The 57671-nt window shown below is 70.6% G+C and carries 46 protein-coding genes and 1 pseudogene (1 of these 47 running past the window's edge); 16 read left to right on the plus strand and 31 right to left on the minus strand.

Going from position 1 to position 57671, the window contains the following annotated elements; all coding sequences use genetic code 11:
• Nucleotides 1-439: 439 nt before the first annotated feature.
• Nucleotides 440-1546: a serine hydrolase domain-containing protein gene (locus tag ACIBU0_RS02915; RefSeq protein WP_398810673.1), complete on the minus strand. Its 1107-nt coding sequence runs from the start codon at nt 1544-1546 to the stop codon at nt 440-442.
• Nucleotides 1547-1786: 240 nt separating this feature from the next.
• On the opposite strand from ACIBU0_RS02915, the gene ACIBU0_RS02920 reads away from it, so the two are divergent.
• The 3 genes from ACIBU0_RS02920 to ACIBU0_RS02930 all read left to right on the plus strand — a co-directional run bounded on the left by ACIBU0_RS02920 (nt 1787) and on the right by ACIBU0_RS02930 (nt 6827).
• Nucleotides 1787-2122, plus strand: a complete 336-nt coding sequence (locus tag ACIBU0_RS02920) for a hypothetical protein (RefSeq protein WP_398810676.1) — start codon at nt 1787-1789, stop codon at nt 2120-2122.
• A 188-nt stretch (nt 2123-2310) separates the two neighbouring features.
• Entirely contained in the window at nt 2311-4806 is a 2496-nt protein-coding gene (locus tag ACIBU0_RS02925) for a tetratricopeptide repeat protein (protein WP_398810679.1), read from the plus strand.
• Nucleotides 4807-5483: 677 nt separating this feature from the next.
• Nucleotides 5484-6827, plus strand: coding sequence for an amidase (locus ACIBU0_RS02930; RefSeq protein WP_398810681.1), 1344 nt, complete (start codon nt 5484-5486; stop codon nt 6825-6827).
• A 6-nt stretch (nt 6828-6833) separates the two neighbouring features.
• Here ACIBU0_RS02930 and ACIBU0_RS02935 read toward each other — a convergent pair whose 3' ends face one another.
• Nucleotides 6834-7766, minus strand: coding sequence for a S1 family peptidase (locus ACIBU0_RS02935; protein ID WP_398810684.1), 933 nt, complete (start codon nt 7764-7766; stop codon nt 6834-6836).
• 184 nt (nt 7767-7950) lie between these two features.
• A complete protein-coding gene (locus tag ACIBU0_RS02940; RefSeq protein ID WP_398810687.1) occupies nt 7951-8964 on the minus strand; it encodes a DUF5937 family protein in 1014 nt (337 codons plus the stop codon).
• 72 nt (nt 8965-9036) lie between these two features.
• On the opposite strand from ACIBU0_RS02940, the gene ACIBU0_RS02945 reads away from it, so the two are divergent.
• Both ACIBU0_RS02945 and ACIBU0_RS02950 read left to right on the plus strand, forming a co-directional pair.
• Nucleotides 9037-9954 (plus strand): oxidoreductase, encoded by a 918-nt coding sequence (locus tag ACIBU0_RS02945; protein ID WP_398810690.1) that lies wholly within the window; start codon nt 9037-9039, stop codon nt 9952-9954.
• 4 nt (nt 9955-9958) lie between these two features.
• Complete coding sequence (locus ACIBU0_RS02950) at nt 9959-10789, plus strand: MOSC domain-containing protein (protein ID WP_398810693.1); 831 nt, start codon at nt 9959-9961, stop codon at nt 10787-10789.
• Nucleotides 10790-10826: 37 nt separating this feature from the next.
• On the opposite strand, the gene ACIBU0_RS02955 is transcribed toward ACIBU0_RS02950, so the two are convergent.
• The 4 genes and pseudogenes from ACIBU0_RS02955 to ACIBU0_RS02970 form a co-directional block, all read right to left on the minus strand.
• Nucleotides 10827-12002, minus strand: a complete 1176-nt coding sequence (locus tag ACIBU0_RS02955; RefSeq protein WP_398810696.1) for a GDSL-type esterase/lipase family protein — start codon at nt 12000-12002, stop codon at nt 10827-10829.
• A gap of 16 nt (nt 12003-12018) precedes the next feature.
• Nucleotides 12019-12597, minus strand: coding sequence for a TetR/AcrR family transcriptional regulator (locus ACIBU0_RS02960; protein ID WP_398811752.1), 579 nt, complete (start codon nt 12595-12597; stop codon nt 12019-12021).
• A gap of 117 nt (nt 12598-12714) precedes the next feature.
• Nucleotides 12715-12971: pseudogene (locus ACIBU0_RS02965) on the minus strand (GNAT family N-acetyltransferase); the annotation flags it as partial.
• Between the two features lie 67 nt (nt 12972-13038).
• A complete protein-coding gene (locus tag ACIBU0_RS02970; protein WP_398810699.1) occupies nt 13039-13212 on the minus strand; it encodes a hypothetical protein in 174 nt (57 codons plus the stop codon).
• Between the two features lie 472 nt (nt 13213-13684).
• On the opposite strand from ACIBU0_RS02970, the gene ACIBU0_RS02975 reads away from it, so the two are divergent.
• Nucleotides 13685-14134, plus strand: coding sequence for a hypothetical protein (locus ACIBU0_RS02975; protein ID WP_398810702.1), 450 nt, complete (start codon nt 13685-13687; stop codon nt 14132-14134).
• Nucleotides 14135-14159: 25 nt separating this feature from the next.
• On the plus strand, nt 14160-14984 hold the full coding sequence (locus ACIBU0_RS02980) for an SDR family oxidoreductase (protein WP_398810704.1): 825 nt from the start codon (nt 14160-14162) through the stop codon (nt 14982-14984).
• A gap of 41 nt (nt 14985-15025) precedes the next feature.
• Here ACIBU0_RS02980 and ACIBU0_RS02985 read toward each other — a convergent pair whose 3' ends face one another.
• Together ACIBU0_RS02985 and ACIBU0_RS02990 are read right to left on the minus strand one after the other, a co-directional pair.
• Nucleotides 15026-16543, minus strand: coding sequence for an SDR family NAD(P)-dependent oxidoreductase (locus tag ACIBU0_RS02985; protein WP_398811755.1), 1518 nt, complete (start codon nt 16541-16543; stop codon nt 15026-15028).
• A gap of 226 nt (nt 16544-16769) precedes the next feature.
• Nucleotides 16770-18098 carry a wax ester/triacylglycerol synthase family O-acyltransferase gene (locus ACIBU0_RS02990; protein ID WP_398810707.1) on the minus strand — a complete coding sequence of 443 codons (1329 nt, stop codon included), beginning with the start codon at nt 18096-18098 and terminating at the stop codon, nt 16770-16772.
• Between the two features lie 639 nt (nt 18099-18737).
• Between ACIBU0_RS02990 and ACIBU0_RS02995 the strand changes: the two genes are divergently transcribed.
• A complete protein-coding gene (locus tag ACIBU0_RS02995; protein WP_398810710.1) occupies nt 18738-19421 on the plus strand; it encodes a hypothetical protein in 684 nt (227 codons plus the stop codon).
• Here the strand turns inward: ACIBU0_RS02995 and glgC are convergent.
• Genes glgC through ACIBU0_RS03010 form a run of 3 tightly spaced genes read right to left on the minus strand, consistent with a single transcriptional unit; the run spans nt 19418 to nt 22611 of the window.
• Nucleotides 19418-20638 (minus strand): glucose-1-phosphate adenylyltransferase, encoded by a 1221-nt coding sequence (glgC, locus tag ACIBU0_RS03000; RefSeq protein WP_398810712.1) that lies wholly within the window; start codon nt 20636-20638, stop codon nt 19418-19420. The genes ACIBU0_RS02995 and glgC overlap by 4 nt on opposite strands.
• Before the next feature lie 51 nt (nt 20639-20689).
• Complete coding sequence (gene glgA / locus ACIBU0_RS03005; RefSeq protein WP_398810714.1) at nt 20690-21850, minus strand: glycogen synthase; 1161 nt, start codon at nt 21848-21850, stop codon at nt 20690-20692.
• A 41-nt stretch (nt 21851-21891) separates the two neighbouring features.
• Entirely contained in the window at nt 21892-22611 is a 720-nt protein-coding gene (locus tag ACIBU0_RS03010) for an IucA/IucC family C-terminal-domain containing protein (RefSeq protein ID WP_398810717.1), read from the minus strand.
• A gap of 228 nt (nt 22612-22839) precedes the next feature.
• Between ACIBU0_RS03010 and ACIBU0_RS03015 the strand changes: the two genes are divergently transcribed.
• Nucleotides 22840-24003, plus strand: a complete 1164-nt coding sequence (locus tag ACIBU0_RS03015) for a DMT family transporter (RefSeq protein ID WP_398810720.1) — start codon at nt 22840-22842, stop codon at nt 24001-24003.
• Here ACIBU0_RS03015 and ACIBU0_RS03020 read toward each other — a convergent pair.
• Complete coding sequence (locus ACIBU0_RS03020; RefSeq protein ID WP_398810723.1) at nt 23993-25168, minus strand: transglycosylase family protein; 1176 nt, start codon at nt 25166-25168, stop codon at nt 23993-23995. The genes ACIBU0_RS03015 and ACIBU0_RS03020 overlap by 11 nt on opposite strands.
• Nucleotides 25169-25509: 341 nt before the next feature.
• Between ACIBU0_RS03020 and gndA the strand changes: the two genes are divergently transcribed.
• Complete coding sequence (gene gndA, locus ACIBU0_RS03025) at nt 25510-26949, plus strand: NADP-dependent phosphogluconate dehydrogenase (protein WP_398810726.1); 1440 nt, start codon at nt 25510-25512, stop codon at nt 26947-26949.
• Nucleotides 26950-27004: 55 nt separating this feature from the next.
• On the opposite strand, the gene ACIBU0_RS03030 is transcribed toward gndA, so the two are convergent.
• From ACIBU0_RS03030 to ACIBU0_RS03055, 6 genes are all read right to left on the minus strand, one after another.
• Nucleotides 27005-29629, minus strand: coding sequence for a hypothetical protein (locus ACIBU0_RS03030; RefSeq protein ID WP_398810729.1), 2625 nt, complete (start codon nt 29627-29629; stop codon nt 27005-27007).
• A 499-nt stretch (nt 29630-30128) separates the two neighbouring features.
• The gene (locus ACIBU0_RS03035) at nt 30129-30767 is read right to left on the minus strand and encodes an aspartate/glutamate racemase family protein (RefSeq protein ID WP_398810732.1); all 639 of its coding nucleotides are present in this window, start codon (nt 30765-30767) and stop codon (nt 30129-30131) included.
• Nucleotides 30767-31111: a GNAT family N-acetyltransferase gene (locus tag ACIBU0_RS03040; protein WP_398810735.1), complete on the minus strand. Its 345-nt coding sequence runs from the start codon at nt 31109-31111 to the stop codon at nt 30767-30769. The genes ACIBU0_RS03035 and ACIBU0_RS03040 overlap by 1 nt, the downstream gene beginning before the upstream one ends.
• 55 nt (nt 31112-31166) lie before the next feature.
• Nucleotides 31167-31589: an aspartate 1-decarboxylase gene (gene panD / locus ACIBU0_RS03045; RefSeq protein WP_328877780.1), complete on the minus strand. Its 423-nt coding sequence runs from the start codon at nt 31587-31589 to the stop codon at nt 31167-31169.
• Between the two features lie 670 nt (nt 31590-32259).
• Nucleotides 32260-33342, minus strand: coding sequence for a class I SAM-dependent methyltransferase (locus ACIBU0_RS03050; RefSeq protein ID WP_398810738.1), 1083 nt, complete (start codon nt 33340-33342; stop codon nt 32260-32262).
• A 427-nt stretch (nt 33343-33769) separates the two neighbouring features.
• Entirely contained in the window at nt 33770-34123 is a 354-nt protein-coding gene (locus tag ACIBU0_RS03055; RefSeq protein ID WP_398810741.1) for a hypothetical protein, read from the minus strand.
• A gap of 488 nt (nt 34124-34611) precedes the next feature.
• Between ACIBU0_RS03055 and ACIBU0_RS03060 the strand changes: the two genes are divergently transcribed.
• The 3 genes from ACIBU0_RS03060 (at nt 34612) to ACIBU0_RS03070 (ending at nt 36791) form a co-directional block, all read left to right on the plus strand.
• Entirely contained in the window at nt 34612-34854 is a 243-nt protein-coding gene (locus ACIBU0_RS03060) for a hypothetical protein (RefSeq protein ID WP_398810744.1), read from the plus strand.
• A gap of 85 nt (nt 34855-34939) precedes the next feature.
• The gene (locus ACIBU0_RS03065; RefSeq protein WP_398810747.1) at nt 34940-35905 is read left to right on the plus strand and encodes a phosphotransferase family protein; all 966 of its coding nucleotides are present in this window, start codon (nt 34940-34942) and stop codon (nt 35903-35905) included.
• A 226-nt stretch (nt 35906-36131) separates the two neighbouring features.
• Nucleotides 36132-36791: a class I SAM-dependent methyltransferase gene (locus ACIBU0_RS03070; RefSeq protein ID WP_398810749.1), complete on the plus strand. Its 660-nt coding sequence runs from the start codon at nt 36132-36134 to the stop codon at nt 36789-36791.
• A gap of 313 nt (nt 36792-37104) precedes the next feature.
• On the opposite strand, the gene ACIBU0_RS03075 is transcribed toward ACIBU0_RS03070, so the two are convergent.
• From ACIBU0_RS03075 to ACIBU0_RS03110, 8 genes are all read right to left on the minus strand, one after another.
• Entirely contained in the window at nt 37105-37266 is a 162-nt protein-coding gene (locus ACIBU0_RS03075; protein ID WP_398810752.1) for a hypothetical protein, read from the minus strand.
• Complete coding sequence (locus ACIBU0_RS03080; protein ID WP_398810754.1) at nt 37257-37541, minus strand: MerR family DNA-binding transcriptional regulator; 285 nt, start codon at nt 37539-37541, stop codon at nt 37257-37259. The genes ACIBU0_RS03075 and ACIBU0_RS03080 overlap by 10 nt, the downstream gene beginning before the upstream one ends.
• Nucleotides 37542-37913: 372 nt before the next feature.
• Nucleotides 37914-39155, minus strand: a complete 1242-nt coding sequence (locus ACIBU0_RS03085) for a hypothetical protein (protein WP_398810756.1) — start codon at nt 39153-39155, stop codon at nt 37914-37916.
• A gap of 38 nt (nt 39156-39193) precedes the next feature.
• Nucleotides 39194-39487 (minus strand): hypothetical protein, encoded by a 294-nt coding sequence (locus tag ACIBU0_RS03090; protein ID WP_398810758.1) that lies wholly within the window; start codon nt 39485-39487, stop codon nt 39194-39196.
• An 18-nt stretch (nt 39488-39505) separates the two neighbouring features.
• Nucleotides 39506-39748, minus strand: a complete 243-nt coding sequence (locus ACIBU0_RS03095; protein WP_398810761.1) for an ABC transporter permease — start codon at nt 39746-39748, stop codon at nt 39506-39508.
• A 577-nt stretch (nt 39749-40325) separates the two neighbouring features.
• Nucleotides 40326-42122: an acyl-CoA dehydrogenase gene (locus ACIBU0_RS03100; protein ID WP_398810764.1), complete on the minus strand. Its 1797-nt coding sequence runs from the start codon at nt 42120-42122 to the stop codon at nt 40326-40328.
• A gap of 62 nt (nt 42123-42184) precedes the next feature.
• Nucleotides 42185-42955, minus strand: coding sequence for a glucose 1-dehydrogenase (locus ACIBU0_RS03105; protein ID WP_398810767.1), 771 nt, complete (start codon nt 42953-42955; stop codon nt 42185-42187).
• Nucleotides 42956-43105: 150 nt separating this feature from the next.
• On the minus strand, nt 43106-43483 hold the full coding sequence (locus ACIBU0_RS03110) for a MerR family transcriptional regulator (protein WP_398810769.1): 378 nt from the start codon (nt 43481-43483) through the stop codon (nt 43106-43108).
• 116 nt (nt 43484-43599) lie between these two features.
• Between ACIBU0_RS03110 and ACIBU0_RS03115 the strand changes: the two genes are divergently transcribed.
• A complete protein-coding gene (locus ACIBU0_RS03115) occupies nt 43600-44676 on the plus strand; it encodes an alkene reductase (protein ID WP_398810772.1) in 1077 nt (358 codons plus the stop codon).
• Between the two features lie 71 nt (nt 44677-44747).
• On the opposite strand, the gene ACIBU0_RS03120 is transcribed toward ACIBU0_RS03115, so the two are convergent.
• Complete coding sequence (locus ACIBU0_RS03120; protein ID WP_398810775.1) at nt 44748-48665, minus strand: glycoside hydrolase family 2 TIM barrel-domain containing protein; 3918 nt, start codon at nt 48663-48665, stop codon at nt 44748-44750.
• An 89-nt stretch (nt 48666-48754) separates the two neighbouring features.
• Nucleotides 48755-50671, minus strand: coding sequence for an ABC transporter ATP-binding protein (locus tag ACIBU0_RS03125; RefSeq protein ID WP_398811758.1), 1917 nt, complete (start codon nt 50669-50671; stop codon nt 48755-48757).
• A gap of 150 nt (nt 50672-50821) precedes the next feature.
• Here ACIBU0_RS03125 and ACIBU0_RS03130 point away from each other — a divergent pair, with 150 nt between their 5' ends.
• Together ACIBU0_RS03130 and ACIBU0_RS03135 are read left to right on the plus strand one after the other, a co-directional pair.
• Nucleotides 50822-51787 carry a YbhN family protein gene (locus ACIBU0_RS03130; protein ID WP_398810778.1) on the plus strand — a complete coding sequence of 322 codons (966 nt, stop codon included), beginning with the start codon at nt 50822-50824 and terminating at the stop codon, nt 51785-51787.
• A 60-nt stretch (nt 51788-51847) separates the two neighbouring features.
• Complete coding sequence (locus tag ACIBU0_RS03135; protein ID WP_398810781.1) at nt 51848-52612, plus strand: crotonase/enoyl-CoA hydratase family protein; 765 nt, start codon at nt 51848-51850, stop codon at nt 52610-52612.
• 1 nt (nt 52613) lies between these two features.
• On the opposite strand, the gene ACIBU0_RS03140 is transcribed toward ACIBU0_RS03135, so the two are convergent.
• Both ACIBU0_RS03140 and ACIBU0_RS03145 read right to left on the minus strand, forming a co-directional pair.
• Nucleotides 52614-57248 (minus strand): aKG-HExxH-type peptide beta-hydroxylase, encoded by a 4635-nt coding sequence (locus ACIBU0_RS03140; RefSeq protein WP_398810784.1) that lies wholly within the window; start codon nt 57246-57248, stop codon nt 52614-52616.
• Between the two features lie 53 nt (nt 57249-57301).
• Nucleotides 57302-57671: the 3' portion of a hypothetical protein gene (locus tag ACIBU0_RS03145; protein ID WP_398810786.1), read on the minus strand. 101 nt of this gene lie beyond the right edge of the window; the window shows 370 of its 471 coding nt (coding positions 102-471); its start codon lies off the right edge, out of view; it ends in the stop codon at nt 57302-57304.

Genomic DNA, 57671 nt, shown 5'->3' on the forward strand with positions numbered 1-57671 from the left:
GGACGCAAACCATCACACGCCCCGACGACCGACGCCACAGCGCGCCCGACGACGGACGCCTAGCGCGCCCCCGACGGCGGACGCCATAGCGCGCCCCCGACGGGCAAACGTCACCGCACCCCAACACCCGAGCACACCGCAACACCCACCCGAGCCGACAGCACCGCGCGCCCCACCGGACGCAAACCATCACACGCCCCGACGACCGACGCCACAGCGCGCCCGACGACGGACGCCTAGCGCGCCCCCGACGGCGGACGCCATAGCGCGCCCCGGACAGGCAAACGTCACCGCACCCCAACACCCGAGCACACCGCAACACCCACCCGAGCAGACGCCACTGCGCGCCTCCGCCGGACGGAAACATCACGCGCCCCGACGACGAAGGCCATGGCGCGCCCCGTCGGGCGGAAGGCGTCGAGGTACCCGCGTCACAGGGTCATACGCGCAGCCCCTGAAGTCCTTCGTAGGCGGACATCACGATGTCCAGCCCCCGCGTGTCGTCTGCGGGCTCGCGCATCTGGTGCGTCACATACGCAACGGCCATCCGGCTGTCGGGGTCGATCATGACCAGGGAACCGCCCCAGCCGCCCCAGCCGTACGTGCCGCCGAACAGGCCGTAGCCCAGGCCCCAGCGCATCGGCATGCCCAGCACGCGATCGTCGCCGTCGAACTGTTCCTCCCGCGCCCGGTCGCAGCCGGCCGGGGACAGCAGCCGGACGCCGCGCGCCTCTCCCCCGCAGGCCAGCAGGGACTGCACGAGAGCCACCGAACGGGCGTTTCCGAATCCGCTCGCCGCGGGGATCTGCGCGCGGCGCCAGGCCAGGCTGTTCCCGTCCCGGACGCGCACCCCGTTGCCCGCCTCGGAACCCGCCGGGTTGCCGGGCGCGCTCGCAGCGTAGTCCTCGTCCCGTCCCGCGGGCGGGATCGTGAGCGCGACCCGGTGGTCGTGCTCCGGCGACAGCCCGATGTGGAAGTCCGCGCCGAGCGGCCCGGTGACCTCCTCGGCGAGGAACTCGCCCACGCTGCGGCCGGTGATCCGGCGCACGACCTCGCCGACGAGGAATCCCTGGGTGAGCGAGTGGTATCCGGCCGCGCTGCCCGGCTCCCACCGGGGCTCCCGCGCGGCGAGCCGTGCCGTGGCGGAGGGCCAGTCGTAGAGCTCCTCGACCGTGCCGTCCCAGTCGGGCAGGCCGGCGGTGTGCGCGAGCAGATGCCGCACCAGCACCTTCTCCTTGCCTGCCGCGCCGAACTCCGGCCAGTACCGGGCGACCGGCGCGTCCGGGTCGAGTGCGCCCCGGTCGGCCAGGACGAGGGCGCACAGCGCCGTCATCGTCTTGGTCACGGACCAGACGTTGACGATCGTGTCGCGCTCCCACGGAATCGTGCGGTCGGCGTCCGCGAACCCGCCCCAGACGTCCACCACCGGCTCGCCGTCCACGAAGACCGCGACGGAGCCGCCCACGTCCCCGGCGTCCAGCGTGGCGGCCAGTGCGTTCGGCACGGCGGTGAACAGGTCGTCGTACGAGCCCTGAATGTCTGCCATACGTGCCATCCAGCCGCTGTCACCCGGCTCGGGTCAACTCAATTTCGGTACGCTCGGCGGCGGGCCTGTCGCACTGTGGTGCGCTTCGAGGGGGACAGCATGCTCGATCAAACGCTGGTTGCGCTGGCTTCGGCAGCCGGGACCGCCGTGGCCTCCGCGGCCGGTACGGATGCCTGGCAGGGCTTGCGGCAACGAGTGGCTCGGATTTTCGGTCGCGGCAACGGGACAGAGGAGCGAGTCGTGCTGGAACGACTCGACGGGTCCGTCGTCGAGTTGGAGCGTGCCGCGCCTGAGCAGAGGCAAGAACTCCACGCGCGGGTGGTGGCCGTCTGGGAGACTCGCTTCCACGACCTCCTGGAGGAGTCCGATGACGAGAGCCGTCGGGAACTGGTGAGGTCTCTCGACGAGTTGGTCAGGTACGGGCGGGCCTCCTCCGGCGAGGCATCGGCCGGTGACCGTGGGTTTGCTGTCGCGGGCACGGTCGACATCCGCGCCGATCGGGGCTCGGCGGCTGCCGGGGTGATGGGGGACGTGGCGATCGGAAACCCTCAGCAGCCGGGACCGGGGCAGAGCTGACGCCTCCCGGAGCGATCCCGGCGATCCGCGGTTTCACCGGCGCTTCGGTCCATGCGCATCACCACAGCGTCGCCGCTCACCACATCAACCACTTCGACTACTACGCGGCGCCGCGAGCGCCGGTCACATGGCCGCATGTTTTCGGCGTGCTGCCGCGACAGGCGGACTGCTTCCAACACCGTGACGAGGTGGAGGCGCTGGAGAGTGCGATGACCGGCGGTGGCACCGCGGTCCTGTGCCAGGTCCTCTCCGGGACCGGCGGCGTCGGCAAGACCCAACTGGCCGCGCACTACGCTCGCCGGTGTTGGCAGAACCGGTCCGTGGACCTGCTGGCCTGGGTGACCGCGTCGAGCCGCACATCATTGGCCAGCTCTTACAGCCGACTTGGCGCAGACGTCGCGGCAGCGGACCCGAGTGATCCCGAGCAGGCGGCCGCCCGCTTCCTCGCATGGGCCGAGACGACCGAGCGCCGATGGCTGATTGTGCTCGACGACCTGGCCGACCCTGCCGACCTGCGTGGCCTTTGGCCGCCGGCGAACCCGCACGGCCAGGTGTTGATCACCACTCGCCGCCGCGACGCGGCCCTGCGTGGCCGAAGCCGTGTCCGTATCGACGTGGGTCTGTTCACTCCGGCCGAGGCCGCCGGCTATCTGAGCGCCCAACTGGCCGCGCTGGGTCGTAGGGACGACCCCGTGCAGATCGCCCGTCTGGCCGCCGACTTGGGGCACCTGCCGCTCGCCCTTGCCCAGGCCGCCGCCTACCTCGTCGATCTCGGACTGGACTGTGCGGCCTACCGTGCGCAGCTCGCCGATCGAACCCGGCGGCTCGCCGAACTGGTGCCGGACGACAGCGGCCTGCCGGACGACCACAGCGGGGCCCTGCACGCCACGTGGTCCCTGTCCGTGGGGCACGCGGACCGGCTCCGTCCTTTCGGCCTGGCCCGCCCCATGCTGCACCTCGCCTGCATGCTGGATGCCAACGGGATTCCCGTCAGTGTGCTGACCAGCCCTCCAGCCCTGCGTTACCTGACCGACCACCGCTCCGCAGGGGCGGACCGGGAGTCCGGCTCGGTCGATGAGGAGGACGCGGTCGGCGCTGTGCGGTGCCTGGACCGGCTCAGTCTGGCCGATCACACGGCCGACTGTCCCCATCAGCGAATCCGTGTTCATGGCCTCATCCAGCGCACCACGCGTGAAACTCTCTCCCGTTCCGTACAGGAGAACCTCGTGGTCACGTGTGCCGACGCACTCGTCGCCGTGTGGTCCATCGGCGAGAGCGATGCCGTTCTCGCACAGATGATGCGCGCCAACGCCGAAGCGTTGATCTCTCATTCGGGTACGGAGTTGTGGAGGACCGGTTGCCACCCCGTGCTCCTGCGCCTGGGCGAGAGTCTGGGAATCACGGGCTTGGCGAGCGCGGCGCGGACGTACTTCCGACACCTCTACGACGCCGCGTGCCTGCACCTGGGTCGCGACCACGCGGACACATTGACGATCCGGCACCACCTGATCGCGTGGCAGGGCGAGACGGGTGATCTGATCGGCGCCAAGGCGGCCTTCGCCGAGTTGCTGGCGGACCGGAGCCGGGTACTCGGCCCGGACCATCCCAACACTTTGGCCACCCGCGGCGACCAGGCGGCCCTGCAGGGCAGGGCAGGTGACCCGACCGGAGCCTGCGAGGCCTCCAGGGAGGTGATGGAGGCCTCGTTGCGGGTTCTGGGACCCGAGCACAGCCAGACCCTTACCGCTCGGCTGAACGTGGCCCATTGGACCGGTGTGGCCGGCAACCCCGGCGAGGCCGTAGCAGCTTGCGAACACCTGCTCGCCGACACCACCCGCATGCTGGGGCCCGACCATCCCAAGACCCGGGCGGTCCGACTCCACCTGGCCATCTGGAGAGGAGAGGCGGGAGATCCGGCCGGTGCCGCAGCTGATTTCGAGCGGCTGCTGACCGATCAGCTGAGGCTCCTGGGAGCCGACCATCCTCAGACTCTGAGTACCCGGCACGCTCTGGCCCGCTGGCGCGGCAAAGCCGGGGATCCCAGGACTGCTGTGTCCGACTTCGAGCAGCTCCTGACCGATCAGCTGAGGGTGTTGGGACCGGACCACCCCGACACCCTGACGACTCGGCACGATCTGGCCTCCTGGCGAGGAGAAGACGGCCATGCGGTCAACGCGGTCAGCGAACTGAAGCTGGTGCTGGCCGATCGGCTGCGCGTGCTGGGGCCGGACCACCCCGACACCCTCACCACGCGCGCGAATCTCGCCTACTGGATGGGGAAGAGCGGGAATGCGGCCGGTGCCGTCGTCGCCACGTCAGAACTGCTGGCCGACCGGCTCCGCGTGCTCGGCCCGGACCATCCCGACACACTGACCACGCGCCACAACCTTGCCCAGTGGAGGGCCGAGACAGGGGACGCGGCAGGTGCTGTCGCCGCTGAGGCGGACGTGCTCGCCGATCGGCTGCGCGTGCTGGGGCCCGAGCATCCCCACACCCTCTCGGCCCGCCACCATCTCGCCCAGTGGACCGGCCGGGTCGGCGACCCCGCCGGGGCAGCGGAAGCTCTTTCCCGGTTGCTCGCCGATCAAAGACGTGTACTCGGCCCGCATCACCCTGCGACGCGGGCCACGGAAGACAGTCTCGCCTTCTGGGAGGCGGAGGCGGAGCGGCGGCATCCCCTGTAGTCGGACAGCTGTCCGCAGCCCCGGCCCGTCCGCTCCCGCCCAGGCCGGGGCCCCGCCGTCGCCCCCTCAGACCCGCGACCGGTACAACTCGAACTCCGCGAACCGCACCTCATCCCGCGCAGCCATCGCCCGTACCCGCCACCTCCGCCCGCACCGGCGTCGGCAGCAGCAGGTTCCGGCTCGCGCCCACGACCCCCGCGCGGGTCACCTCCCGTCGGCGGGTGAGATGGAGAAGCCGACCTTGACGCCGTGGCGCCGCATGGAGCCGGCGAAGGAGCGCAGGACGTCGCCGTGGCCGTCGCGCCAACTGCTCGACGCCACCGACTGGTCGGTGTAGCGGTCGGCACCGGGGCCGTGAGGAGCAGCATCAGCACCGTCAGGACACCGGCCGCTCTCAAGCGTCTTCTCATGAGGCACATGAGGCACATGAGGCACCCCCATTCATCGGATGTCTGATCATTGAGCGGGCCCCACGGGCTGCCAATGGGCGCCGAAATGAGGGTAGTTGACTCATTGATCGGATGATGCGCAGGTCAGCGGGGCGGCCTCGGCGCGAGGCGGCGTGAAAAGTCCGAGAGGACCCACCTGGACATCCAGGCCGAGCGTCCTCTCGACTCCGGGCGCGCCGCCCGGCAGAGTTCTCCTACATACTCGCGAGTAAGCACTGAGGAGCGCCCGTGACCAGCTGGGTCGGCCGGACCGCCGCCGAGATCGCCGCCGCCGTACGCGAGAAGCAGGCCACACCCCGTGAGGTGGTGGCAGAACACCTGGCCCGCATCGAGCGGCTCGACCGCCGCGTGGGCGCCTTCCGTGTGGTCCGCGCCGAGGCGGCCCTCGCCGAGGCCGACGAGGTGGGCTCGCGTGCCGACCTCGCCGAACTGCCCCTGGCCGGCGTGCCGGTGGCGGTCAAGGACAACCTCGCGGTGCGCGGCGAGTCCAACCGCCTCGGCTCCGCGGCGACGGCGGACACCCCCGCCGACCACGACCACGTCACCGTCGCCCGGCTGCGGGCCGCCGGCGCGGTGGTGGTGGGGCTGACCAACGTGCCGGAGCTGTGTGTCTTCGGCACCACGGAGGGCGTGCACGGCACGGCCCGCAACCCGTGGGACACCTCGCGCACGGCGGGCGGCTCGTCCGGCGGCAGCGCGGCCGCGGTCGCGGCGGGCATGGTGCCGATCGCCCTCGGCAACGACGGCATGGGCTCGCTGCGCATCCCGGCCGCCAACTGCGGCCTCGTCACCATCAAGCCCGGCTTCGGCGTGGTCCCGGCGGGCATCGGCGAGGGCGACTGGTTCGGCATGTCCGAGAACGGACCACTGGCGACGACGGTCGAGGACGCCCGCCTGATGCTGTCGGTCCTCGCCGACACCGAGGTCGCCCTCCCGGACGCACCCGGCACGCACAGGATCGCCGTGTCCCTGCGCAGCCCGCTCGCCGGGGTCACCATCAGCAAGCCGTACGCGACCGCCGCGCGCGAGGCCGCCGGACTGCTCATCAAGGCCGGTCACCAGGTACGGCGCGCCGACCCGCCGTACCCGATGTCGCTGGGCGTCACCGCGCTGACCCACTGGACGGCGGGTACCGCCGTGGACGCCCAGGGCCTGGACCCTCGGCACCTGACCCGCCGGACCCGGGTGCACGCCGCGGTCGGCAGGCGTTTCGTGGCCCGGGCGCGGGGCGGCGAGAGCCGGGAGCAGCTGCGCCGGCGACTGGAGCCGTTCTTCGCCGAGTACGACATCCTGCTCACCCCGGCCCTCGCCCGCCGCTCCCCCAGGTCCGAGCCCTGGCACGAGCGGGGCTGGCTGCGCAACGTCATGGCCAACACCAACTACTCGCCGCTGACCCCACCGTGGAACCTCACCGGCTGGCCCGCCCTGGCCGTCCCGTTCGGCACCCTGCCCTCCGGGGCCCCCTGCGCCGTACAACTGGTGGGGCGCCCCGGGACGGAAGCGGACCTGCTGGCACTGGCGCGGCGGATGGAGGAGCTGCGTCCGTGGCGGCGGACGGCGCCGCTGGACTAGGCACACTCAGTACACGTGCACCCCGTAGGCGTTGAGGGCCTCGGTGACCGGCTGGTAGAACGTCGTGGCGAAGAACGGCAGGCTGCAGCTGCCCGAGCCGCCTGAGGTGAGGCCCAGTCCCTGGCTGCCTGCGTAGAGGGGGCCGCCGCTGTCGCCTGGGTTGGCGCAGATGTTGGTGCGGATCATGCCGGTGACGGTGCCTTGCGGGTAGCGGACGGTCCAGTTCAGGCCGGTGACACGGCCGCAGCGGGTGCCGGTCGTGGAGCCGCGGCGGCAGACCTGCTGATTGAGCTGGGCCTCGCCGGCGCTGGTGATGTCCTGGCCGCCGACCGTTCCGGGCGGGACGGGCTGTCCGCTGTCGTAGCGCACGATGCCGTAGTCGTTGCCGGGGAAGCTGGACCCGGCGGTGGTGCCGATGTGCGTGACGAACCGGTCGGAGTACCAGTCGGTGATGCCGGTGGTGCAGTGACCGGCTGTCAGGAAGAAGTAGTTCCCGGCCCCGTCCTGGGTGTTGAAGCCGAGGGAGCAACGGTACTGTCCGGCGGAGCCGCTGCCGTAGACGGCGTCGCCGCCGGAGAGGTACGCGGTGAGCTTGCCGTGCAGGCGCTCGACGCGCAGCGCGTCGGCATTGGCGCCCGCGCCCCGCCTGATGGCGTCGAGCGCGGAGGCGGGCACAGTGCTGTCGGCGGCGAGCAGCACCCTGCCGGACGTGGCGTCCACACTCCAGGCGGTGCCGGCCACATCGGCTCCCGCCACCGCCTTCTCGACCGCGGCGAGCTGCTTGGCGCTGTACGTGGTGGTCGGTTCGGGGTCGACGGCGCCTGCGGGGGCCGCGGTCCCGGCCAGGACCGTCGCCACCAGGGCGGTCAGCCCGGACGCCAGGGCGACCGGGCGGGTACGGCGGCTCGCGCCTCGGGGCGCGGGGCGTCTGATCCTCATACGGGTCTCCAGGAAGGGTCGGGCCACGCGCCACGGGACGGGAAGCGGCCGCTCGGTGATCCCTTCCGGACGCTAACCGCGCCCCGAACCTCCGGCGACCGGGACACGTCGTACGGGTGACCGCCCGGCAGGTCACCGCGTACGGGCGGCGGCGCCGGCTCGCCGAGCGCATCCTTGTCGACCGTCAAGCGCCGTCAGAAGCGCCCTGGCCGGGCGCGGTCAGCAAGTCGTCGGCGACCTGGGTCCGGGCGTAGAGCACCGAGCGGCCGGCTCGGTGGGCGCTGACCAGGCCTGCGTCACGCAGGGCGGTGAGGGACTGGGACACCCCGGCTGCGGACAGAGCGGTGCGCCGTGCCAGTTCGGTGGTGGAGGCAGGCGTGTCCAGTTCGGCCAGCAGCCGGGTCCGGGACCGGCCGAGTACGGCGGCGAGTGCGGCGGGCCCCGTCGCGTTCCGTGTCTCCCACAACGTCCCGGTACCGCGCGCCGGATAGGCGAGCTGCGGTGGGTCCGGGGGCGACACCCGGGTCAGCAGGCCGGGCCCGCAGAAGGCGGAGGGCACCAGCACCAGCCCCGTTCCCGCCGCGGCACGGCTCAGCCCGCGCCGCCTGCTGCGCCGCAACCGCAGTGTGCTGCCGGCCCAGGTCGCGCTGGTGTGCAGATCGTTCAGGAGGTGGGCCGCGCCGAACTCGGCGGCCTGACGGGCCCGGTGGCGGATGTCGGCGTCGAGTGCGGCGCGGATCCTGGCCCAGTAGGGGGCAAGCGCGAGCTCCCAGTAGGTCTCTATCTCCTCGGCCAGCCGCGCCAGCCGGTCGGCCGGATCGTCGTACAGGGCACGCAGATGGGGACCGAGCCGCCCCTGTTCGCGTGCCAGACGGTCGAGTTCGGCGCGTACGCGCCCGGCTGGGGTGGCGCGCACCGCGACGAGCTCCGCCGCGAGGCGGGGAGCCGGCCCGGCCGGAGCCGGATTGAGGAAGTCGGGCACGTAGCCCGAGGGCGGGACGAGTTCCGCGAGCCGTCCGCGGTCGAGCCCTGCGGCCGTCCAGCGGGGGCGTACCTGGGCGATCCACCGGCCGTACACCGGATGCCCCTCGTGACCGGAGCGCACCAGCTTGAAGCTGGTGCCGACCTCCCACATCGGGGAAACGGCGAACCGCAGCTGCGCCAGGTCATCGGCTGAGAAGGCGAGTTCCTCCTCCATGAACCACCCCCGTGGATTCACCCATGCCCGAATCAATGGCGGCAAGCCTACGTCCCCCTGATCCTTCCCGGTATGAGCGAACAGACGATCACAGCGGTCCCGGGCACGACGGCGGGCACCTGGCGACTGGGCGACCGCGAGGTGGGCCGCCTCGGCTTCGGCGCGATGCGCCTGACGCAGCAGGGCGAGGCGCTCGTCCCCGACGCCGTACCCAGCGACCGCGCCCGGGCGATCGGCGTCCTGCGTCGCGCGGTCGACCTCGGCGTGAACCACATCGACACCGCGGCCTTCTACTTCTCGTCCCTGCGCTCGGCGAACGAGCTGATCAACAGCGCCCTGTCCCCCTACCCGGACGACCTCGTCATCGCCACCAAGGTCGGCCCGGGGCGGGACCCTTCGGGCCGGTGGCTGCCCCACGCCACACCTGCGCAGCTACGCGGACAGGTGGAGGAGAACCTGCGCCAGCTGGGCCGCGACCACCTCGACGTGGTCAACCTCAGGATCGTCGGCACCGATTCGATCGCCGAGCGCTTCGCGGCCCTGGCCGACCTGCGCACCGCCGGACTGATCCGCCACCTGGGCCTGTCCAACGTCACCCCCTCCCACCTGGCCGAGGCACAGCGGATCGCCCCCGTGGTGTGCGTCCAGAACCCGTACGGCATCGGCGTGCGCCCCGACCAGGACGAATTCCTGCGGACCTGCGGCGACCTGGGCATCGCCTACGTGCCGTTCTACGCGGTCGCCGGCTCCTCGGGGACGGCGGGCGCCCTCGGAACGGACAGTGCGACGGTACGTCGCATCGCCCGGGCACACGGCGTCGGCCCGGTGCAGATCAGGATCGCCTGGACGCTGCACCAGGGCCCGCACGTGCTGGCGATCCCCGGCACCGGCGACCCGCAGCACCTGACCGAGAACATGGCCGCCGGAGCCGTACGGCTGTCGGCGGACGACCTGGCCGCGCTGGACGCCGAGCACCGCGGTGAGGGGTAAGGACATGCCGGAGGCATTCGTCGGCGCATTGTGGCGCCACCCGGTGAAGTCGATGCTCGGCGAGCGGTTGCGCGGGGCGGAGGTGACCGACCGCGGTCTGTCGGGCGACCGCCGGCTCGCTCTCCTGGACCGGGAGACGGGCAAGGTCGCCAGCGCCAAAACGCCCCGTCTGTGGCGGGCGTTGCTGCGCTGTACGGCGACGACGTCGCAGTCCGGGGCCGTACGGATCGCCCTCCCGGACGGCAACGCCTGGTACGCCACGGACGCCGACGTGCACGAGGGTCTGTCGGCGTACCTGGGCCGCGCAGTGACCCTGAGCGACACCGCTTGCGAGGGCGCCGTACTGGATCGTTCCCGCCCGGAGGAGGTGCTGGCGCAAGGCGTGGAGGCACAAGTGGCCGCGGATCCGGTGCGCTTCGGCGGCGCCGCCCCCGCCGCCACCTTCTTCGACTTCGCACCGCTGCACCTGATCACCACCTCCAGCCTCCGGCGCATCGCGCGGCTCAGCCCCCGCGGCACGGTCGAGGCGGAGCGCTACCGGCCCAATCTGGTGATCGAGACCGAGGCCGAGGGTTTCCCCGAACACCACTGGACGGGCAGGGAGCTGAGGATCGGTAGGGACCTGGTCCTCAAGGTGATCGCCTCGACGCCGCGCTGCGCGGTCCCCACGCTCGCCCACGGCGCCCTGCCCCCCGACCCCGAGGCCCTGCGCGTCCCCTCCCGCCACAACCGCGTCCCCGCCTTGCCGGACCGGGCACCGGAGCCATGCGTCGGCGTCTACGCCCAGGTGATGCGAGCCGGACACATCTGCGAGGGCGATCGCGTAAGGGTCTGACGGGGCGGCGCAGTGGCCGACGCACTGTCGGGAGTCCTCAGAGAGCGAAGGGCCCGTCGGCGCCGAACGCCAGCCGCGCGAAGCGTTCGCCGATGCGTCGGTGGGTGGCGGCGTCGGGGTGGAGCTGGTCGGGCAGGGGGAGTTCGGTGGCGTCGGCCTCGCCGTAGAGTTCGCGGCCGTCGAGGTAGTGCAGGTTCGGGTCGTCGGCCGCACGCTGCTTGACGATGCGGGACAGCTCGTCCCGGATGACGCCCAGGGTCAGCTTGCCGCTCGCGCGCTCCGCCGGGTCGCCCATGGCGACGAACCGCAGCTGTCCCTTCGCGAGACCGGTGAAGTCGGGGGCACAAGGGCCGGGTGTGTCCTCGTGGATCGGACACAAGATGGGCGACACGACCAGCAGCGGGGTCGTGGGGTGCCCCTCCCGGACGGTGTCGAGGAACCCGTGGACCGCGGGGCCGAAGGCGCGCAGCCGCATCAGGTCCAGGTTGACGAGGTTGATGCCGATCTTGACGCTGATGAGATCGGCGGGTGTGTCGCGCAGGGTGCGGGCGGTGAACGGGTCGAGCAGGGCGCTTCCGGCCAGCCCCAGGTTGATCAGCTCCACGTCGCCGAGGGACGCGGCGAGCGCGGGCCAGATGCCGGTGGGGCTCGCGGCGTCGGAGCCGTGACTGATCGAACTGCCATGGTGCAGCCAGATCCTGCGGCCCGGATCGCGCGCGGGCTCGACGGGGGCGTCGGTGCGCAGGGCGATCAGTTCGGTGGTCTCGTTGTGCGGCAGCCAGATCTCGACGTCCTTGTCGCCGTCGGGCAGCCCGGCGAAGCGGAGGGTGCCGGGGCGGCCGGGCCGGTGCTCGGCGGTCCCGGCCATCATGTCGACGACCATGACGTTGCCGTCGGTCACGCTGCCCTGCCCCGCCGGGCGGCCGTCGACGATCAGGTCGTATACACCGTGCGGCCGGGGCGGGGCGCCCACATAGGTGCGTTTGGTGGGCAGCGTGTCCAGCTCGACGGCGGTCGCCCGGGTACGGAAGGCCAGCCGTACACCGGACGGCTGGGACTCGGCCATGGCCAGCTGCCCGTCGGTGTTCTGGACGCGCGCCCGGGCGGGCAGCCGGTGCGGCAGGACGCCGTGTTCGGTGCGCTCGACGTCGAGTGCGCCGCGCAGGAGGTCGGCGGTGACGGGCGTGGTGATCCAGTCGTGCTCGGTGTCCATGTCCTCAGCCTGTCGGTCAGGGGGTGGGCTCGGTGGGCCAGTTGCGCAGCAGGACGTCGAGGGCGTCCAGGATCCGGGTCCAGGTCTCCTCGGAGTCGGGGGCGCTGTGACTGAAGCCGCCCGCCGTCTCCAGGCTCGCGTAACCGTGGAAGACACTGCCCAGGAGCCGTACGGCATGGGTCGCGTCCGGCTCTGTGAGGTCGTAGCCGCGCAGGATCGCCCGCGTCATCCGGGAGTGCCGGACTCCGGCACTGGCGGCGGCCGTCTCTGGGTCGAGCCGCATCCGTGCCGCGGCGGCCCGGCCGGGGTGCTCACGGCCGTAGTCACGGTAGACGTTCGCGAAGGCGACCAGGGCGTCCTTCCCGGCCCGCCCGGCGATGGCGTCGGCGGCCCGGTCGGCCAGTTCCTCCAGCGCGAACAGGGCGATCCTCGTCTTGAGGTCCTGGGAGTTCTTCACATGCGAGTACAGGCTCGCGACCTTCACGTCGAACCGCCGCGCGAGCTCCGACGCGGTCACCTGCTCGAAGCCGATCTCGTCGGCCAGCTCCGCCCCCGCTCTGACCAGGCGCTCCGCACTCAGTCCCACACGTGCCACAACGACCCTCCCGTCCGCCGAAGCGATTATGCATTTACCTAAAGCTTTTAGGCAAATGGGAGGGTCACTAGGGTCGTACACCTCCGGAACCTTGTCGAGGATCGTGAAACCGAGGGCGGGATCGACCATGAAGCCGGCGTTGGCGATGGGGCGGCGGGGCCGCCGCAGTGGGGAGTGAGGTAGGCGGAGGCGACGAGGTCTCCGGAGTCGTCCTCGACGACGAACACACGCTTGGCCGGGTTCATCCACAGCGCCCGGGCGGCGTCCTCGGAGGTGTCCGGATCCCATGCGCAGGTCTCGCCGGCGGCGACGATCCGGCGCCAGAAAGACCAAATCCGCGGCCAGTCGTCGGCCGCGGCTTCTCTGATCAGCATGGGCGTGAGTCCCGCACGCCCATGCGGTCGGCGATCGCGAAGGGTTCTGCCCCAGTCGGTCGACCCGTCAGTCGACGCTGGGCAGGATGTGGGGCTCGGCGAGGTCGTCTTCGTAGCCCGCCAGGCGGATGGGGGCGGACCGGGCCCACACATCGAGACTGCCGATCTCGTCCGACCGGCGGCCCGTGCGCTCCGTGCGTTCCTTGGGGCGCTGTTCGCGATTCGTCTGCTCAGGTGTCACCGCGCACTCCTTCTGTGTCGGATCACCCTCGGGGCGGGCCGGCCAGTCTGCGGTCCGGTACCTGACGCCCGCTCGGGTCTTACTCAAAGTCGGCTCGGACGCGGTGGCGCCGGTAACTGGTGTGCAAGCAGGCCGTTGTGCACCGGCTTGTCCCGGGACGGACCATGGGTGTGGGTTGGGACCCGGTAATTCTGTCCGTCCGCTACAGATTAACCAAATGAGCAGGCACCCGCTCGATGGGGCTGCAAACAACCTGTAACTATCTGAAGTCGGCCGGTATTCGGCCCATGCGTTATTCACCTGTTTGTTACGCGATGAGGGGTTCGCCCCGCACTCGTTCGGCTCAGCGTCGCCTTCCTGTCCGACCCGGTCCGGCGGCACGCCGCGCAGTTCAGGTCCCGTTGGCCGATTCGCAAGGCGGCCATGGTCTCCTGACGGACGGCAACGGCTTGTCCGGCGGGAGGACTGACGCATGGAGCTGCGCAGTGTCGAAGAGCTGATGGATCTGCTGTACGCCTGCCGGGGCACCCGGGACACCCCGGGCCTCGCGAGCGCCCGAGTCGATCTGCACCAACACGCGCTGCAGACAGCCGCCCTGCTGCGCCGCGTCCGCCCCGCCGACAAGGAACTCCAGGTCGCGGGGCTCGTCCATGCCATCGGCCCGCTGCTCAGCCCGGCCGACGCGCACCGCCACTCCGACTGCGCGGCGGACGCGGTACGCCCCCTTCTCGGCGAACGCGTCTCCCGCCTCGTCCGGGACCGGTGCCGGTCCCCGGAATCCACCGACGACGACCTGCTGCGCCTGCGCCAGGCGGACGAGGAGGGCCGCAGCGCCGAGTTCGACGCCGGGGTCCTGGAGGACTGGCGTGCGGTGCTGGAGCTGGTCGCGGCAAGGCATTCTCCGCTCGGAGCTGTCAACTGACGACCCGTCATGAGACCGTACGACGATGACGTCGCCGTCGCACGGACTCCAGGGCGTGGCCGCCGGGCTCCAGGGCAGGGCCGCCCTCGTCACAGGCGCCACGCGCGGCATCGGCCAGGCCGTCGCCCGGCAACTGGCCGCCGCCGGGGCGCTGGTCTGCGTGACCGCGCGGGACGTCGGCGAGGTGCGGCGGACGGCCGCCGAGCTGGGCGGCGTCGGGGCGGCGGGCAGTGTGGCCGACCCGGATCACCTGCGGGCGGCCGTGGACCTGGCCCTGCGCGAGTTCGGCCGGATCGACATCGTCGTGAACAACGCCGCCACCAACCTGCCGTACGGCCCCCTCATGGACGTCGACCCGATGGCCTGGCGCGAGGCCTTCACCGTGAACGTCGAGGCCCCGCTGCGCCTCGTGCAGTACGCCTGGCACGCCTGGATGCGCGAACACGGCGGCGCGGTGGTCAACGTCTGCACGGAGGGCGCCACCCATGTCGGCCCGCGCATCGGCGCGTACGGCACCAGCAAGGCGGCCCTGCTCCACCTGACCCAGCAACTCGCGGGCGAGCTGGCACCGAGGGTACGGGTGAACTCGGTCTCCCCGGGTCTCGTACGGACCGAGATGGCACGGTTCGTATGGGAGCCGGGCGAGGAGCAGGTCGCGGCCGGGCTGCCGCTGGGGCGCATCGGGGAGCCGGAGGACGTGGCACGGGCGGTGGTGTGGCTGGTATCCGATGCGGCGGCGTGGGTGACGGGGGCGGATCTACTGGTGGATGGAGGAACGAGAGTACGTTCCGCCGGCACGTCCACGGTGTACGCGGTTCATGAACACCTACGGGCACACGGGCCGGCCTAGGGGCGCGGGGAACCGACCCCCAGACGCACTCCCAGCCGCGCCTACCACTTACCCGGCGCGTAGTCCTTCAAGAAGACCCCGTACAGATCCTCCCCCGCTTCACCCCGCACGACCGGGTCGTACACCCGCGCCGCACCGTCGACCAGATCCAGCGGCGCGTGGAACCCCTCCTCGGCCAGGCGCAGCTTGTCGAAGTGCGGACGCTCGTCCGTGATCCAGCCGGTGTCGACGGACGTCATGAGGATGCCGTCGGTCTGGAACATCTCCTGCGCACTGGTCCGCGTGACCATGTTCATGGCAGCCTTCGCGGCGTTCGTGTTCGGATGCCCCGCACCCTTGTAGCCGCGCCCGAAGACGCCCTCCATGGCCGAGACGTTCACGACGTACGCGCGCCCGCTCGCCGCCTTCTTCGCGGCCTCGGCCATGGCCGGCCGGAGCTTGCTGATCAGGATGAACGGCGCCGTGTAGTTGCACAGCTGGGTCTCGAGGAGCTCCACCGGGGAGATCTGCTCGATCGTCTGCACCCAGGTGTTGGTGTCGACGACGTCGGGGACGAGACCGCCCGCGTCGATGGCGGTGCCGTCGAGGTGCCGGGCGACGCTGGCGTTGCCCGCGACCAGGGCGAGGTCGGCGACCTTCTGGGCGTCGAGGCCGCTGGTGCCGAGCGGCAGGGCGGCGAGGCCGTCGACCGCGCCTGAGTTGAAGGCGCCGATGACGTGGTGGGCGGGGAGCTCACCGGCGGGCAGCGGGGCGCTCTCGCCCTCGACCAGGGCGGCGTAGGCGGAGGGCAGGCGGCGTACGGTCTGCGTCGCGTTGTTGACGAGGATGTCGAGCGGGCCGGCCTCGGCGACCTGGTCGGCGAGGGCCACCGCCTGGGCCGGGTCGCGCAGGTCGATGCCGACGACCTCCAGGCGGTGCATCCAGTCCGCGGAGTCGTCCATCGCCTTGAAGCGGCGGATGGCGTCCTTCGGGAAACGCGTGGTGATCGTGGTGTGCGCGCCGTCGCGCAGCAGGCGCAGCGCGATGTACATGCCGATCTTGGCGCGGCCGCCGGTGAGCAGGGCGCGCTTGCCGGTGAGGTCGGCGCGGGCATCGCGCTTGGCGCGGTTCACGCGGGCGCAGTCCGGACAGAGCTGGTGGTAGAAGTAGTCGACTTCCACGTACCGGGCCTTGCAGGTGTAGCAGGAGCGGGGGCGCTGGAGTATGCCCGCGATCCTGCCCTCCTCGGTCCTCGACGAGGGCAGCAGGCCTTCGGTCTCGTCGTCGATGCGCTGGGCGGAGCCGGTCGCCGTGGCCTCCGTGACCGCCTTGTCGTGCGCGGTCTTGGCGGCCCGGCGCTCCTGGCGGCGGCGCTGCTTCACGGTGCGGTAGATGCCGGCGGTGGCCCGGCGCACGGCGATGGCGTCGGGGTGGTCGACCTCCAGCTTGTCGAGCTCCTCCAGCACGCTGAGGCAGACGGCGAGCCGCTCGGGGTCGATGCCGGGGCCGTACACGACCTCGTCACCGGGCTCGCGCACGACCTCGCCCGTGGCCGCCGAGCCTTCCTCTGTCACCGTCATCGCGCTGCCGTTTCCCTGCTCACCCACGCGGCGCTCCGACCGCGCCCGCTTTCGAACGGGGAATTCTACGGAGCGCCGGGCCGGTCCTCCAAAACCGGCCCGCGAGTGAGACGCAGGGCACGCCGGTGTCGAGGGTGCGAGCGCGCGGAGGCCCGAAGGGCTGAGCACGGTCGTGCCCTCGACACCGGCTGAAGCGCCCGAAGGCGAACGAGCCAAGAAAAAGGGGTCAAGGTGCGCAGGCCGTGATGAGGGTCTCCACCTCCTCGGACACCGCCCGGGCGAGCACGTCGAGGTCCGGTACGGCCTCGGCGTCGGCGACGAGGCCGTAGTGGACGCGTCCGCGGTACGTCGAGATCGCGATCGCCAGGGACTGGCCGCGGGCCAGCGGGGCGAAGGGGTAGACCTCCGTGACGGCGTGGCCGCCGAGCTTCAGGGCGATGCCGGGCAGCGGCACGCTGGTGACCAGGATGTCGAACCAGAGCCGGGCGGCCTGGCCGACGAGCGGTCCGCCGAGCCGGTGGCCGAGCGCGGGGACGTGGTCGGCGAGCAGGGCGACGGCGCCCGCGCCCCGGTTGGGGCCGGCGTCCTTGTTGCGGTCCATGGCGGTGCGGACCGTGGCGAGGCGGCGCAGCGGGTCGGGGTCGTCCACGGGGAGCCGTATCAAGTACCCGGAGAGCCGGTTGCCCTGTGGGTGCGCGGTGCGCGGGCGGCGCTTGGAGACGGGGATCAGGGCACGGGGCGCGACGCCCTCGCTGCCGTCGCCGCGTTCGTCGAGCCAGCGGCGCAGGGCGCCCGCGACGACCGCGATGAGGACGTCGTTGACGGTGCCGCCGACGGCCTTGCGGATCACGTGCACGTCGTCGATGTCGACGATCACCCCTGCGGTACGGCGGGTGCCGCTCGGCTCGGCGGTCAGCGCGGCCGAGGAGCGCACTCCCAGGGTCGACACGGCGACGGAGGCGCCGATGTCGAGGGCCCGGCCCACGTCGGACAGAGCGCCCCGCACCAGCCCCGGCAGCCTGCGCACATCGGGCACGCGGCGGCGCGCGGGCGCCTCCGGGCGGGGCCCCCGGGCGGGCAGGTCCATGGGGTCCAGGACGGCGGCGGCGAGCGTCAGCGCGCGCAGTCCGTCGGCGAGGGCGTGGTGGAACTTGAACAGCACGGCGAACGACACACCGTCCTCCCCCGGCAGCACATGGGCCTCCCACGGCGGCCGGCCGCGCTCCAGCGGGCGCTCCATGAGCCGGCCCGCCACCGCCTGGAAGTCGGCGGTCGGGGCGTGCAGCCGCACGTGGTCGAGGGGGTCGAAGTCGGGCGCGGGCTCACGGGCGGCGCCGCCGAAGGAGAACGGCTGCAGCGGCTGCCAGGCGTCGCGGATGCGCATCCGCAGCCCCGGAACGGCCGCGGCGCGCGCGGCGAGCAGGTCCGCCGCGTGGGCCCCCGCGGTGGGCGAGTGCGCCGCGAAGACGCCGAGCGCGCCCAGGTGCATGGGGTGTTCGGCGGACTCGATGCTCCAGAACGCCAGGTCGAGAGGTGCGAGAACGTCAGAAGTCAATGGCTTGCCTCGCGTCGACGAAGGGTGGACCAGCAGTCAATCGCCCGCGGGCGATTACAGTCAAGTACGATCAAGCTACGCACAGTTAACGGCAGATTAAGTCCCGCCCCTCGCGAAAGGGGCGGGACTCATGGTGCATATGAGGTCAGTGCAGCACGGGTAGCGGCACCGGGCATCCCGTGGGTGTCACCCGGGAGGCGTCACGGATCGGCGCCCCGGTGCGACACCGGGCCTTCGCCCGAGCGGCGGCACGGCCGGCCCCGTGCCGGCCCAGCCCTCGTTGAAGCTGCCGATGCGTTCGTCGATCATCTGTTCCATTTTCGACGTCACCGGCGATCCGGACGCGATGGTCGGCGGCGTCGCACGGCCGCTCGGGACCGGCCACGCCCGACCCGCCGACCCCAGGGCTCCGCGACCGGCCGCCACAGTTCCGCCGCCGCAGCCGCCGCCACCAATTCGGCCGCGCGCTACCGAAATTGACGGTTCATCGGTTGCGAGATCAAGTACAACTTTGCGAGTTCTTGGTGTAGTTGGGCCGATGATTACGTGAGCCTCGTGGGCACCACGAGGTGACTTCAGCCCCAGGGAGAACATCGGGCCGCGTCACCGACCCCCCACGTACGGCGAGAGGCAACAACCATGACGAGGAACCGCGCACTGCGGTACGGCGGCCGCACCCTGGCACTGGCGGCGACGGGGTTCGGGATGATCGCGGCAGCCGTGCCCGCAGAGGCCGAGGAGCAGCCCACCACGGAGCAGATCATGGCCGACTGCGCCTCCGGGGAAGGCAAGTGCGGCTTCAACTCCCCGCAGATCGGACAGGCCTACCTCGGTGAGCCCCGCCAGGTTTCCGAGCTGCTCTACAACTGCACCGCCTCGCCCGCCTCCCAGTCGATGTCGTGGGCCGACACCGTGGGCTCCTCCCACTCCGTCGGAGGCTCGGTCACGGTCGGCGGGGGCATCGAAGGGATCATCACCGCCAGTGTGACCGCCACCTACAACTACACATGGCAGAGCTCGCACACGGAGACGAGTTCCTTCACCGTGACCGTGAAGCCGGGAGAAGTGGGCTGGATCTCCCGCGCCCAGGTGATGCAGCGGATAACCGGCACGTGGCAGACCCACTACGACGACCCCAAGTGGGGCCACTACTACTGGTTCGTGCCCGACGTGATCACCGGTCCCGCCCCGAACGGCACGGACGGCAAGCACAGCGCGGTCGTGGTCAAGTCCCGCAGGATGACGGCCGACGAGAAGAAGCTCTGCTCCACCGGCTCGACCCGGGGCGACGTCTTCACCCGCAAGGCGGCGTCGGACCGCTAGGAGACCTGCTGCCCCTTGCCCAGCGCGATCACGCCGCCCTTGGAGACGGTGTACAGATCGGCGTCACGCTCCGGATTGACGCCGATCGTCGCGCCCGGGGGCACGTCGACGTTCTTGTCGAGCACGGCCCCGCGCACCACCGCGCCCCGCCCTATGTGCACGTTGTCGTGGAGCACCGACCCCTGCACCACCGCTCCTGGGTCGACCACCACACCGGGCGACAGCACGGACCGTGTGACCTGCCCCCTGATCAGGCATCCGGCGCTGATGATGGACTCGCTCGCCATGCCGCCCGCGTTGAAGCGGGCCGGGGAGAGCTGGTTGGAGTGGGTGTAGACGGGCCAGCTGCGGTTGTAGAGGTTGAAGGCGGGACGCTCGGCGATGAGGTCCATGTGGGCGTCGTAGTAGGCGTCCAGGGTGCCGACGTCCCGCCAGTAGCCCCGGTCGCGGTTGGTCTCGCCGGGCACGTGGTTGGCGCTGAAGTCGTACAGCTGGGCCTCGCCCCGGTCGGTCAGCTGGGGCAGGATCGAACCACCCATGTCATGCACGGAGTTCTCGTCCTCGGCATCCCGCTGGAGCGCCTCGATGAGGGCCTTGGTGGTGAAGAGGTAGTTGCCCATCGAGGCGAAGACGGTCTCCGGGTCGTCGGGCAGTCCGGGCGGGTCGGCGGGCTTCTCCAGGAAGCGGTCCACGGTCAGGCCGTCCGAGCCGGGGCTGATGACACCGAAGGAGGACGATTCGCCCCGCGGGACGCGTATGCCGGCCACCGTCACACCCGCACCGCTCTCGATGTGCTGGGCGAGCATCTGGCGCGGGTCCATGCGGTACACGTGGTCGGCGCCGAACACCGCGACGTACTCGGGGCGTTCGTCGTAGATCAGGTTCAGGGACTGCAGGATCGCGTCCGCGCTGCCGAGGTACCAGCGGGGGCCGAGCCGCTGCTGGGCCGGGACCGGGGTGACGTAGTTGCCGAGCAGGCTGGACATGCGCCAGGTCGTGGTGATGTGCCGGTCCAGCGAGTGCGACTTGTACTGCGTGAGGACGCAGATGCGCAGGATGTCGGCGTTGACGAGGTTGGAGAGGACGAAGTCGACCAGGCGATACGTTCCGCCGAAGGTGACCGCGGGTTTCGCGCGGTCCGCGGTCAAGGGCATCAGGCGCTTGCCTTCTCCGCCCGCCAGTACGATTCCGAGCACCGAAGGTCCGCCACGACGCATGGCCGCTCCCCTCACCGTGGTTGATCCCAGCCTGCCCGTGAGCAACGTGCGCTAAGCCTGTTTGAGGATCTCCCCGTAGAGCCGGACCGTCCGGCGCGCCACCGTGTCCCAGCCGAACTCCCCCACCGCGCGCTCCCGTCCGGCCTCACCCATCCGGCGGGCGGTCTCCGGGTCGCCGATCACCGAGTCCAGCGCCCGCGCGAGTCCCGCCTCGAAGGCCTCGACATCGTCGTCCAGCGGCACGAGCAGGCCCGTCTTGCCGTCGTCGACGACCTCGGGAATGCCGCCGACCTGCGAGGCGACCACGGGAGTTCCACAGGCCATCGCCTCCAGGTTGACGATGCCGAGGGGTTCGTACACCGAAGGACAGACGAACGCGGCGGCATGCGTGAGGAGTTGGATCACTTCCGGGCGCGGCAGCATCTGCGGGATCCAGTGCACACCCTCACGGACGCGGCTCAGCTCCTGGTAGAGATCGCGGAACTCCTGGTCGATCTCGGGGGTGTCGGGAGCGCCCGCACACAGCACGACCTGCGCGGCCGGGTCGATGTCCCGCACGGCGCGCAGCAGATGGGGGACGCCTTTCTGGCGGGTGATGCGGCCGACGAACAGCACGTACGGGCGGCCGGTGTCGAGGCCGAACCGGCGCAGGACGTCGGTGCCGTGGTCGGGCCGGTAGAGGGTGGTGTCGATGCCGTTGTGCACGACGTGGACGCGGTCCGGGTCCAGCGCCGGGTAGCAGCCGAGGATGTCCTCGCGCATGGCCCCGGAGACGGCGATCACCGCGTCGGCGGCCTCGATCGCGGTCCGCTCGGCCCAGCCGGACAGGGCGTATCCGCCGCCGAGTTGCTCGGCCTTCCAGGGGCGCAGGGGCTCCAGGGAGTGCGCGGTCATCACGTGCGGGATGCCGTACAGCAGCTTGCCGAGGTGGCCGGCGAGGTTGGCGTACCAGGTGTGGGAGTGGACGAGTTCGCGACCCTCCAGACCGGCGGCCATGGCGAGGTCCACGGAGAAGGTGCGCAGCGCGTCGTTGGCCGTGTCCAGCGCGGACCAGGGGCGGTGGCGCTGCACGCCCACCCCGCGGCCCTCGCCCCAGCAGTGCACCTCCAGATCGACGAGGTCCCTCAACTCCCGGGCCAGGAACTCGACATGGACGCCCGCGCCGCCGTACACATCCGGCGGGTACTCCCGGGTCAGCAGTCCCACTCGCACCCGGAACCCCCTGTTCTCAGCGGCTGGTTGCCCTTTCATGGTCACCCAGACGGGGCGCGTGGGGAAGAGCGCGGGGCTCGTGTGAAGCAACAGTCACCGCACACGCCACCGCCGGGCACGCGGTAGTAGAGGCAGCAGCTGCGGCGCCGGAAGGCGACCCCGGTGAGGGTGCCGGTGCCGGCGAGGAGGGGGTGGGCGAGGAGTTCCGCGGTCAGGGCCCTGGCCGTTGCGGCGGTGTCGGTACGGCCGTTCGCGCGCGCCCACTGGTCCAGTTGCCGGGCGGCGCCCGCGAGGGCCGATGCCGCGTTGCCCCACAGCAGGCCTTCCGCGACGCGGTAGCGGGCACGCAGGGCGGCGGTCAGGGGGTGCAGGTGGCCGTGCAGGACGGCGTCCGCCAGGGTGGCCGGGTCCGCGGGCAGCGGGCGCACCTCGGTGAGCCACAGGTCGTCGGGGGCGCCGGCGTCGGGGTCCCAGGGCAGCAGGCGCGGGTCGAGGTCGGGGATCCGGCCGTAGAGGGCGGCGCAGCCGAGCGCCACCGACCACAGGCGGGCCGCGAGTCCCTGCTGGGCCACGGAGGCGGCGATCCGCGGCTCGGGGGCGCGCAGGGCGTGCGCGACCTTCCGCACGCGGAAGGTCAGCGGTGCTCCGTCCGCGTACGCCTCCGCCAGGGTCGGACGTGGCCGAAGTGCTGCCTCCGGTGTGCGCAGCACGAAGAAGCCGCCGAGCGGGCGGAGCGCGGCGAGGTCAGGGTCGAGATCCACGAAGAGCAGTAGTACCAAGGCCCCTCGGGGTTCTCACCTGGGGGTCTCCACCCGGGGTCACCCGCCCAGAGGATGAGACGGCCCGCCTCGTACTCCATCGGCAGTACGACACGGTCGGTGCTCTGGTACGACGACGGGAAGAACATTTCGCGGCATCGTGTTGGTTATGACAGCCGACCGTTCGCCGCGCAGGGGTCACCGCCCCCGCCTCGCGCAGAGGAGCAGCTCATGAGCGCCCTCGCGTTGTCCGTGCTCCTGTCGCTCGTCTCCGCCGTCGCGTACGCGGGCGGGGCGATCGTGCAGGAGCGTGTCGCGGTGTCCTCCCCCGGGCAGCAGTTCGCGCCGATGCGCCGCCCGGGCTGGTGGGCGGCGGTCGGGCTGAACGGCCTCGGTGGCCTGCTGCACGTCGTGGCGCTGGCCTTCGGTCCGCTGAGCCTGGTGCAGCCGCTCGGGGCTCTGACGATCGTGTTCGCGCTGCCGATGGCGGCGCTCTTCGTGGGCCGCAAGGCCGGATCGACGGCGTGGCGCGGCGCGATCATGGCGACCGTGGGTCTCGCCGGACTGCTGTCCCTGGTCGGCTCCTCCGAGGCGCAGTCGCTGGGCACGCCGGAGCGCGTGGGCGTGGCCCTGGTGACCGGCGGCATGGTCGTGGCCCTCATGATCGCGGGCCGGGCTGCCCACCGGCACCCGGCGGTGCGCAGCATGCTGCTCGCGACCGGCTCCGGCATAGCCTTCGGCATGTCGTCGGTGTTCACGAAGATCGTCGCGGTCGACTGGAACGGCGGGGTGTCGGTCGCCGATCTGCCGTCCCTGGCCACGATCGGCGTCTTCGCCACAGCAGGTCTGCTGCTGTCCCAGGCCGCCTACCGGGGCGCGGGCCTCGCGGCGCCGCTAGCGACGCTGACGGTCGTGAACCCGGTGGTGGCGGCCGCGGTCGGCATCACGATGTTCGGAGAAACCTTCCGGTACGGCACCACCGGCACCGTGCTCGCGCTGGGCTGCGGTGTCGTGGCGGCGGGTGGCCTGATCCTGCTGACGACGGAGCGGATCGCGCGCACGGCGGCGGAGGCCGGGACCGCTCGGCCCGCGGAGACGGTGGCGGCCCTGCCCGAGACGGACGTCGCTCTGGTGGGCGCCGAGGCACTGCTCGACGGCCTTCCGGAGCAGGCCGCGGCGATGCCGCGCGAGGAACTCCTCGTGCCGGACGGGATCGAGGGCATCGCAGACATCGACGGCATCCTCATACCGGCCCAGGTCGCGGAGCATGCCTACGAGGACGAGGAGCCGTCGCCTCCCCACGGCGAGGCCACGTACCTCTACGGCCCCTTCTACGGCGGCCCGTACGTCCCGATGCCCGTCCTCGACCGGCACCGTATGCGGGTCAAATCCTGACGCCACCGGCCCGGAGATAGGCGACCGGGTCGATGTCCGAACCGAAGCCGGGCCCTGTCCGCACCTCGAAGTGCAGATGCGGGCCCGTGCTGTTGCCCGTGGACCCGGACCGGCCGATGCGCTGCCCGGCGCCCACCGACTGCCCGGCCTTCACGGAGATCGCCGAGAGATGGGCGTACTGGGTGTAGCGGCCGTCGGCGTGCCGGATCACCACCTGGTAGCCGAAGGAGCCTTCCCACCCCGCGCTGACCACCTGACCTGCCCCGACGGCCTTCACGGAGGTACCGGTCGGGACCGGGAAGTCGACGCCCGTGTGGTAGCCCTTCGACCAGGAGGAACCGGCCTTGCGGTACGGGGTGCCGGTGCCGGAGCTCACCGGGGCGACCAGCGAGCGGCTGTCCGTCGTGGCCTGCTCCTGCCGGTCCGACGAGGTCTTCCGCGAGGTCTTCTCCGGCGCGGGCCTGGGGGCGGACTCCGTGCGGGTCGCCGACGCGGCGGCCTTGCCGCGCAGGGCGAGCCGCTGCCCCGGCAGGATCAGGTCGGGGTCCGCTCCGACGGTCTTGCGGTTCGCGGCGTACAGGCCCCGCCAGCCGCCCTCGACCTTCCGCCGCTCGGCGATCGCGGAGAGGGTGTCGCCGCGGACGACGGTGTACATCTCGGCCGTGCCCGCCCGCGACTGGGGCGGGGTCTGCGGCTGGACGTCCTGGACCGAGGTCTTCCTGACCGAGGGCTTGCCGACCGGATTCCTGCCGTTGGTGCCGGCGGGATGGATGTCGGGTGTGTCCCCGCCGCGGCCCAGCCCGGCCCGCTGCGAGCACAGCGGCCAGGCGCCGGGGCCCTGTCCGTCCAGCACCTTCTCCGCGACGGCGATCTGCTGGTCCTTGGTGGCCAGATCCGCGCGCGCCGCGTACCGCGTGCCGCCGTACGCCTCCCACGTGGACTGGGCGAACTGCAACCCGCCGTAGTAACCGTTGCCGGTGTTGACGTGCCACCTGCTGGTCGACTCGCAGGCGGCGACCTTGTTCCAGGTGTCCACGTCGGCCGCGTGCGCGGCACCGGTGCCGATGAGCGGGAGCGCCATTCCGGCGCCGCCCGCGGTGACGGTGAGTGAGGCGCGGTTGATCCTGTTCGGCTGGTACCGGCGGTGCCGGCCGCGTGCGGCCATGTCGGAGCCCCCCATGGACATGCGTCAGGAGGGGCAAAAGTAAGCGCTGCGAACAGGCCATGACAAGACGGCAATTCAGCCGCCTGTTCACGCCAAGTGGCGAGGAATCGGTGCACGTTGCCCCTGCGTCCGCAGCAGCGCTCGGGGCGGCGCCAGGGACGGCACTCGGGGTGGCGCCGCGGACGGCTGAGTGCGGCGGGGCTTTCCGTGCGTATCTGCCTGCGACATCGCGCCACCCCGGGTGTGCGACCGGAGAACCGGCACGTCAGGATGGACGATGGGGCAATACTGGCGGGCATGACCGGCACCGCTGATATATCGAGGTCACTAGGAGCCAACGCATGAGCAGTTCGGCGCAGATCGGCGTCACGGGTCTGGCGGTCATGGGCCGCAACCTCGCCCGCAACTTCGCCCGCAACGGCTATACGGTCGCCGTGCACAACCGGACCCCCGCGCGTACCCGCGCGCTGGTGGAGGAGTTCGGCGGCGAGGGCGAGTTCATCGCGGCCGAGACCGCCAAGGAGTTCGTGGCGGCGCTTGAGCGGCCGCGGCGGCTCGTCATCATGGTGAAGGCCGGTGAGCCGACCGACGCGGTGATCCAGGAGTTCGCGCCGCTGCTTGAGCCCGGCGACATGATCATCGACGGTGGCAACGCCCACTTCGCCGACACCCGGCGCCGCGAGCGGGACCTGCGCGAGCAGGGCATCCACTTCGTCGGCATGGGCGTCTCCGGCGGCGAGGAGGGCGCGCTGCTCGGGCCGAGCATCATGCCGGGCGGCCCGAAGGAGTCGTACGACTCGCTGGGCCCGATGCTCGAGAAGATCTCGGCGAAGGCGGCGGACGGGGCGCCCTGTGTGACGCACGTCGGTCCGGACGGTGCCGGGCACTTCGTGAAGATGGTGCACAACGGCATCGAGTACGCCGACATGCAGCTCATCGGCGAGGCGTACCAGCTGCTGCGGGATGTCGCCGGGTACGAGCCCGCGCAGATCGCGGAGATCTTCCGGACCTGGAACACGGGCCGCCTCGACTCCTACCTGATCGAGATCACGGCCGAGGTGCTGTCCCACGTGGACGCGGCGACGGGCAAGCCGTTCGTGGACGTGGTGGTCGACCAGGCGGAGCAGAAGGGCACGGGACGGTGGACCGTGCAGATCGCGCTGGACCTCGGCGTGCCCGTGTCGGGCATCGCGGAGGCGGTGTTCGCCCGCTCCCTGTCCGGACACGCGGGCCTGCGGGACGCTTCGCGCGGGCTGGCGGGACCGAAGGCGTCGCCGCTGAGCGAGTCGGAGGCGGCCGCCTTCGCCGACCGCGTCGAGCAGGCGCTGTACGCGTCGAAGATCGTGTCGTACACGCAGGGCTTCCACGAGATCGACGCCGCGCGCGCGGAGTACGACTGGGACATCGACCTGGGCGCCGTCTCGGCCATCTGGCGTGGCGGCTGCATCATTCGTGCGGCGTTCCTGGACCGTATCCGCGCGGCGTACGACGCCCGGGCCGATCTGCCGAGCCTGCTGTCGGACGACACGTTCGCGCAGGAGATCGCCGATGCGCAGGACGACTGGCGTGAGGTGATCATCGCGGCGACCCGCCAGGGCGTGCCCACGCCCGGCTTCGCGGCGGCGCTCGCGTACTACGACGCACTGCGTGCCGAGCGGCTGCCCGCGGCGCTCACTCAGGGGCAGCGGGACTTCTTCGGGGCGCACACGTACCGGCGGACCGACCGGGAGGGCTCGTTCCACACGCTGTGGGGCGGGGACCGGTCGGAGGTGTCCGCGTAGGGCGTTTCGCCCGTCACCGACGTCCCCGGCCAGCACACCCAGCCCCTGCCGTGGCTCACGCCGTCGGGTCGGCCGTCGCCGGTCCCAGCGGCGGGGGCGGCGGCGGTTGGCGGCGGGAGAAGCCGTCGGCGGCGCGGGCGTGGAGCAGTCGGTGCAGGAGCCGGTCGCGCTCGGGGATCATCCGCTTGTCCTGCGTGTAGTTGTTGTGGCCGTTGATCGGCGCGAAGACCGGGTGCTGTTCCGATCGCAGGGGTGTCTTGTGCCCGGTGCCGCCCCGATGCTCCGCATCGTCGGTCCACCACACGTCCACGCCCCCGATGCCGACCGGTCCGCCGAGGGGGTCCGTGTCCCGCCAGACGTTGGTCCACGCGCCGAGCATCCCCCGGGCACCACACGGATCCGCCAGCGTGCGGATCGATTCGTCGCAGACGAACCCGGGGTACTGGCGGCTGAAGTACATCCCCACGGGGCAGCCCGAGGTGAGCAGGCCTATGCGCTCGCGTTCGCGCGCCTCCAACTGCCAGATGGCCGCCAGCGCCAGCACGGACCCCATCGACTTGGCCCGGATCAGGACGAGCCGGTGCTCGTCACGCAGCAGGAACTGCAACCGGCGCACCAGTTCCGGGACGGCCCGAGTCGTCCACGACGGCGGCGCGAACGGGTGCACGGCCCTGGGCCAGAAGGCGCCGAACGCCCAGGCCAGACCGGCGTTCTGCCGCATCTCCGGACGCAGCGCCAGGGTGCGGAAGGCGAACAGTACGAGCGCGGCGAGGGCCGCGAGGAGCGGAACGCTGGCGGTGCCCAGCAGGTCGTAGACAAGGCTTCGCGCCCCCTCGTCGGGCTTGCGCAGGCCCTTGACCCGGTCGAACAGGAGGATCCAGACCACGATCGCGAGTGCGGTGAGTCCGATCATCCAGTTCAGCTGCCGCAGCAGGTAGGTGTGCCGGCGGCGGGCGGTCATCAGCTCGCCCAGATGGCGTCGGTCGTCCTTGCTCAGGTCGGCTTCGTTCCCGGTGTCCTCCCCGGGACGCGGCCCGTCGGGGGCGGGATCCGGAACGGGCAGGACCCGTACGACGGCCCAGACCACCGCCGCGCAGAGTGACACGGTGATCAGAACCGGCAGCAGGACCATGCCCATGCGGTTGACCGGCTCGGTGACCACCGGTCCCGTCCGGTCCTCGGCCAGCCACGCACTCGTCCACTGGGCCAGCGCCACGGTGTAGAGCCACCCCAGGAAACAGGCGTGTACCGCCACGGCCGCTCCGGCGTGGCCGAACAGTGCCATGCCGCGTCGGGTGCCCTTGTCGGGCAGGAACACGGCGGCGAGCAGGAGCAGGAGAACGCCCACGCCCTGGGCCAGTAACAGAATCGTGGACTGCACGTGGATGCCGGGCAGCTGACCCTCCACGTGCCACCGCCGGTCCGGCCACAGGCAGTAGACCAGGGCGGCCGCGTTGACCAGGCCGCAGCACACTCCCGCGGGGAGCGGGTACCGCGTCGGCCAGAGCGGCAGCAGGGTGAGCCGGTCGTCCCGGCTCGTCCCGTCCACGCCTGCGGGCTCCCGGGCTCCTGCGCTCACCGGGGCCTGGGCGGCCGGCGCCGGCGACAGGCGGGCGTACCAGGGCCGGTCGGGCGGCTCGATCCTGATCGTCTTCGTCCGCACGTAGGGGATCCGCGCGACGCACCTGGCCCGCCACGAGTTCTCCGGGAGCCTGATGCCGAACTTGCGGTAGAGCGCCGGGACCGACACCACGACGACCAGCGCCATGACCGAGATCACGCCGAACAGGACGATCCCGACGGTCTTCGCGGTGCTCCCGCCCGGATCCTGGTGCATCGGCGTCCAGGTGAGCAGTGCCGCGGTGGTGAGCAGGCCGGCCCACACGTGCTGGGCGGCTATCCCGGGGTCACGGCGGTTGTGCTCCCAGAAGCCCGCCAGTTCCAGGGGCAGGCCGTCGGCCCCTTCGGCGGCGCGCCGGCGCCGTGCGGCCTCCGCCTCCTCCGCGCCGACGGTCGGCAGCACCGGCAGATACTCCTGCTTGGCGTCCCGGGCCACCCGCAGCAGGACGAACACCACGGCGGCCGGCACGAGCGCGGCCAGCGCCAGTCCCGTCTGCGGGCCGGGCAGGTTGGCCAGCGCCTCGCCCGCCTGGTGGCCGCAGACCCGCTGCTCCGCCGCGGGATGGCACTGCCAGGCGAACTGGTCCATGGCCACCTGGCCGAAGGTGCCGACCACCAGCACGGTCAGCGACAGGGCGAGCAGCCGGGCCCCGAACTCGTAGACCGCACCGGCCAGTTTGTGGCGTCGTCCGTCCGCACCGGCCGGCCACCGCGGCTGCATCCAGGCGACCAGGTTGATCAGCAGGAACGGGAGCAGGAACAGCCACAGCGCCCGCGAGGCGCCGCCGATGGTGAGCCGGGTCCAGTCGTAGACCTCGCGGACGAGCCGCTGACCGCCCGTGCCCGGGACGACGCCGTGGTCGAGTTGTCCGGACCGGTAGAACCCGGCCTTGTCGTCCCCGGTTTCCCGGCCCGTTCCCCGGGGCCGCAGCAGCGCGTCCCGGTCCACCGGGCCGAGTCCCGGCACCAGGAGTTCGACGACGTCGACCCCCCGTGCCGGCGGAACCTCCTGCGCGCCCGCCGTCTTCCTGTCGATCTCGATCTTCGCGACGTCCCCCATCGCGGGACCCCCGTCCCCCGTCCACGTGCTCAGGGACCCAGGGTGACAGGGACCGTACCGTCACACAATGGAGTTGCGTGATGAGAAAATCTCACCCTCCGTACAGGGGCGCCTCAGGTGAGCGGCGGACCTGGCTCCGGGTTCGGCACCGGCTCAGGACCCGGGGGGATCGGGGACGGGGGCTGCGGGGGTGCGGGCGGAGTCGGGGGGGAGGGTGGGGGCGGTGTCGGGCCGGGGGGCGGTGGTACCGGGGCGGGGGGCGGCTCGGGAGCCGGGGGTGGCTCCGGGGGCGGTACCGGGTGGGGCTCCGGGTGCTGCGGGTCCGGGCCCGGGGCCGGTTCCGTGGGGACACGGTCCGGATACGGGTTCGTCATGGCGTCCTCCAGCCAATCGGCACAGGTCGGCTCTGGACTACTCCCCCGCGTACCCGACGGCGGCGCCACCAGTCACTCACCCGCGTCACCGCGGGCGTCCAGGTGGGCCCATTCCGTGCCCCGGCCTACCCGAGCCGCGCCGCCTCCGCCCCGGCCGCAAGTCCCGGCCGTGGGCTGGACAGGACCGGAACCGAGGTCGTCGTCAGGTGCTGGGCCGGAGTCATGGAGGCCTGGGCGAGGACGATGACGTCGGCGTCGGTGACCTCGTCGGCGGCCGAGGCCACCAGCTGTGCGCAGCCGTCGGTGTCGCCCGCCTCGAAGCGGGCGAAGGCGCCCTCGACCAGGCGGGTCCGTACGTCGACGGGGCGACCGGCGCGGTGCGCCTCCTCCTCGATCAGGGTCACCGTCGGCCCGAGCGTGCTCTCGACGGTGGCGAGGACGACGACCCGAACACCCGTGGCCACCGCGGCCGCCGCCATCGGGCGGTCGACGCGCAGCACCGGCACCCCGGCCTCGGCGGCAGCCGATTCCGCGACGCCGCCGATGGTGGAACAGGTGCACAGCACGGCCCGCGCCCCCTCGGCGACGGCTCGGTGCAGGGCTGTGCGGACGTCGTCCGCGACGGCTCCGGCTCCTTCGCGGCGGGCCCGGCCGAGCAGGTCCTCGTGGACGAAGTGCCGCAGGTCGAGACCCTGGTGGTGCTCGTCGCGCAGCGCGTCGAAGACCGGGATGTGCAGGGGCGAGGTGTGCAGGAGGGCGAGCATCAGAACCGCCCGGGGTGCGCCCGCAGCCAGTCCGTGGCCGCCGCCAGCAGTCCGGGATCGGCCACCGGGGCCTCGTCGGGGTGGCGTTCGGCCCACTTCACGACGTACGGGCACAGCGGCGCGACGACGACTCCCTCGCGCGCCGCCATGCGGTACAGCTCGCGTGCCAGGGAGCCCGCGATGCCCTTCCCCTCGTGGGCCGGTTCCACGATGGTGTGGACCGGGACGAGGGCGCGTGCCGGGGATTCGAGGACGAAGTACTCGATGTGGCCGACGACTTCGTCGCCCTGGAGTGCCTCCAGGCGGCCCGCCGCCCGGTCGTCGCGGATCTCTGTCTCGCCCATGGCACGCTCCCGGTCCGTCCTGCGTCCTGTGTCCTGCCTCCGGGGCCGGGCGCTGTCAGGCCACCGGTACGGCCTGCGGGCTGCGCTCCTGGTCGGAGCCCGGCACCGGCTCGGACGGGTCGGCGCCCAGGGCCACGATGCGGTTGGCGCCGTCCACGTGCACGACCCGCGGCTCGAACTCCCGCGCCTCGGCGTCGGTCATCTGAGCGTAGCTGATGATGATCACGAGGTCGCCGGGGTGGACGAGATGGGCGGCGGCGCCATTGATCCCGATGACCCCCGAGCCGCGCTCGCCCTCGATGACGTAGGTCTCCAGGCGGGCGCCGTTGGTGATGTCGACGATGTGGACGAGCTCGCCGGGCAGCAGGTCGGCGGCGTCGAGCAGGTCCGCGTCGATGGTCACCGATCCCACGTAGTGCAGGTCGGCCTGGGTGACGGTGGCGCGGTGGATCTTGGACTTGAACATGGTACGCAACATCTGAGCACTCCTGCGAGTAGGCTCCCTGCCTGCGTTCTTGCAGGTCAAGGGCGGTTTTCACACCTTACAGCGAGTCGACTCATGCTGACCGATCGCCGACTTTCTGGCGGTGCATCAGGCCACGGCGCTGGAGTGCCCGGAGTCGTCGCCGACCCCTGCGCTGCCCCACGACGAACGGCCGACGCAAGCCTACGCAACGGGCTTCGAAGACGTTCGTGACCATCGCCACAGCGAGGCGTCCACCTGTCTCGCCGAGAGCCTAGCAGCGTGACGCGGGCCGGATGATCAAGTCCGCACCAGGACGCTCCCAGCTCACTGCGGCCCGGCCCAGCCGATAGGAATCCGGGGAGGTCAGGGCACGACTTGATCAAGCGGCGCGGAACACGGCCGAGGTGGCAAGGATGCCGAGCACGTCCACGAGCTGGGTCTACAGAGAGGCTTCGAAGCTCGGGCTGAAGGGATACAAGCCGGGCCGCGGCAGAGAATCCAATAGCTCGATGCCACGCCCGCAGCTCTGGCCTAACCCATCGGCGTCGATCTTGCCTGGGGGCAGATGGATTCCCGCCCTCGAAGGCAAGGGACGGGATTCCGACGACTGAGCTGCCGCCCGGCGCGGGTAGCGGCCCGTGATCGGGGAACTCACCAGCCCTCGACGCGGCACAACCGGTCGTCAGCTCTTGGTCGCGATGTAGTAGGCGTTGATCGGGTCGCCCTCCACCGACTTGATATCAATGTCCTCGAAGCCGGCCTCCTTCAACATCCGCAGCGCCGTCTCCTGCCCCCACACGGTGCCCAGCCCCGCCCCGCCCGTGCTGAGCGAGGTCGTCATGCAGTAGAAGACGGAGAAGCCGTAGAGCGCCGGTCCGAAGGGATGCCCGATGTTCCCCTCCAGCTTGCTGGAGGCGGCGATGTCACCCATGAGGAACGTGCCTCCATCGCGCAGGGCCCTGGCGATTGCCGCCATTGTTTCGACGGGACGCGCCAGGTCGTGGATCACGTCGAAGGCGGTGACGAGGTCGTACTCGCCGGTGATCTCCGCTGCATCGGCAAGCATGTAACGGAGGTTGGTCAGCCCCGCGCGGGCCGCCTCGGTACGCGCGGTCTCGATGCCGGCTTCCGACTGGTCCAGACCGTGGAAGCGGCTGGCCGGGAAGGCCCGCGCCAGTACGAGAGGCGCGTGTCCCTGTCCGGTGCCCACGTCCAGAACGTCGATCCCGGCGCGCAGCCGCTCCTCGAGCCCCGGCACCAGCGGCACGATCGTGCCCACGAGCGCAAGGTCGTAGACCCGGGCGGTCTCCTCGGCCTGCAGGGCCTGGAACCGCGGATATGCCGAGTAGGGCACACCGCCGCCGTCGCGGAAGCAGCGGACGACCTGCTGTTCGACCTCTCCCATGAGCGCGATGTACGGCATCATCCCGGCCAGGTTGTCCGGGCCCGCCGCGGTCGTCAGCGAGGCGGCGTGCTCCGGCGGCAGAGAGTACGTCTGCCGCTCCGGCTCGTACTCCACGAAGCCGCCGACGACCATGCCGCCCAGCCACTCGCGCACATACCGCTCGTCGAGGTCCGCCGCTTTGGCGATATCCGCGCTGGTCGACGGCGGAAGGGCAGCCAAGGTGTCGAACAGACCACACTGGTGGCCGACGCTGGTGAGCAGGGCGAGCGCGGCCTTGTTCAGGACATCGACGACTTCCCCCGCGAACGCCTCCTGCCTGGCGGGATCCAAGGGCGCCTGCTGCGTACCGAGAGTGGACATGATCACTCCTTCCGCCCGGGGTGGCCGCGATACACCAAAGAACGCTGGTCCACATTCGTCACGGTACGCCCGTAATGCGGCCCCTGGATCTTACGAAGTGGAGACGCTCTCATCGAGCTTCATGCCGCACGGCCGGCTGTAACACGGGCAGGCAGGCCGCTGATCGCCAGCTGTCGATGACCCTGGGCGTCCCGGCGAACGGCCCTGTGGGGCGCGTCCGGCCTGCCCAGGAGTTCCGCCGCCTGATGCTGCGTGTGTTCTGCCGACAACTGAGCCTCCGCGACGGCGTCACCCCGCTCACGCACCAGATCGCCTCACAGATCGGCAGTTCGGCGTCTTCCGTGCTGCTGCGTTTCACAGGCGACCCTTGCGCTGTCGTGCTTCTGCAGCGGTTTGCGCCGGGATTCAGTAACGGCTCGCAGTGTCGTCAGGCCCTGTTGAGCCGGGCCGCGATTCCGTGACCGATCAGCAAATACATAACCGCAGGGAGTCCGTAATTGAGGATGACACGTAGACCCTCTGTGTCCATCGTGAAAATGTCCTGCGACCACCAGGCCAGCCACTCCGCCGTTCCCTGCACGAACTCGACGAACACGTTCGCCTGGTTCGCATCGAGCAGGAACAACAGGATCCACAGGACCAGCAGACCTGCCGAAGTGTCGGCGATCGTGCAGACGGTCAGCGCCGTTCGTCGGCCCGCGGCCTGGCGGCGCGCGAAGTGGTCAGGAGGCGAGGGCTGGTTGTAAGCGGGGTATCCGGAAGCCGGGTCTGGATTACTCACGAGAGATTCCGATCTGACGAGGTGTCGTGTAGGTGCGGTCACCCGAGACGTTGCAGTGGAAATTCAATGCGGGGCATTTGCCGCCCCTCTCTCCAACTGCGTCTCACCTATGCAGCCGCGTTACACCTCAATCCGTGACGCCTCCAATATGGTTGCCTATTTGGGAACTTACCGAAATGTTCACGTGCTACGGCATATTCGGGGATGATGCAGCTGAAGTTGCCCCCAGTGAACGGACAGCGTGAGGGGTGTGTTCATGACATGCCGACCTGGTCATCATCGGCCGAGCAAGCGGTCACGCGTGATCGAAGTCGATGACGGCGGCGTCGTCGCGGGGGCGGGTGCGGCAGGTCAGGACGTGGCCGGCGTCGATGTTTCGGCCTGGCCGAAGTCGCAGTCGTCGATTCGTTCGGCCCGTTGGTCGAACTTCCGGCGCTGTTAACTGACGATACAACTGACGGTGAGGGCCGGGGGCTGGCATTTCGCTCATGTTGTTCGGGCTCTTCCACTCCGCGTGGTTCGTCGCCTGCCGTCTTGACCCCGCTACGGCCGTGTCGATCTTTTGCGCATCGACGCACTCGGCCACATGGAGCTCGAATAGGCAGGGCGCCGAACTGCGGCTCACCTTCGACGGCACGATCATCGAGACCGGCACCGACTCCGCGGCCGTAGCCGGTGGAGCCGCCGTACTGGACGTCGACCACGCCGATGCCGCGGCTGAGGGCTGTTGAGTCCGTGGCGGCGTCGCTGAACGGTTCTTCGGCAGGCGCAGATAATGATTCGTTCGCCGATTCGGGATCTTGTTAGCGTGCTGCTGTGACACACGGCAGCTTCAGCACCTTTGTTCCCGAACGTGTCGCCGAGGCAATCCTGCGCGAACATGGAGCAGACCTCGACAGCGTCGAGCGCGGCCGAGGCTGGACCAATGCCACGTGGCTGACCGATGAGCTTGTCGTGCGTGTTGCGACCAGGCCCGGAACGACGGACTTGCTCCGTGAAGAACAGCTGGTGAGGCTTCTTCCTGCGGAAGTCGGTTACCCGTCCATCATCGACTCGGGCGTCCGGCAAGGTCATGAGTGGGTGCTGACCCGACGGGTGACCGGGGAGAACCTGGAGGAGGTTTGGCCGTCGCTGGACCCCACGGCCCGGTCACGCGCCGTCGGGCAGATGTGGGAACGAGCCCGTCACGTCCACCGAGTCGACGTGGCCGCCGCCGCACCACACGCCCGCCCTCGATCGCCGTTCTTCCCACAGAGCGAGGCGGAGGCATCGGCCGGCCTCGAACGGCTTGTCACAGCAGGAGAACTCACCACAACCCAGGCCAAGGGAGTCGGCTGGGCACTCGACCGCTTCTGGGCCGCCCTGCCCAAGGCGACCACGGCACTGAACCACGGCGACTTCTGCACGCCGAACACTCTTTGGCACGAGGGCCAAGTCGTCGCGCTGCTCGACTTTGAGTTCGCCGTCGTCGCGCCCATCGCGATCGACCTCAACGAGATCATCAAGATGGCCTTCGGGCCTGGCGACCCCGACGAACGCGCACCGCTGCAGGCCGTGGTTCGTCGCATTGCCACATCAGCGCTGGACACGGCGGGCGGCCCCGACGTGCTCGTTGGCTACTCCATCATGCTCGAAATGTGGGTGCTGGAGAACGAACTGGCCGCAGACGAACCCGACGAGGCCGACCGAGCCAATGCCGCTGCCATGCTCACGGCCTTCGCCGAGGGAAACGGCGGGTACTTCGCACCACTCCTCACCGATATCGGGCAACGAGGTCGCTGATCGGCGGCGCCTGCCGGAGCCACACGTTGCTGTTCCTCACCCACACAATCAGGCGCGACTTCTGCCTGGCGTCAGGGCGAGAGCTGCTGAGGCCGCTGCTATGGCGGCCCTTCGCGTAATGGCCATGCCAAGAATCGTGGCGTGTATCAACGATTCCCGTCCCTCAAGGTGTGCCCCATCCAAATGGGTTGACCTTGCCTCAGGGGCAGACCCGATCCTTCTGGTCATGCACAGTGATGACGATGCCCTCCTGGCGGAGCAGATGGCCTACTACCGCGCAGGGGCGTCCGAGTACGACCGGCCCTATGCAGAACTGGAGGAGCTGCAGCGGTTGCTGACCCTGGTCGATGACCTTCCAATCGGCGGAGATGTGCTGGAACTGGCCTGCGGAACAGGCCAGTGGACCCCGAAGCTTGCCGCCCGGTCCGGGTCGGTGACAGCTGTCGACGCGTCAGCCGAAATGCTGGCCATCGCCCGTGCGCGTACTCCCTTCCGCAACGTCCGGTTCCTTCAGGCCGATCTCTTCGAGTGGCGGCCGTCGCGACGCTTCGACACGGTGTTCTTCGCCTTCTGGCTCTCCCATGTTCCGCCGACGCGGTGGTCCGACTTCTGGAACACCGTCGCCGCCATGCTCACACCAGGTGGCAAAGCGATCTTCATCGACGACGGCCCCGCAGCTGCTGCGAGCGAGGAAGGCGTCACAGACAGGCCCGTTCCCACGGTGCTGCGCCAACTCGATGACGGCAGCAAGTACCGCATCGTGAAGGTGTTCCACGACGCCCGGACACTCGCCGACGGCCTCACAGCACTGGGATGGGCGGTCCGAGTCCGGGCCATGGGCGGAAGCATCATCGGCATCGCAGAACCTCCGGCCAGTCCCGCCTAACTGGCCGGTTCCTCCCCTGCCGCGCGCGCGACCACCGCCATCCCCACTCGCCCCGTTAACGCGTACACGCGAACGTACTCAAGCGGGTACACGGGAATGTGGTCGCGACGGCCGTTCGTCACGTGACAGTGCGGCCCAGGTAGGCAGCCAGTCACCGTAGATCTCGCGTACGACGGGGAGCGCCGTCTCAGCGACGTGCCGAACCGTGTCGTAGGGGTGCCCGATGGCCTGGGCCAGGTCCCAGCCGTGGACCAGCACCTCGATCACCAACTGCTCGACAAGCCGTCGACCGGGGGCGGTCCCGTAGCGCCGCTCAAGCATGCCCGGGCGTGCGAAGGCCGACCGTGCGGCCCGGGATGCGGTACGGAAGGCCGCGACCAGTGGTGTTGCGGCGGATGACGGAGCGCAGCACGGCCTGCTGCGTTCGCAGCGTGCGGATCTGCTTCTCCAGCGCGTCGATGTGCGTCACGGCCACGCCTGACAGGGTGCTCTCGCACTCCAGTACGTCCCGCATCTTCGCCAGCCCCAGGCCCAGCCCCCGCGTAGTGTCTGCGCCAGCTGCAGCCGGGCCAGTGCCTCGGTGTCGTACAGCCGGTAGCCGGCCGGAGTCCGACCTGCCGGGTGAACGACCCCGGCGTCCGACCAGTGCCGGATCAGCTTCACCGACAGCCCGGTCTTCCGGGCGACTTCCCCGATACTCCAGAGCGTGTTGTCACCGACGTGCATGCGCTCCGCCCTTGGGTCTCCCATGGAGGGAGCGTCAACAGGCACCGGGCTTCCGCTGCCCTTCGCCGCGGGCTTCCACGGGGACGTTTGGGTGGACGCGGCTGGACACACGGTGGGCAAGCGCAGGTGTTGCCCGTCGTGGCGGCTGCTGAAGGCATCGAGCAGGCAGGTGGGCGCGGACACTTCGGGGTGATGCGGCCCTGCTGCCGAGATGACGGTGGCCAAGAGATTCAGGTCGGCAAAGAACGTCAGGGCATCGGCCGAGGCGGTGCCGTTCAGCAGGTCGGGCAGTTCTTGTTCTCGGAGGAAGGCGTTGTGATCAAGACACTACTGGACGAGCGACGGCCCTCTGACGCCCCAGTAGATCGATGATCGGCTCGACTGCGGGGATAATGATCAGCTGCCGATACCGAAGTGCACATACTGCGGTTCCACGAACTCGCGGTCGCCGCCGCCTTGCAGTGTGTAGCCCGAGGTCACCCACTCCGACGCATCGGGGTCATGCCGGTGACAGGTGAGGTAGTCGCCCCAAGTGCCTCTGTCCGGGCCCTGTGTGCTCTTCCGGGTGAAGACCAGACGCCAGTCGGCGCCGTCGCGGAACCCGACGAGATGGCTCGGATGCAGCGGGCCGCCTCCCATGAACAAGCTCAGCCCAACGACGCCCTGGGCGTTCGGGCAGGCCGCCGGGAAGGCATAGGCCGACTCCTCGTTCCAGATCTCGGGTTGCTCCACCAGCGTCTGCGTCGTGACATCGACGACCGCGCCCTTGACGTAGGGCATGGGCCGGCCGGAGCGCGACGCGGCGGTCCACAGGAAGCCGGCCCGGGTGCCGCTCACCCAGGCACCGGTGATCCGGGAGTCCACCCGCTCAGCCAGCCAGTCCTTACCGTCAGGCCCTACGGACCTGTAGTTGTTGGCGTTCCACGGGCTGACCTGGACGTCGAACCAGCCCACGGTGTTGGAGCTGTCCGGCCAGCCGTGCACACGGAGGCCGGTGCCACCGTTGTGGCTGGCGAAGAACATGCTTCCGGCGGCGCCCTGGGTGAGCCGCAGTGAACCACGCTCCGTGGTCGACCACCACTGGTGGCTCAGCGCGTTTCCTGCCTCCAGAGCGTCCAGGGGGAACTTGAAGACGAAGGCACGCTGCCAGCTGCCGCCGCGGTTGAAGGCGTTGAACGTGACGTAGAGGTGGTTCGCGCTGGTCGCCGCGTCCGGGTAGTCGAACCACATGTTCCGCCAGTCCGGGTTCAGGGAGATCGGTGCGAAGTCCCACCAGTGAAAGGTGGAAGGATCCGTGTTGTGGGAGACCGCCACGCGGAACACGTTGTTGAAGACCCCGGGCTGTTGGGGGTCATCAGCCGCGATGTACTGCAGAATCCATATCCAGATCCGGCGGCTCGGCTCGAACATCACTATCTGGTCGCAACAGAAACCTCCGGCCGCCGAAGGAAGGGCGGTGAAGGGATTCACCAGTTCCCATTGCTTGCCGACCGTACCGCTGCGGCTGGCGAACCAGTTGCCCGTGACGAAGATGTCACTGTTCGACGTCGCGACCGTGGTCTCGGTGATGGTGCTTGTCTGCTTGCTTGTCGCCTGGTCGTCCAGGCCGATGTTCTGGACAAGACGAACGGTGGCCATGACTGCCGTCCTCCCAGGAATTCACTTCGTTCTGTGGTTTACGGCTCGTGGGATTCCGGCGTGGTGCTGGGCTGCTCGTCGGACGTCGGTGGGGCGTCCTCCGGGACGGTCTCGGGAATCTGGTCGGAGGTGGGACCCATGGGCTTGCGCCGTCGGGCGAACCTCCTCTCACGCTCGTCCAGCAGTTGCTTCAGCTCGTCAGCCTGCTCGGCGGACGGGACGTCGGACCGGGCCGCCGCTACCTGATCGGCATGCGACTGTGCCGGTCCGGCCTGGGCGAGTGCCGCGTCCTCGGCTTCGTATCCTCGGCCGCCGCGTGTTTCGTCAGGCATGTGTCACAACCTCCTGTCTCACTCCGTGAGGTGCTCTCTGGCCCTGCGCCATTCGCTGCGTGCGAGCAGCGAGAAGGCCAGAGTGGCGCAGAGCGCAAGAACGATGATCGCCCATTCCAGGGCACCGCTTCCCAGGTCGGGACTCACCCCGAAAACTCGCTCGATCCAGTCACGCCAGACCAAGGTGACGACGAAGAGGATTCCACAGATCGCAGCGGCGACGGTTTCCACCCACGCCCGCATGCGCACGTTCTGCATCATGACGGATGCCCCTAGTGACGAATGATGTCCGGGCTCCGAGGGCCCTAACTCCAGTAGGCGCCACGATTTGACAATCAGCAACTCCGCCCCAAGAGTTGTCGATTCGGTATTCGCTTCACATTTTTCGGCGTCAACAAATCCGGGCGTAGCGGCTGACGTCCCTGGTTGACGTCGGCCCCGAACGCGGCCTGCTCCGGTCAGGCGCCGTGCCATAGGCAAGGAATGCGGTTGAAGCTTTCGACCTTTCCGTTGGTCCAGAAACAGTGTGGACGGGTGAATTCCCTTCTCGTCGGGGAGGTTTCGGCATGAGCGAGGCGGGAGTGGTCGTCGACGGCGGTGTGGATCAGGTCGCCGGGCCGGTCGTGTTCGTAGCGGCGGCATCTGGTGGCGCCCGAGGATCCGGCTGATGGTCCGGGCGGGAACGCCGGTGTGCTCATCCGGCGCATCCGGTCCGGTTCGCAGGGTGCGGTGGGCCTTGAGCACACGACGTTCGACGGCCGCGGGTGCCCAGGTGCCAGATCCTCGAGGGCTCACACTCACCCCTCGCCGACTTCGCCGACGGACGCCAGGCACAGGCTCAGAAGCAGTCCGCGGGCATGTCGAGGGTGGTGCGGTCGAGGCTTTCCAGCAGCGCGAACTGCGCCTCGGTCCTGGGCAGTTCGTACCGGAAGAAGTACTGACCCGCCCGGCGCTTGCCCTCGTAGAAGGCGCCGCTGTGTCCGGCGGCGGTCAGCATCTGCTCCAGCCACATCCAGGCGACCACGACGTGTCCCACGGCCTCCAGATAGACCGAGGCGTTGGCGAGGGTGGTCTCGGCGTCCCCGGCCTCCCACAGGCGCTGCGTCACGGCGGCGACGCGGGCGACGGAGGCGTCCAGCTGTCGTCCGAAGCCGGCGATCTGGTCGTCCGCGGCCGCCGCGCGGGCGGTCGTCGCCGAGACGGTCTCGATGAGCAGGCGGAGCCCCGCGCCGCCGTCCATGACGACCTTTCGGCCCAGCAGGTCGAGGCCGTGGACGCCGTGCGTCCCCTCGTGGATGGGGTTGAGCCGGTTGTCCCGGTAGAACTGCTCGACGTTGTACTCGCGGGTGTAGCCGTAGCCGCCGTGGACCTGGATGGCGAGGTTGTTGGCCTCCAGGCACCACTGGGAGGGCCAGCTCTTGGCGATCGGGGTGAGCATGTCCAGCAGAAGTCCGGCCCTGGCGCGCTCGTCGGCCGTCGGGGCGGTGCGCTCGTCGTCCAGCAGCCGCCCGCAGTACAGGATGAGAGCCAGCGCGCCTTCGACGTACGACTTCTGGGCGAGGAGCATGCGCCGGACGTCGGGATGCCCGACGATCGGGATCTGGGGGGTGGTGGCGTCCTTGGCCATGAGGGGGCGCCCCTGGGGCCGGGTGCGCGCGTAGTCCAGGGCGTGGAGGTAGCCGGTGTACCCGAGCGCTGTCGCACCGAGTCCGACACCGATGCGGGCCTCGTTCATCATGTGGAACATGTAGGACAGTCCGCGGTGGGGCTCCCCGACCAGGAAGCCGACGGCACCGGGGGCCCCGCCGGGCCGGAAGGCGCCCTCACCGAAGTTCAGCAGCGTGTTCGTCGTCCCGCGGTACCCCATCTTGTGATTGAGGCCGGCCAGGGCGACGTCGTTGCGCTCGCCGAGTGTCCCGTCGGCCTCCACCAGGATCTTGGGGACGATGAACAGCGAGAGTCCCTTCACCCCGGGCGGGCCGCCGGGGATCCTGGCCAGAACCAGGTGGACGATGTTCTCGGTCAGCTCGTGGTCGCCACCCGAGATCCACATCTTGTTGCCGAACAGGCGGTAGGTGCCGTCGTCGGCCTTTTCCGCGCGGGTGCGCACGTCGGCCAGCGAGGAGCCCGCCTGTGGTTCCGACAGGCACATGGTTCCCGAGAAGCGGCCCTCGACCATCGGGCGGACGTAGGTGTCGATCTGCTCGGGAGTGCCGTGGGCCAGCAGCAGGTTCGCGTTGCCGATGGTGAGGAAGGGGTAGGCGGCCGTTCCCACGTTGGCTGCCTGGAACCAGGCGAAGCAGGCGTTGGCCACCACGCCGGGCAACTGCATGCCGCCCACCTCGTGGTCCATGCTTCCGCCGATCAGCCCGGCGTCGGCGAAGACCTTCAGGGCCTCTTCGACCTCGGGGATGATGTGCACGCGCTCGCCGTCGAAGTGCGGCTCCTGGGCGTCGTTCTTCTTGTTGTGCGGGGCGAAGTGCCGGGTGGCGATCGTCTCGCTGAGGTCCAGTACCGCGTCGAAGGTCTCACGCGAGTGGTCGGCGAAGCGGGGGCGCGCGGTCAGGGATTCGACGTCGAGCCACTCGTGCAGGAGGAAGTCGAGGTCTCGGCGGGAGAGCAGGAGGGAGGCCATGGTGATCTTCTTCTCGGGTTCGGGGTGCTTGTGCGAGGGGGCGGGGAGCTGTTACCGGCCGGTCAGACCGTGGTGCCGAGGCCGCCGTCGACGGGGATGACGGCGCCGGTGACGTAGGCGCCCGCACGGCTGGCCAGGTAGACGGCGACGCCCGCCATGTCGTCCGGCCGCCCGATCCGGCGCAACGGAGCCGCCTTGGCGATCTCCTCACCCATGGCGTCCAGGGTCGCGGCCATCATCTTCGACTCGAAGGGGCCGGGCGCGATGGCGTTCACCGTGATGCCCTGTGGCCCGAGCTCCTTGGCCAGCACGCGGGTCAGGTGGTGCAGGCCCGCCTTGCTGGCCGCGTAGGAGTAGGCCGAGGCCGGGCTGACGTGCAGGCCGTCGATGGATCCGACGTTGATGATCCGCGCGGGGTCCTCCATCGACCCGGCGGCGCGCAGCTTCGGCAGGAGAGCCTGGGTGAGCAGGAAGGGGCTGCGCAGGTTGAGGTCCATCACCTTGTCCCAGCCGCTGACCGGGAACTCGTCCAGGGGCGCGCCCCAGGTGGCGCCGGCGTTGTTCACCAGGATGTCCAGCCGCTCCTCCCGCTCACCGATGGCTGCGGCGAGTCGGTGGCACTCCTCCTCGCGCGACAGGTCGGCGGGGAGCGCGACCGCCTGGCCGGGACCGGAAAGCCCGCGCACGGCCTCCTCGCAGGCTTCCGCCTTGCGGGAGCTGACGTAGACCTTGGCACCCGCTTCGACCAGGCCCCGGGCGATCATCAGGCCGATGCCGCGGGAACCTCCGGTCACCAGGGCGGTCTTGCCGGAGAGGGAGAACAGTGAGGTCACGGTGGACTCCTGAGGTGGGAGGGCGGCCGGGCAGGCTGTTTCCCGACGCAGGCTGGATACTAAGCAGTCGCTTAGCCTCTGGCCAAGCCCTGCCCCACGGAAACCGGTCCGTACCCCCGGTCCACTCGGCCACCCGACGAGGCACAGACATCAATCGGCGACCGCCGACCGCAGGCGCTCCTGATGCGCCCGCGCCATGGCCATCAGCCCGGCGAGGGCGTCCCGGGTGCGGACGAGGTCGGCGATGCGCTCGGAGAGCCGGTCGTGCTCCTGCGCCATCCGCTCCAGCGCGGCGTCGGAGTTCTCCTCACTGGGAGAGTCGACGCACGGCAGCAGTTCGGCGATGGTGCGGCTGGACAGCCCTGCGGCGAACAGCCGCTGGATGAACACGACCCGCTCGACCTCGTGGTCCGTGTAGTGCCGCTGCCCACTGGCACTGCGGGTGCTGGTGAGCAGCCCCTGCTCCTCGTAGTAGCGCAGGGACCGGACGCTGACTCCGGCCCGTGCCGCCAGCTCCCCGATGCGCATGCCATCTCCCTCGGTGCTGTGGGCTGAGCCACAACCCTTGCCTCTGACGTCAGTGTCAGGTTTTAGCGTAGCCGCCGCGCCCGGTTGTCCGGTGCCGATGACGAAGGAGCCATGACATGACAACCCTGTTCACGCCGTACCAGCTGGGGGACCTGACGCTGCCCAACCGGGTGGTGATGGCCCCGATGACACGCGTCCGTGCCGCCGCCGGCGGTCTGGCCACGCCGTCGATGGCGACTTACTACGCCCAGCGGGCCACGGCCGGACTGATCGTGAGCGAAGGGGTGCAGCCGAACGTGGTCGGGCAGTCCAACCCCGGCACGCCGGGACTGCACACCGACGAGCAGGTCACCGCGTGGCGCCCGGTGACTGATGCCGTGCACGCCAACGGCGGACGGATCTTCGCCCAGATCATGCATGGCGGACGGGTTTCGCACCCCGACACCACCGGGGTGCAGCCGGTCGGTCCCTCGGCCGTCGCGGCCGACGGGTGGAAGCTGTTCACCCCGACCGGGCTCCAGCCGGCGCCGGTCCCGCGCGCGCTGGACACCGCCGAGGTGTCCGAGCAGGCCGAGTCCTACGCTCAGGCCGCCCGCCGCGCCATCGACGCCGGCTTCGACGGCGTGGAGCTGCACGGCGCCAACGGCTATCTCATCTCGCAGTTCCTGTCGTCCAACGCCAACCTGCGCACCGACCGCTACGGAGGCTCGGTGCGCAACCGCATCCGCTTCGCCGTCGAGGCGGTGTCCGCAACCGCCGAGGCCATCGGCGCGGCCAGGACCGGAATCCGTCTGTCACCGGGCGTGACCTTCTGGGGAGTCGAGGAGACCGACGTCCCCGAGCTCTACACCGCGCTACTGACCGAACTGTCCCGCCTCGGGCTGGCCTACATCCACCTCGAAGCCACCGCCGAGGAGGAGGTGCTGGCCGGCCTGCGCCGCGCATGGCCGGGCACCCTGATCATGAACCCCGTGCTCCCGATGGGACCGAAGCACACCGGCCGGGACGAGGCCGACCACTGGCTCGACCTGGGGGCCGAGCTCATCAGCTTCGGCCGCGCCTTCATCTCCAACCCCGACCTGGTCGAGCGGCTGCGCACCGGAGTGCCGCTCGCTCCCGTCGACGAGTCCACGTACTACCAGGGCGGCGACGCGGGATACCTGACCTACCCGGCCTACCAGTACACGGCCTGACACCGCCCCCTCGGCACCCCGGGCGGGTCCAGGGCGCGAAACGCCGTCCTGGACCCGCACCGAGATCCACGTCACTCCACGGCGGTGGGGCGGCGCGAGGCAGCCATCGCCTCGTCCACATCCCGCAGGGGACGCAGCCGGTAGGTGTAGGAGTAGTCGCGGTTCGCGAACAGCTTGTACTCGTCGTGCGTGTGGGCGCCCCAGCTGTTGTCGCCGCCCACGCCCATCTGGCGGTGACTCACCCGGAGCACGACCTCCTCCCTCGGGGTCAGCTGGTAGTCGTGGCGCGCGCCGACCGACAGGTCCTCCGGGGTGAAGTGCGAGGCGTTGACCTCCAGCAGGGGTTCGCCGGAGACGAGCAGGCCGGTGCCGTCGCGGCCGGTGAGGGCGATCCAGCGGACGTCGGTCTTGTTGCCGTTCTCCTGGGGGCGGATGTACGACTCCCACTGGCCGGAGACGGTGCCGGAGTGGCGGCCCACGTCGGTGCCGTTGTTGCGGTCCCAGTGGTTCTCCTCGGGGCCGCGGCCGTAGTAGTGCAGGTTCTCCAGGCGGCCGGGGAGGAAGAGGAGCGTGCCGACCTCCGGGATGTACGGCAGGGAGGACGCGCCCGGGTGCAGGGTGTTGTCGACCTTGATCTCGCCGTTGCCGAAGACCGTGTAGGTGGTCGTGTACGTCGACTCCGTGGTCGTGGGCAGGGTGCCGCTGACCTTGATCTCGACGGCCCTGTCCCGCAGGCCGCGCGCGGCGACACCCGTGACCTTGCGGTCCGCGCCGGCGTCGCGCCAGGTCCGGTTGCGGGTGTGCTGGCCGTTGCCGTGGTCGTTGTCGGTGGGCGCCCGCCAGAAGTTCGGGACGGGGCCCGAGGAGATCAGCTGGGCCCCGCCGGCCTTGTACGAGGTGATGACGCCGGTCTTCTTGTCGACGGTCACCGAGAAGCCCTTGCCCGAGACGGTGACCGCACTGGCACCGTCCTCGTACGTCAGTACCGGAACGCCGTCCAGCGGGGCCGGCGTCACCGCCGGACTGCCCGCGTCGACCGGCAGCTGCTGCTTGGCGACCTCGAAGCCGGCCCTGGCCCACTTCGTCGTCTCCTGCGTGGTGAAGGACAGCTCCAGGAAGTACTCGGTGCCCGGCGCCGGGTCGGCCGGCACCTTGAAGGGCACGGTGATGTCCTTGCTGGAGAGCGGCGCGACGTCCAGCTGTGCGCGGGTCAGCCTCCCGCGCTGGACCGCCCGTCCGTCGGCGACGAGTGTCCAACGGCCCTCGAACTCGCGCAGGTTGGTGAACAGGTTCTCGTTGGTGAGGGTGACCGCCGCGCCGGGGGTGAGCCGGTCGCCGGAGGCCGGGGCGGCGTTGACCGCCTGGTAGATCCGTTTGATCTCGGCGGCCTTGCCCGTGTGTCCGCGGTCGGCGGTGATGATGCCGTCCGCGACGAAGTTGAAGTCGTTGGGGCTGTCGCCCCAGTCGCCGCCGTACGCGAAGAAGGTCTTCTCCTTCGGCCGCTTCTCGGTGAGCTCGACCGTCGCCGCGTCGAACCAGAACCGCACCCCGTCGTCACGGGGACCGCGGCTGTCGGAGGCCAGTTCCCCGGCGCTCAGCGCGCGGGCGTAGACGCGGGCCCGCCGGATGGTGCCGCTGAACTCCCGGCTGGGGTTGTCCGTGTCGGTGGCGAGCGCGAGGGACGCGGTGTTCCTGGCGGGCCTCTGGGTGGTGGTGCGGGTGGCCTTGGCCTCTCCGTCGACGTAGAGGGTGAGCCTGCCCGCGTCCGCGTCGAAGACGCCCGCGACATGGTGCTCGGTGCCGGTCCAGCCGTCGGGCAGCGCCCAGCTCGCCGTGATCCACTGGCCGCCGCCGTAGATGAAGAACTCGAGGTTCTTGTCGGTCTGTTTCAGCGCGTAGTGGGTGTCGCCCTTGGCGAGGATCGGCTGGTGGTAGCCGAGGACGTGCGGGGTGATCCACGCCTCCAGCGTCAGCGAGCCGGTGAGGTCGAGGCTCGCGTCGCGGGCGAAGACGGTGCCGCCGGCGACGCCCTTGGCCCGGTCGAAGGTGCCGCTGGGCGCGAGGATCTCGCCGCGCAGGCCGCCCGGCCCGGCCTCGGTGAACTGCTTGCGGGCCGGGGTGGGCCAGCTCAGCGACTGGTCCACGAAGTCCCAGATCCAGCCGCCCTGAAGGACGGGATAGCGGCGGATCAGGTCCCAGTACTTCTTGAAGTTTCCGTTGGAGTTCCCCATCGCATGGCAGTACTCGATCATGACGTACGGCCGGGTGTCGCCGGTGTTCTTCGCGCGGGACTCGACGGTGGCGGGGCTGTCGTACATCTCCGAGCGGATGTCGCTGATCGTCGGCCGGTCGTCGCCCTCGTACTGGACGACGCGCGTGGTGTCGTACGACTTGATCCAGTCGCGCATGGCCACGAACGTGCTGCCGCCGCCCGCCTCGTTGCCGAGCGACCAGATGACGACGCAGGCGTGGTTCTTGTCGCGGTGGACCATGTTCTGGGCGCGGGCGACGCACGCCTCGGTCCAGTCGGCGTGGTTGCCGGGGTACTGGCCGCGGATGCCGTGGGTTTCGAGGTTGGTCTCGTCGACCAGGTAGAGGCCGTACTCGTCGGCGAGTTCGAGCCAGATCGGGTTGTTGGGGTAGTGCGAGGTGCGGACCGTGTTCATGTTCAGCCGCTTGATGATCGTGATGTCCTCGATCATGTCCTCACGGGTGAGCGCGATGCCGCGGTCGGGGTGCATCTCGTGCCGGTTGGTGCCGCGGAAGGAGACGGGCTTGCCGTTGATCCGCATCAGGCCGTCCTTGAGCGCGAACTCGCGCAGGCCGACGCGGTGGGACAGGGTCTCGACCAGTTTCCCGGCCGGGTCGCGCAGGCGGAGGACGGCCGTGTAGAGGTAGGGGTGTTCGGCCGACCAGAGCTTCGGTGCGGGGACGGACTTCTCGGCCCGCACGGTCACGTCCTGGCCGACGGCGTCCACGTCGACGCCCTGCTGCAGGGGGCGGGACCAGACGGGATGACCGGTCGCGTCGTACAGCTGTGTCTCGACGGTGTAGCGTCCGGCGCCGCTGCCGGCGTAGGCACGCACGCTCGCGGTGACCGACAGGGCCGCCGCCCGGTAGCCGTCGCTCAGCGGGGTGTCCAGCTTGAAGTCGCGCAGGCGTACGACGGGGGTGGAGTACAGGTAGACCGAGCGGAAGATGCCGCTCAGCCGGATCATGTCCTGGTCCTCCAGCCAGTCGCCGTCGGAGTAGCGGTACACCTCCACCGCGATCTGGTTGGTGCCGGGCCTGAGGTGCTTGGTGATGTCGTACTCGGCGGGAGTGAAGGAGTCCTCCTTGTAGCCCACCAACTCGCCGTTGATCCACACGTAGTGGGCGGACTTCACGCCCTCGAAGTGCAGGAAGATCTGACGTCCGTTCCAGTCCTTCGGGACGGTGAACGTCCGTCTGTACTGGCCGACAGGGTTGTAGCGGGTGGGGGCGTTCGGCGGCTGGGTCTCCTCGCCGAGGCCGTTGGGACCCCAGTACGGGTAGGTGATGTTGACGTAGATCGGGAAGTCGTAGCCGTGCAGCTGCCAGACGGAGGGGACCGGGATGGTGTCCCAGTCCCTGTCGTCGACGTCGGGGCGGTAGAAGTCGGCGTCGCGGTCGTCGGGGCGGTCGGCGTAGGCGAACTTCCACTTGCCGTCGAGGCTCATGCGGTACGGCGAGCGGGTGCGGTCGGCTTCCAGGGCCTGCTTGACGTTCGCGTACGGCATCAGCGTGGTGTGCGGGGGCTCGGCGCCGACCTGGAAGAGGCTGATGTTGCCGTTCCACTCCGGGGTCCCGGCCGCCGCTCCGGGGCCCTCGGCCGCGTGCACCGTGGCGGACGATCCGGAGACGGCGAGCGCGCCGAGCAGGGCGGCTCCCCCCTCCAGGAGACGGCGGCGGCTGACCGGCACGTCCAGCGGGCGGGGCGGGGCGGCGGGAGACAGGGGGGTGTCCGGCATGACCATGGCCTTCCTCGCAACGACAGTGCGCTGCATGGTTGAGGGAGCGTCAGATCTTGTGCGGTGCTGTTGGTAAACCGAACGGAACCCTAGGATGCGAACCCCAGTGAAGCAATGATGCTGTCGGGCTTTGTTTGTTCCTGAGGGGCGAGTTGGCGCTCGAACTGCGTCCGGTACAGCTCGGCGTAGCGTCCCCCGGCCGCCAGCAGCTCTTCGTGTGTGCCGCGTTCGACGATCCGGCCGGCCTCGACCACCAGGATCAGGTCCGCGGTGCGCACGGTGGAGAGCCGGTGGGCGATCACGACCGCGGTCCTGCCCTCCAGCGCTTCCGCGAGTGCCTCCTGGACGGCCGCCTCGGAGGTGTTGTCCAGGTGGGCGGTGGCCTCGTCGAGGATGACGACGCGCTGGCGGGCCAGCAGCAGCCGGGCGATGGTCATCCGCTGGCGTTCGCCGCCGGAGAGGCGGTAGCCGCGCTCGCCGACCACCGTGTCGAGGCCGTCGGGCAGGGACCGTACGAGGTCGTCGAGGCGGGCGCGGCGCAGGGCGTCCCAGAGGTCCGCGTCGGTGGCGCTCGGACGGGCAAGGAGCAGGTTGGCGCGGACGGTGTCGTGGAAGAGGTGGCCGTCCTGGGTGACCATGCCGAGGGTGGCGCGCAGGGACGCGGCGCTCAGGTCGCGGACGTCGACGCCGCCCACGCGTACGGCGCCCTCGTCGACGTCGTACAGCCGCGGCAGCAGCTGGGCCACGGTCGATTTGCCGGCGCCGGACGAGCCGACCAGGGCGACCGTCTGCCCGGGTTCGGCGCGGAAGGAGATGCCGTGCAGCACCTCGGCGCCGCCGCGCGTGTCGAGGGTCGCCACCTCCTCCAGGGAGGCGAGGGAGACCTTGTCGGCGGACGGGTAGCCGAAGCGGACGTTCTCGAACTCCACCGGCACCGGGCCCTCGGGGACCTCCTTCGCGTCCGGCCTCTCCTCGATCAGCGGTTCCAGGTCGAGCACCTCGAAGACCCGCTCGAAGCTGACGAGGGCGCTCATGACCTCGACGCGGGCGCCGGCGAGCGCGGTGAGCGGCGCGTACATACGGGTCAGGAGCAGCGCCAGCGAGACGACGGCGCCCGGCTCCAGGGTGCCGCGCAGGGCGAACCAGCCGCCGAGGCCGTAGACCAGGGCGAGGGCCAGGGCGGACACCAGGGTGAGCGCGGTGATGAACACCGACTGCGCGGTGGCCGTCCGCACGCCGATCTCCGCCACCCGCCCGGCCCGGGCCGCGAACTCCTCCGACTCCTCCTCCGGGCGCCCGAAGAGCTTGACCAGCGTGGCGCCGGGCGCGGAGAAGCGCTCGGTCATGCGGGTGCCCATCGCCGCGTTCAGCGTGGCCGCCTCCCGCTGCATCCGGGCCATCCGGTGGCCCATGCGCCGGGCCGGGATCACGAACACCGGGAGCAGGACGAGGGCCAGCAGGGTGATCTGCCAGGACAGGGTGAGCATGACGGCGAGGGTGAGCAGCAGGGTGACGAGGTTGCTGACCACTCCGGAGAGCGTGTTGCTGAAGGCGCGCTGGGCGCCGATGACGTCGTTGTTGAGACGGGAGACGAGCGCTCCCGTACGAGTGCGTGTGAAGAACGCGACCGGCATGCGCTGCACATGATCGAACACAGCCGTACGGAGATCGAGGATGAGCCCCTCCCCGAGCGTCGCCGACAGACGTCGCGCGAGGATCCCGAGCGCCGCCTCCGCCACCGCGATCAGGGCGATCAGCAGGGCCAGGCGGACGACGGTGCTCTCGTCGCCGCCCGTCACGATCGCGTCGACGACGTGTCCGGCCAGGACGGGGGTCGCGACGGCGAGCAGCGCGGTCACCACCCCGAGCACGACGAAGAGCGCGATCCTGCGGCGGTGCGGGCGGGCGAACGCGGCGATGCGGCGCAGCGTGGCGGGGGCGAACGGGCGGCGCTCCCGTTCGGCGTTCATGACGCTGTGCAGCTGGGTCCAGGCTGTGGTCTCCATGCTCATGGGAGAGAAGGTAGAACCTCAAGCAATATCGAGGTCAAGGGCGAGGGGTGCGCCGCGCCGGATGTCCGTCCGCAGCCGGTCCGTAAGGCGCCGTCTCCGCTGCCGCAACCCGCCGTTGTCCCGGCACGGAGAACCTCTCCGGATGTGACAGCCGTACGACTCGCCACCGGACGCCTGATCCGGCGCCTCCCGGTCCGCCAGGTCCTGGTCCTGCTGCCGCTCACCCTCGTCGTCGTGGTCGCGGTGCGGCACCGGGCCGTGCTCGCCGAGGGCATCGGCCATCTGGCGACGGCCAAGTGGCCGTGGCTGCTCGCCGCGGCCTGCGCCACCTGTCTGACCTGGGTGGCGGCCGCGGTGACCCGGCAGGGTGCCGTGGTCGACCGGCTGCCGAAACTGCGGCTGCTCGTCACGCAGTTCGCGGCGGGCTCGGCCAACCACCTGCTGCCCACCGGCCTGGGCGCGAGCGCGGTCAACCTGCGCTTCATGACGGTCTGCGGGCTGCCGCTCGCCCGCTCCTCGGCCGCCCTGGCGCTGTATCTGCTCGCCGAGAGCGTGGCTCGGGTCGGCCTGCTGGCCGCGCTGCTCATCGCCTTCCCCGACGCCCTGCGGCTCGGGCCGCTCCTGCCGGAGGGGGCAGGGGGCCCGCTGCTGCTGGTCATCGGTGCGGTGGCGGCCGTGGTCGTGGCCGTCTTCGCCTGCGTACGCCGGCTGCGCACCGCCGTGCTGTCGTTCCTGCGCACCGCGCTGGGCGAGGCGCGCTCGGTGCACACCCGCCCGTCCCGGGCGCTGGCGTTGTGGGGCGGTTCGCTGGCCTTTCCGGTGCTGCAGGCATCCGGGCTGGTCCTGGTGGGGCTGGCCCTGGGGCTGGACGTGCCGCCGACCCACATGGCGCTCGCGTATCTCGCGGCGACCGTCGCCGTGGCCCTCGTGCCCACGCCGGGTGGGCTCGGCTCGGTCGACGCGGCGCTGGTCGTGGCGCTGGTGGCGGCGGGCGGCCCGGTGGCGGTGGCGACGGCGGTGGTGCTGGCGTACCGGATCATCACCGTCTGGCTGCCGCTGCTGCCGGGGGCGTTGACGCTGGGGGCGCTGGTGCGGTGGAAGGTCATCTGACGGCTCAGTAACGTGCGGGGTCCCACCCAGGGAATTTCCGACTCAGGAAGAGGCCCCGCCATGCCGGTCCGCGTCGAGCGCCAGGGACACGTCACCACCGTCGTCCTCTCCCGTCCCGAGGTGCGCAACGCGGTCGACGGTCCGACCGCCGCCGAACTCGCCGCCGCCTTCCAAGAGTTCGAGGCGGACGACGGGGCCCGGGTCGCGGTGCTGTGGGGCGAGGGCGGCACCTTCTGTGCGGGCGCCGACCTCAAGGCGCTCGGCAGCGAACGGGGCAACCGGGTCACCGAGGAGGGGGACGGCCCGATGGGGCCGACCCGGATGCGCCTGTCGAAGCCGGTGATCGCCGCGGTCGCCGGGCATGCCGTGGCCGGAGGCCTGGAACTGGCGCTGTGGTGCGATCTGCGGGTGGCCGAGGAGGACGCCGTCTTCGGGGTGTTCTGCCGCCGCTGGGGCGTGCCGCTCATCGACGGCGGCACGGTACGGCTGCCCCGCCTCATCGGCACGAGCCGGGCGCTGGACATGATCCTGACCGGACGGCCGGTGCCGGCGGGCGAGGCCCACGCCATGGGGCTCGCCAACCGCGTCGTGCCGACGGGACGCGCCCGCGCCGAGGCCGAGGAACTGGCCGCCGAGATCGCGCGGTTCCCGCAGGGGTGCCTGCGCGCCGACCGGGCGTCCGTGCTCGATCAGGAAGGGCTGGACGAGGAGGCGGCGATGCGGGGTGAGCTGCGGCACGGAGTGGGGGTGCTGACGGAGGGTCTGGAGGGTGCCGCGCGGTTTGCCGCGGGGGCGGGGCGGCACGGGGCTTTCGGGGATCTGTGAACTACGGCCGCCGCCGTCCGTCAGCGGGCGGGCGAGGCGGTCCGGCGTGGCCGTCCAGGACGTCCGGCACACCGATCCAGGCGGCCAGGGCAACGGGGTCCGGCGGTGTACCCGTCACCTCGGTGACTCGCATGTGAACGGCGCGGACCACCTCCGGGCAGTGTGTCAGCGCACCTGCCGCCGAGGCTGTGCCGGGGGCGGCCGGCCTCTTAGTGCTCGTCTCGGCGCTTCTTCTCAGGGCGAGCCCCAGACGGACCCAGGGCTCGTGCCGCTGAGGCCATCGCTCGACCTGGCCGGCCGCCAGTCGGCGCGCCTCTTCCGACGAGCCCTGAAGCCGCGCGAGATCGGCGGGGTCGACCTGGGCCCCGCTGACCTCCAGGAAGCCGGACGCGACCGGCACGGCGCGCAGTTCGTACGCGGCGGTGGCCGCCTTGCAGAGCAACGCCGTGTAGGCATTGGACGGCTCGACGCCGAGATCCGGGCGCAAGGTGACCGCGACGGTCCGCCATGGCGGCCGAGACGCGCCCGACGCCCACGCGTCGGCGACTTCCGCCACCGTGGCGATGCCCGGACGCATGTGTCGCAGGCGCCAGCGGGCACGATGGGCCACCACCGCCTCCATGGCGAGGGACACGATGTCCTCGGGCACGTCCTCGTGGTCGGTCCAGGTGACCGTCGTACCGCCCATCAACGCGGCGAAGTACTGCCCCGCTTCGGTGAGGCGCGGGGACAGGCACAGTGCGGTGTACGCGTCCTGGGCCTGCGTGCGCCAGTACACCAGCTGGAACTGGGCGCGCCGAAGTCCCGCACCCCCCTCGATACGGGTGAGTTTCCGCCAGAAGTCGACCACACCGAAGAAGGCGAAGACCCCTTGGAGGAGCCCGGGCAGGGGACGCGGGTCGTCCCGCCACGGCGCGTAGAACAGTTCCCCGTCCGGCTCATCCTTCTCGTCGTAGAGCGCGACGGAGTTCAGCACGGCATGCAGTTTCATGTGCTGGAACTCGTGGACCAGGCACGCCGCGAGTTCCACGCTGTCGGGGGGAGCGCTCGCCACGATGCCCCCGAACGCATCGCTGGACGACGCCGAGTCCACCACACCGCCCGGCGCGGCGGGCCTGGGTGTCACGGCTGTGAGCGCCGCCGCGATCACGTCCCCGCGCCGGGGGTCGACCCGGTCCAGCAGGCTGCGCGCCGCGCGGAACACCACAGCCCAATTGTTCGTCTCCGAGCTGCCCAGCGGGGACGGGGCCGCCGGCCCCACCGTCTCCCGGTGGGGATCCATGTCGTCCACGAAGAAGTCGAAACCGCGAGCGCCGGCTTCGTGACCCGTCCGGATCCGGCTCACCGGGCGCCAGAACGGAAGGGGGACGTACGAACTCCAGATGCCGACGCCCTTACCACCTCCGAACGTGATCGTCAGCCGGCGGCTCTTGCCCATGCGGCCGACGACCACACGGGCTTTGGTCGGCCGCAGGTCGAAGGCGCCCAAGGTGGGCAGGATGACGAAGCCGTCGCAGACGGGGAGCCGTAGGGCGAACGGCACCCTTGCCGCGAAGGCCGCCACCGCCGCAACGGAGTGCAAGTAGAGCAGATCGTCGGGCAGTGGCCCGGACGGCTCGTCTGCCAGGGTGTGCAGCGTTCGCAGTGTACGGCTCATCCAGCGACCCACTGCAGGGGCGAGGAGGACTGTGGTGACGGCCTGTGGATCCGTACGGTCGGCTCGGACCAGGAGCTCGCGGACCTGTGCCACCGACGGATACCTGTCGCTACGGCTGCTCATGGCCGTCTCCGTGAGATCCAGCAGGTCGCGCAGGGCGATCAGGCGGATGCCTCGCTCCTGCGATCGCAGACTCTCGACCAGCCGACGGTCCTCCGCACCCGTCGCCAGGACGCGAACGGCGGCGCCGTCCACCGCGCGGGCCCGGCCCGAAGATCCGGCGAGAGCTGCCGGTGCGACGGGATCCGCCGGCCGATAGCTATTCCCGGTGGACGAATTCGTCTGATGGGTCCACGAGGAGAACCCCGCGCCATCGCCCGCACCACCGAAGCCGGCGACTGTCCGGTCCGACCGGACGAACCGGTCCACCGCCCGTGCCAGAGCAGCGGAACGCACGTCTCGGCCATACGGCGGGGACAGTGCCCGCTCGACGGAGAGCCCGGTCAGGTCGAGGGTCGCCGAGGACAGTGGGGCCCGGCCCTGCTTCACATCCCCCACCGGTAAGGCTGTCGGGAGCGGACCGGTCTCGTTCGCCAGTTCCGCGAGCACCATGGCGAGGTTGCGCGCGCAGACGACGACGTTCGGATGGTTGTCGCCGAGTCTCCGTCTCCCCGCCTCATGCGCGGCCCTGAAGTGTTCGACCGCGTGGTCGCGGCGCCCGAGGAGATGCCAGACCGTCGCCAGTTCGTGCCGGGCCGCGATGGTGTCCGGATGGTCCACGCCGAGTCTGCGCTCACTGCTCTCCCAGATCGCAGTGAACTCGTCCCTCGCCTGCTCCAGCAGCGCTCTGTCCCCCTCGTGGTCGCGCATGATCCGGGCGCGTTCGTGGCGGGCGATGAGCACGTCGGGGTGATCGTGGCCCCATGCATCGCGGTACTCGTTCACGAGTTCCTCGGCCGCCGTCTCGGCCTCCTCCGCATGACCCGCGTCGCGCAGGCCTCGGACGAGGCCGAGCCTGGCGGCGAAGGCGTCGATGTCGGCTTCCGGCCCCAGGGCCTCGGTCAGTCGGCGAACATCCCGCAGTTCGGTGACCGCCTCCTCGAACCGGCCCTGGCGACGTGCCAGTCGAGCCAGGTCGGCCCGGATCTGCAGGATCCCCCGCGGGCCTGCGTTCGGCTCGCTCAGCCGGAGGGCCTGCGCGATGCGCAGCTCTTCCTCGGCCTCCCGGTACCGCCCCAACTCCAGCAGCGTGCGCGCCCGCCCCAAACGGGCCGACTGGAGCAGCCGATCGCCGGTCGGCAGTCTGCGTTGCCCCACCACCAGATCCCGGTAGATGTCGTCCGACTCCGCAAGATCACCGTTGTCACGCAGTGCCCAGGCGAGGTCCAACCGGACGACGGCGGTTGCCCGGGCCTCCGCACCGACGAAGCGCGCTCTGAGCTCCTCGACCGTTCTCAGTTCGGCGATGGATTCCCCGTACCTCCCCACATCGCGGTAGTAGCGGGCCGTGCGGACCGCGGGCTCAGTGGCCGCGGTCACCAGGTCGGCCGTCAACGGGACGTCGCCGTCCCACTCGGACAGCAGGAGGCGTGCCGCCGGTCCGTGGGGGGCGACGGCCTGCCAACGGGGCCAGTGCATGGGCACGCCCCCTTTCAGGGGGCCGGTGACCCTTTCGAGGAGAGCGGTGACCAGTACGAGCATCGGCAGCGCCTGAGCGGCGAGGTGTGTGCGGCTGGCCGCCCGGACCATCGGGTGGATGGTGATCCAGCTCTGCCGATCCTCCCCCACCTCGTACTCCGGCTCGATGTCGATCAGCTTCAGCCTGGCCAGACCCTCCAGTGACTCATCGAGGGCCTTCTCCGTCAGGCCGTTGAAGAGTTCGCTCCGGGCGAGCAGATCCACGTCGAGGATGTCCTGATCCGGAATGGGAGCCGGGTCGAGGGCGGACAGCAGGCGCAGCAGCGGCCGGGCCTGCTCCATACCCTGACGATGCAGCAGATCGAGGGAGAGCTCCCAGGTGCTCAGCAGCGCGCGGCGTGCTCGCTCCGCCGGGCTGAGGTCGATGTCCGTGTCGGATGCCAGCTCAGCCATCTGTGCGTCGAAGCTGCGGCGGTAGTCGGCGAAGCTCTTGGGCATCGACGCCGAGCGCCGCCGGCGGGGGCGTCCGAGGTAGGAACCGGCGAGGCCCAACGCGAGCGGGAGCCCCCCGAGATGCTCGGCGAGTTCCCGGGCCTCGCCCACGGACCCGGCCCCCGGAGCCAGGTCACGCAGCACCATGGCCCCGTCCTCGCTGGACAACGGATCGACGCTCACCACGTGGACCCAGTCCTCCCCCCACCGCTCGGGGGTCGGTTCACGGCTGGTGATCAGCACTGTGCCCCAGGGATGTTCGGGCCGGCGCAGCCAGCCGTTCTCATCGGCCGTGCGAGCCGATTCCGCGGCGAGGACGGCGGGGTCGTCGATGTTGTCGAGCACCAGCAGCCACGGAACGGTGAGGGCGTCGAGCCGCTTCCAGAGGACATCTGCCGGATGCGCCCCCTCGACGAAGTCGCTCGGTGTCGCCCCGGCCGCGAACGCCACCGCGCGCAGTGTCGCGAACAGGGTTTCCGCTTTCGCCTCCGGCACCCACCACACATGGCTCATCAGGCTGTCGCGGAGCTGATGGGCCGCTTCCAGGGCCACGGTTGTCTTGCCGCAGCCGCCCATCCCGGACAGCAGCCACACTCCGGGGACGTCCGCGTCCCCGGCGGCACGTCGTGTCACCGCGGCTGTCACGTCGTCCACCAGTCTGTCCCGCCCCCGCAGCCGCTCGGACTCGACTCGGCGGTGAGGCACGGCCAAGGGCATGGCGACGACCGGAGGCGGCGACCCCGCGGGCATCGGGCGAGGCTGAGCACCCATGTAGGTGACCTGGACGTCGCCGTTCACGACAGCGGCCGAGAAGCTGCCCGGCCCGCGTGCGGTGAAGGTCCCGGACATGGCGGAAGCCGAGGCCGGTGTGGTGGAGGGTGGGCTTGAGTCAGCCGGTCCGGTCAGCCCTGGGACGGATCCGGCTGAGAAGGGGTGCCCATGCGCACCCCGCCGTTGATCACACCGGCGGTGACCGACGCTCCGTCAGCGCGGAAGGTCGCGTCGCCGCCGACGACAAGACCGCCGGGCCCCGCACTGTCCCGGGGCGCGTGGCCGGCGAGCAGGCTGCGCAACTCCTCGGCGGCGCGATCGCGTTCCGCCGCCTGAAGGTTCTCCAACGCCATCGTGAACAGGGTCTGCCAGGCAGCCTCGTGGCGGATGCGGGCCCGTTCCGCGTCGGTCGGCTCGCTCACCAGCAATGCGGCCGCGGTCTCGTCCAACCGCTCCAGTTCACGTCCTTCGGTCTCCGCATCGCCCCGGCCGAACCAACGC

This window comes from Streptomyces sp. NPDC049627 (genome assembly GCF_044465645.1).
Classification (GTDB): Bacteria; Actinomycetota; Actinomycetes; order Streptomycetales; family Streptomycetaceae; genus Streptomyces.

Bases quoted from the DNA above. Each gene is read 5' to 3' on its own strand.
- ACIBU0_RS02915 (WP_398810673.1), bottom strand. From the start codon at position 1,546: ATGGCAGACATTCAGGGCTCGTACGACGACCTGTTCACCGCCGTGCCG.
- ACIBU0_RS02935 (WP_398810684.1), bottom strand. From the start codon at position 7,766: ATGAGGATCAGACGCCCCGCGCCCCGAGGCGCGAGCCGCCGTACCCGC.
- ACIBU0_RS02940 (WP_398810687.1), bottom strand. From the start codon at position 8,964: ATGGAGGAGGAACTCGCCTTCTCAGCCGATGACCTGGCGCAGCTGCGG.
- ACIBU0_RS02945 (WP_398810690.1), top strand. From the start codon at position 9,037: ATGAGCGAACAGACGATCACAGCGGTCCCGGGCACGACGGCGGGCACC.
- ACIBU0_RS02950 (WP_398810693.1), top strand. From the start codon at position 9,959: ATGCCGGAGGCATTCGTCGGCGCATTGTGGCGCCACCCGGTGAAGTCG.
- ACIBU0_RS02955 (WP_398810696.1), bottom strand. From the start codon at position 12,002: ATGGACACCGAGCACGACTGGATCACCACGCCCGTCACCGCCGACCTC.
- ACIBU0_RS02975 (WP_398810702.1), top strand. From the start codon at position 13,685: ATGGAGCTGCGCAGTGTCGAAGAGCTGATGGATCTGCTGTACGCCTGC.
- ACIBU0_RS02980 (WP_398810704.1), top strand. From the start codon at position 14,160: ATGACGTCGCCGTCGCACGGACTCCAGGGCGTGGCCGCCGGGCTCCAG.
- ACIBU0_RS02985 (WP_398811755.1), bottom strand. From the start codon at position 16,543: ATGACGGTGACAGAGGAAGGCTCGGCGGCCACGGGCGAGGTCGTGCGC.
- ACIBU0_RS02995 (WP_398810710.1), top strand. From the start codon at position 18,738: ATGACGAGGAACCGCGCACTGCGGTACGGCGGCCGCACCCTGGCACTG.
- glgC (WP_398810712.1), bottom strand. From the start codon at position 20,638: ATGCGTCGTGGCGGACCTTCGGTGCTCGGAATCGTACTGGCGGGCGGA.
- ACIBU0_RS03015 (WP_398810720.1), top strand. From the start codon at position 22,840: ATGAGCGCCCTCGCGTTGTCCGTGCTCCTGTCGCTCGTCTCCGCCGTC.
- ACIBU0_RS03020 (WP_398810723.1), bottom strand. From the start codon at position 25,168: ATGGCCGCACGCGGCCGGCACCGCCGGTACCAGCCGAACAGGATCAAC.
- gndA (WP_398810726.1), top strand. From the start codon at position 25,510: ATGAGCAGTTCGGCGCAGATCGGCGTCACGGGTCTGGCGGTCATGGGC.
- ACIBU0_RS03030 (WP_398810729.1), bottom strand. From the start codon at position 29,629: ATGGGGGACGTCGCGAAGATCGAGATCGACAGGAAGACGGCGGGCGCG.
- ACIBU0_RS03035 (WP_398810732.1), bottom strand. From the start codon at position 30,767: ATGCTCGCCCTCCTGCACACCTCGCCCCTGCACATCCCGGTCTTCGAC.
- ACIBU0_RS03040 (WP_398810735.1), bottom strand. From the start codon at position 31,111: ATGGGCGAGACAGAGATCCGCGACGACCGGGCGGCGGGCCGCCTGGAG.
- panD (WP_328877780.1), bottom strand. From the start codon at position 31,589: ATGTTGCGTACCATGTTCAAGTCCAAGATCCACCGCGCCACCGTCACC.
- ACIBU0_RS03050 (WP_398810738.1), bottom strand. From the start codon at position 33,342: ATGTCCACTCTCGGTACGCAGCAGGCGCCCTTGGATCCCGCCAGGCAG.
- ACIBU0_RS03060 (WP_398810744.1), top strand. From the start codon at position 34,612: ATGTTGTTCGGGCTCTTCCACTCCGCGTGGTTCGTCGCCTGCCGTCTT.
- ACIBU0_RS03070 (WP_398810749.1), top strand. From the start codon at position 36,132: ATGCACAGTGATGACGATGCCCTCCTGGCGGAGCAGATGGCCTACTAC.
- ACIBU0_RS03080 (WP_398810754.1), bottom strand. From the start codon at position 37,541: ATGGGAGACCCAAGGGCGGAGCGCATGCACGTCGGTGACAACACGCTC.
- ACIBU0_RS03085 (WP_398810756.1), bottom strand. From the start codon at position 39,155: ATGGCCACCGTTCGTCTTGTCCAGAACATCGGCCTGGACGACCAGGCG.
- ACIBU0_RS03090 (WP_398810758.1), bottom strand. From the start codon at position 39,487: ATGCCTGACGAAACACGCGGCGGCCGAGGATACGAAGCCGAGGACGCG.
- ACIBU0_RS03095 (WP_398810761.1), bottom strand. From the start codon at position 39,748: ATGATGCAGAACGTGCGCATGCGGGCGTGGGTGGAAACCGTCGCCGCT.
- ACIBU0_RS03100 (WP_398810764.1), bottom strand. From the start codon at position 42,122: ATGGCCTCCCTCCTGCTCTCCCGCCGAGACCTCGACTTCCTCCTGCAC.
- ACIBU0_RS03110 (WP_398810769.1), bottom strand. From the start codon at position 43,483: ATGCGCATCGGGGAGCTGGCGGCACGGGCCGGAGTCAGCGTCCGGTCC.
- ACIBU0_RS03115 (WP_398810772.1), top strand. From the start codon at position 43,600: ATGACAACCCTGTTCACGCCGTACCAGCTGGGGGACCTGACGCTGCCC.
- ACIBU0_RS03120 (WP_398810775.1), bottom strand. From the start codon at position 48,665: ATGCCGGACACCCCCCTGTCTCCCGCCGCCCCGCCCCGCCCGCTGGAC.
- ACIBU0_RS03125 (WP_398811758.1), bottom strand. From the start codon at position 50,671: ATGGAGACCACAGCCTGGACCCAGCTGCACAGCGTCATGAACGCCGAA.
- ACIBU0_RS03135 (WP_398810781.1), top strand. From the start codon at position 51,848: ATGCCGGTCCGCGTCGAGCGCCAGGGACACGTCACCACCGTCGTCCTC.
- ACIBU0_RS03140 (WP_398810784.1), bottom strand. From the start codon at position 57,248: ATGTCCGGGACCTTCACCGCACGCGGGCCGGGCAGCTTCTCGGCCGCT.